Origin of the sequence: Lactobacillus melliventris, from assembly GCF_013346935.1 — a bacterium.
In the GTDB taxonomy this organism is placed as follows: domain Bacteria; phylum Bacillota; class Bacilli; order Lactobacillales; family Lactobacillaceae; genus Lactobacillus.
Genome location: NZ_JAAEEB010000012.1, coordinates 1 through 40442, shown reverse-complemented (window position 1 = coordinate 40442; position 40442 = coordinate 1). Strand labels below are relative to the sequence as shown.

At 36.3% G+C, this 40442-nt stretch carries 39 protein-coding genes, 17 tRNA genes and 1 riboswitch; of the genes, 4 read left to right on the top strand and 52 right to left on the bottom strand.

Annotation, left to right across the window (positions count from 1 at the left end; translation table 11 throughout):
- Positions 1–4: 4 nt before the first annotated feature.
- The gene (locus tag GYV61_RS09910) at positions 5–88 is read left to right on the top strand and encodes an IS3 family transposase (RefSeq protein ID WP_370520801.1); all 84 of its coding nucleotides are present in this window, start codon (positions 5–7) and stop codon (positions 86–88) included.
- 54 nt (positions 89–142) lie between these two features.
- Here GYV61_RS09910 and GYV61_RS09025 read toward each other — a convergent pair whose 3' ends face one another.
- The 6 genes from GYV61_RS09025 to GYV61_RS09000 all read right to left on the bottom strand — a co-directional run bounded on the left by GYV61_RS09025 (position 143) and on the right by GYV61_RS09000 (position 5297).
- Positions 143–868 carry a GntR family transcriptional regulator gene (locus tag GYV61_RS09025; protein ID WP_174795547.1) on the bottom strand — a complete coding sequence of 242 codons (726 nt, stop codon included), beginning with the start codon at positions 866–868 and terminating at the stop codon, positions 143–145.
- An 8-nt stretch (positions 869–876) separates the two neighbouring features.
- On the bottom strand, positions 877–1800 hold the full coding sequence (locus tag GYV61_RS09020; protein WP_174795546.1) for a nucleoside hydrolase: 924 nt from the start codon (positions 1798–1800) through the stop codon (positions 877–879).
- 105 nt (positions 1801–1905) lie between these two features.
- Positions 1906–2598, bottom strand: a complete 693-nt coding sequence (rpiA, locus tag GYV61_RS09015) for a ribose-5-phosphate isomerase RpiA (protein ID WP_174795545.1) — start codon at positions 2596–2598, stop codon at positions 1906–1908.
- A 109-nt stretch (positions 2599–2707) separates the two neighbouring features.
- Entirely contained in the window at positions 2708–3178 is a 471-nt protein-coding gene (locus GYV61_RS09010; RefSeq protein WP_122025773.1) for a Dps family protein, read from the bottom strand.
- Between the two features lie 162 nt (positions 3179–3340).
- The gene (gene celB / locus GYV61_RS09005) at positions 3341–4705 is read right to left on the bottom strand and encodes a PTS cellobiose transporter subunit IIC (RefSeq protein ID WP_174795544.1); all 1365 of its coding nucleotides are present in this window, start codon (positions 4703–4705) and stop codon (positions 3341–3343) included.
- 91 nt (positions 4706–4796) lie between these two features.
- Entirely contained in the window at positions 4797–5297 is a 501-nt protein-coding gene (locus GYV61_RS09000; protein WP_174795543.1) for a PTS cellobiose transporter subunit IIA, read from the bottom strand.
- 148 nt (positions 5298–5445) lie between these two features.
- Here GYV61_RS09000 and GYV61_RS08995 point away from each other — a divergent pair, with 148 nt between their 5' ends.
- Positions 5446–6891: a 6-phospho-beta-glucosidase gene (locus tag GYV61_RS08995; protein WP_174795542.1), complete on the top strand. Its 1446-nt coding sequence runs from the start codon at positions 5446–5448 to the stop codon at positions 6889–6891.
- Between the two features lie 237 nt (positions 6892–7128).
- On the opposite strand, the gene GYV61_RS08990 is transcribed toward GYV61_RS08995, so the two are convergent.
- From GYV61_RS08990 to GYV61_RS08905, 18 genes are all read right to left on the bottom strand, one after another.
- Positions 7129–8070 (bottom strand): aldo/keto reductase, encoded by a 942-nt coding sequence (locus tag GYV61_RS08990; RefSeq protein ID WP_174795541.1) that lies wholly within the window; start codon positions 8068–8070, stop codon positions 7129–7131.
- Between the two features lie 169 nt (positions 8071–8239).
- Positions 8240–8611, bottom strand: coding sequence for a PTS lactose/cellobiose transporter subunit IIA (locus GYV61_RS08985; protein ID WP_046324496.1), 372 nt, complete (start codon positions 8609–8611; stop codon positions 8240–8242).
- Positions 8612–8621: 10 nt separating this feature from the next.
- Positions 8622–8957 (bottom strand): PTS sugar transporter subunit IIB, encoded by a 336-nt coding sequence (locus GYV61_RS08980; protein WP_046324495.1) that lies wholly within the window; start codon positions 8955–8957, stop codon positions 8622–8624.
- Positions 8958–9198: 241 nt separating this feature from the next.
- The gene (locus GYV61_RS08975; protein ID WP_046324494.1) at positions 9199–9426 is read right to left on the bottom strand and encodes a hypothetical protein; all 228 of its coding nucleotides are present in this window, start codon (positions 9424–9426) and stop codon (positions 9199–9201) included.
- Positions 9427–9527: 101 nt separating this feature from the next.
- Positions 9528–9746 (bottom strand): hypothetical protein, encoded by a 219-nt coding sequence (locus GYV61_RS08970; protein ID WP_174795540.1) that lies wholly within the window; start codon positions 9744–9746, stop codon positions 9528–9530.
- A gap of 102 nt (positions 9747–9848) precedes the next feature.
- Positions 9849–10262 carry a PTS sugar transporter subunit IIA gene (locus tag GYV61_RS08965; protein WP_174795539.1) on the bottom strand — a complete coding sequence of 138 codons (414 nt, stop codon included), beginning with the start codon at positions 10260–10262 and terminating at the stop codon, positions 9849–9851.
- 17 nt (positions 10263–10279) lie between these two features.
- Entirely contained in the window at positions 10280–11275 is a 996-nt protein-coding gene (locus tag GYV61_RS08960; protein WP_174795538.1) for an SIS domain-containing protein, read from the bottom strand.
- Positions 11268–11930 (bottom strand): deoxyribose-phosphate aldolase, encoded by a 663-nt coding sequence (gene deoC / locus GYV61_RS08955; protein ID WP_202984481.1) that lies wholly within the window; start codon positions 11928–11930, stop codon positions 11268–11270. The genes GYV61_RS08960 and deoC overlap by 8 nt, the downstream gene beginning before the upstream one ends.
- 26 nt (positions 11931–11956) lie before the next feature.
- Positions 11957–12784, bottom strand: a complete 828-nt coding sequence (locus GYV61_RS08950) for a PTS system mannose/fructose/sorbose family transporter subunit IID (protein WP_110445768.1) — start codon at positions 12782–12784, stop codon at positions 11957–11959.
- Positions 12768–13556, bottom strand: coding sequence for a PTS mannose/fructose/sorbose/N-acetylgalactosamine transporter subunit IIC (locus GYV61_RS08945; RefSeq protein ID WP_174795537.1), 789 nt, complete (start codon positions 13554–13556; stop codon positions 12768–12770). Before GYV61_RS08945 ends, GYV61_RS08950 begins: the two co-directional genes overlap by 17 nt.
- 15 nt (positions 13557–13571) lie before the next feature.
- Entirely contained in the window at positions 13572–14411 is an 840-nt protein-coding gene (locus GYV61_RS08940) for a sugar phosphate isomerase/epimerase family protein (RefSeq protein ID WP_174795536.1), read from the bottom strand.
- Positions 14412–14421: 10 nt separating this feature from the next.
- Entirely contained in the window at positions 14422–14892 is a 471-nt protein-coding gene (locus GYV61_RS08935) for a PTS sugar transporter subunit IIB (protein ID WP_174795535.1), read from the bottom strand.
- A gap of 151 nt (positions 14893–15043) precedes the next feature.
- A complete protein-coding gene (locus GYV61_RS08930) occupies positions 15044–17803 on the bottom strand; it encodes a sigma 54-interacting transcriptional regulator (protein WP_174795534.1) in 2760 nt (919 codons plus the stop codon).
- A gap of 207 nt (positions 17804–18010) precedes the next feature.
- Complete coding sequence (locus tag GYV61_RS08925) at positions 18011–19207, bottom strand: MFS transporter (RefSeq protein ID WP_174795533.1); 1197 nt, start codon at positions 19205–19207, stop codon at positions 18011–18013.
- A 6-nt stretch (positions 19208–19213) separates the two neighbouring features.
- Positions 19214–20656: a vinyl phenol reductase gene (locus GYV61_RS08920; protein ID WP_174795532.1), complete on the bottom strand. Its 1443-nt coding sequence runs from the start codon at positions 20654–20656 to the stop codon at positions 19214–19216.
- Positions 20657–20668: 12 nt separating this feature from the next.
- Positions 20669–21403, bottom strand: coding sequence for an SDR family NAD(P)-dependent oxidoreductase (locus GYV61_RS08915; RefSeq protein WP_174795531.1), 735 nt, complete (start codon positions 21401–21403; stop codon positions 20669–20671).
- A 13-nt stretch (positions 21404–21416) separates the two neighbouring features.
- Positions 21417–22892: an FAD-dependent oxidoreductase gene (locus tag GYV61_RS08910; protein ID WP_174795530.1), complete on the bottom strand. Its 1476-nt coding sequence runs from the start codon at positions 22890–22892 to the stop codon at positions 21417–21419.
- A gap of 89 nt (positions 22893–22981) precedes the next feature.
- Positions 22982–23860 carry a LysR family transcriptional regulator gene (locus GYV61_RS08905; RefSeq protein WP_174795529.1) on the bottom strand — a complete coding sequence of 293 codons (879 nt, stop codon included), beginning with the start codon at positions 23858–23860 and terminating at the stop codon, positions 22982–22984.
- Positions 23861–24038: 178 nt separating this feature from the next.
- Between GYV61_RS08905 and udk the strand changes: the two genes are divergently transcribed.
- Positions 24039–24680, top strand: a complete 642-nt coding sequence (gene udk / locus GYV61_RS08900; protein ID WP_174795528.1) for a uridine kinase — start codon at positions 24039–24041, stop codon at positions 24678–24680.
- Between the two features lie 91 nt (positions 24681–24771).
- Here udk and GYV61_RS08895 read toward each other — a convergent pair whose 3' ends face one another.
- Positions 24772–25350 carry an ECF transporter S component gene (locus tag GYV61_RS08895; RefSeq protein ID WP_122037330.1) on the bottom strand — a complete coding sequence of 193 codons (579 nt, stop codon included), beginning with the start codon at positions 25348–25350 and terminating at the stop codon, positions 24772–24774.
- A 43-nt stretch (positions 25351–25393) separates the two neighbouring features.
- Positions 25394–25483, bottom strand: a riboswitch (TPP riboswitch).
- Between the two features lie 75 nt (positions 25484–25558).
- Entirely contained in the window at positions 25559–26641 is a 1083-nt protein-coding gene (locus GYV61_RS08890) for a M42 family metallopeptidase (protein WP_174795527.1), read from the bottom strand.
- 238 nt (positions 26642–26879) lie between these two features.
- On the opposite strand from GYV61_RS08890, the gene hpt reads away from it, so the two are divergent.
- On the top strand, positions 26880–27449 hold the full coding sequence (gene hpt, locus GYV61_RS08885) for a hypoxanthine phosphoribosyltransferase (RefSeq protein ID WP_174795526.1): 570 nt from the start codon (positions 26880–26882) through the stop codon (positions 27447–27449).
- Positions 27450–27488: 39 nt separating this feature from the next.
- On the opposite strand, the gene GYV61_RS08880 is transcribed toward hpt, so the two are convergent.
- From GYV61_RS08880 to GYV61_RS08755, 26 genes are all read right to left on the bottom strand, one after another.
- Complete coding sequence (locus tag GYV61_RS08880; protein WP_174795525.1) at positions 27489–28835, bottom strand: hemolysin family protein; 1347 nt, start codon at positions 28833–28835, stop codon at positions 27489–27491.
- A gap of 90 nt (positions 28836–28925) precedes the next feature.
- The gene (locus GYV61_RS08875; RefSeq protein WP_174795524.1) at positions 28926–29582 is read right to left on the bottom strand and encodes a nitroreductase; all 657 of its coding nucleotides are present in this window, start codon (positions 29580–29582) and stop codon (positions 28926–28928) included.
- A 431-nt stretch (positions 29583–30013) separates the two neighbouring features.
- Positions 30014–30472: an SsrA-binding protein SmpB gene (gene smpB / locus GYV61_RS08870; RefSeq protein WP_174795523.1), complete on the bottom strand. Its 459-nt coding sequence runs from the start codon at positions 30470–30472 to the stop codon at positions 30014–30016.
- Between the two features lie 9 nt (positions 30473–30481).
- Positions 30482–32806 (bottom strand): ribonuclease R, encoded by a 2325-nt coding sequence (gene rnr / locus GYV61_RS08865; protein ID WP_174795522.1) that lies wholly within the window; start codon positions 32804–32806, stop codon positions 30482–30484.
- Positions 32807–32880: 74 nt separating this feature from the next.
- Positions 32881–33114, bottom strand: coding sequence for a preprotein translocase subunit SecG (gene secG, locus GYV61_RS08860; protein WP_046324479.1), 234 nt, complete (start codon positions 33112–33114; stop codon positions 32881–32883).
- Between the two features lie 68 nt (positions 33115–33182).
- Positions 33183–35243 (bottom strand): LTA synthase family protein, encoded by a 2061-nt coding sequence (locus GYV61_RS08855; RefSeq protein ID WP_174795521.1) that lies wholly within the window; start codon positions 35241–35243, stop codon positions 33183–33185.
- Positions 35244–35312: 69 nt separating this feature from the next.
- Positions 35313–36338, bottom strand: a complete 1026-nt coding sequence (locus GYV61_RS08850) for a lysylphosphatidylglycerol synthase transmembrane domain-containing protein (RefSeq protein WP_174795520.1) — start codon at positions 36336–36338, stop codon at positions 35313–35315.
- The gene (locus GYV61_RS08845; protein WP_174795519.1) at positions 36338–37381 is read right to left on the bottom strand and encodes a glycosyltransferase family 4 protein; all 1044 of its coding nucleotides are present in this window, start codon (positions 37379–37381) and stop codon (positions 36338–36340) included. The genes GYV61_RS08850 and GYV61_RS08845 overlap by 1 nt, the downstream gene beginning before the upstream one ends.
- Entirely contained in the window at positions 37374–38546 is a 1173-nt protein-coding gene (locus tag GYV61_RS08840; protein ID WP_174795518.1) for a glycosyltransferase family 4 protein, read from the bottom strand. The genes GYV61_RS08845 and GYV61_RS08840 overlap by 8 nt, the downstream gene beginning before the upstream one ends.
- Positions 38547–38659: 113 nt before the next feature.
- Positions 38660–38744: transfer RNA gene (locus tag GYV61_RS08835), tRNA-Leu, on the bottom strand.
- A gap of 44 nt (positions 38745–38788) precedes the next feature.
- Positions 38789–38859: transfer RNA gene (locus tag GYV61_RS08830), tRNA-Cys, on the bottom strand.
- A 22-nt stretch (positions 38860–38881) separates the two neighbouring features.
- A tRNA-Gln gene (locus tag GYV61_RS08825) sits at positions 38882–38953 on the bottom strand.
- A gap of 7 nt (positions 38954–38960) precedes the next feature.
- Positions 38961–39033 (bottom strand) — tRNA-His (locus GYV61_RS08820).
- A 12-nt stretch (positions 39034–39045) separates the two neighbouring features.
- A tRNA-Trp gene (locus tag GYV61_RS08815) sits at positions 39046–39116 on the bottom strand.
- 4 nt (positions 39117–39120) lie between these two features.
- Positions 39121–39202 (bottom strand) — tRNA-Tyr (locus GYV61_RS08810).
- 7 nt (positions 39203–39209) lie between these two features.
- Positions 39210–39282, bottom strand: a tRNA-Phe gene (locus GYV61_RS08805).
- 6 nt (positions 39283–39288) lie between these two features.
- Positions 39289–39362 (bottom strand) — tRNA-Asp (locus GYV61_RS08800).
- Positions 39363–39365: 3 nt separating this feature from the next.
- Positions 39366–39439, bottom strand: a tRNA-Met gene (locus GYV61_RS08795).
- A gap of 10 nt (positions 39440–39449) precedes the next feature.
- Positions 39450–39536, bottom strand: a tRNA-Ser gene (locus GYV61_RS08790).
- Between the two features lie 27 nt (positions 39537–39563).
- Positions 39564–39635: transfer RNA gene (locus GYV61_RS08785), tRNA-Glu, on the bottom strand.
- A gap of 310 nt (positions 39636–39945) precedes the next feature.
- Positions 39946–40035 (bottom strand) — tRNA-Ser (locus GYV61_RS08780).
- A 4-nt stretch (positions 40036–40039) separates the two neighbouring features.
- Positions 40040–40113 (bottom strand) — tRNA-Ile (locus GYV61_RS08775).
- Positions 40114–40118: 5 nt separating this feature from the next.
- Positions 40119–40189, bottom strand: a tRNA-Gly gene (locus GYV61_RS08770).
- A 12-nt stretch (positions 40190–40201) separates the two neighbouring features.
- A tRNA-Phe gene (locus GYV61_RS08765) sits at positions 40202–40274 on the bottom strand.
- 6 nt (positions 40275–40280) lie between these two features.
- Positions 40281–40354: transfer RNA gene (locus GYV61_RS08760), tRNA-Asp, on the bottom strand.
- A gap of 3 nt (positions 40355–40357) precedes the next feature.
- Positions 40358–40431, bottom strand: a tRNA-Met gene (locus tag GYV61_RS08755).
- Positions 40432–40442: the final 11 nt, after the last annotated feature.

Below are 40442 nucleotides of genomic sequence, written 5' to 3'. Positions count from 1 at the left end.
CTACATTGAGTATTACAATCAGAAAAGAATCAAGATCAAACTAAAAGGACTAACTCCGCTTGAATATCGGCAGTTAGTCCTCAGTTAATAGCTAATATAAAGTGTCCTAATTTTGGGGTTCACATCAGCTTTCGCCTGTTTTTTATTTATTCAAATTAACAAAAGTGTTAAAGCGCATGTATTGATAATGAATACGCATGGTTGAGACTTCAAATGGAGTACCATCATCTAAAAAGAAAATACCTTCCATTACGCCAACTGGTTCAGTAGACTTTAAATTAAGCCTTGCTTGATCATCCCTATCAGATGGTTCAACAGTAATATTAAGAAAGGCTTTAGTGACTACCTTATTTTGTGAATCCTCTAAGTAATTAAAAAGGGACTTTTTTAAGTGCTCAGGCTTGAGCTCTGGAACTATTTTAATAGGTACATAGCCAGTTTCTATCAAAAAGGGCTGTTCATCCAAAAAACGAAGTCTTTTAAATTCGTAAACAAAGTCATTTTCTTTAAGAAACAAATCCTGAGCTATTCCAGCGGGTGTTTTAATCACGTTAAAAGAAAGCAGCTTAATACCCTGCTTTTTTCCCGGGACTTTAAGGCTATCTGTCAACCCTAAATTTGATCCTTCATAACGAAACAATGATTGGTTCTTTAAATATAGGGGATTGATGAAAGTACCACTACCCCTTTTTTTAAAAACAATGCCTTGTTGAGAAAGCAGCTCCATTGCCCTTTTCATTGATGAGCGACTTACTTGATAGTATTCAGCTAGACTACGCTCGTCTGGAAGACGCATTCCTTCATATTTGTTATCCAAAATATTTTGTTTGATATCGCGCATCACAGTACGATAAACGAAATCTGCCATTATCTACCTCAATTATTTATTTCCTTGATAGCGGAAATTAACCACTCAGAAAATTGTCTACGGTCAATTTCGACACCAACTTGAACATTTGCTGGTTGACCAAAGAAGTTGTCAAAATCAATCATTGATGCGCCATAAGCACTAGGACTTTTAGTATCGACCACGACATAAGCCGGTTTAAAAGTGTACATTTCCGGTTTTACCAACATTCCAGATGCCAGCGCATCATAAACTTCTCTACCATTAGTTCTAGTGTGATCTTGCAATTTGTCCATAATATGATAAAGCATATTACCAGTTCTGCCTATTTCCTTAATTTGCATTAAGACTGCCGGAGTAATATAAGCTTGATGACCTAATTCCAGTGGCGCCAATAAAATTTTTATGCCACTTGCAAAAACAATTTGTGCTGCTTCAGGGTCACCCGCAACATTATATTCCGCATACGGCCCCCAATTGCCACGACCAATTGCACCACCCATAATTACTAGTTGCTCAATTTTAGGTAAATCTTCAGGGAACTGCCTAAAATAAAGCGCAAAATCAGTCGCTGGACCGATTTGCATTAAAGTTACCTTCTCGCTGCTATTAGCAACCACCTCGTGAATTGCTTCTGCAGCTATACCTGGTTTTAATAAGCTGTAATCAGGTTTAGGAAAATCAAAACCGGCTAGGCCACTTTGGCCGTGAACATCAGAAGCATCAATTTGGTCTCGTAACAATGGTCTTTGTGCTCCACTCACGACTGGCACTTTAGTTTGCAAAAAAGTTTCCAGTTTTAAGGTATTGTCCAAAGTGTTTTTAAGCGGAACATTGCCCCATGTTGCAGCAATCAGTTTCACATCAAGCTCAGGAGCAAATAAGGCTGTTGTCAATGCTACTACATCATCAATTCCGGGATCGGTACTAATTATCAAAGGTTTTTTTATCATAAGAATCCTCTTTTAAAATCGTTATAGCACTATGATACCAAATTTAGCTTCCAGTTGCTCTTTAAAAAAAGTTAGCCAAACAAAATCTTAGGCTAACTCGGAAAGTTATTTTTTGCGGTCTTCAATATTGCCATCAGCATGAGCAATAATAACTTCATTGCACATCCCTAAAAAAAGACCATGTTCAACCACACCAACGGTATGATCCAGATAATCAGCTAGGCCGCTAGGAACCGGAATAGGATCAATGTTTAAATCAATAATATAATTGCCATAATGAGTGACAAAACGCTTATTTCCAGTCAACCGCCACTTAGGATTCAGTCCTTCAGCCTGAAAAAGTTTGAAATTTTGCTCACACGAAATTGGCAAAACTTCAACTGGTAATGGAAAACCACTAAGGTGGTCAACCATTTTAGATTCATCCACAATCCAAACTACTTGGCGTGAATTAACAGCAACATTTTTTTCCATTGTTAAGGCACCGCCGCCGCCCTTGATGCCATCAAAATTATCGGCTATTCTGTCTGCACCATCAATAGTTAAATCAAGTTGATCTACAGTTGCCAACTCATCAACCTGGAAGCCATAGCTTTCCAGCTGTTTTTTACTTCTGCTTGAAGTTGTAACAACTGCTGCTAGCTCAAGCCCTTCTTCTTTTTTTCTTCTGCCTAATTCAGCAATTAAAAAAGCAACTGTAGAGCCGGTTCCGACTCCCAATTTCATTTTCGGCTTAACTAATTCAGCGGCCTTCACGGCAGCCAATTTTTTCAACCTATCCTGTTCTTCTTTATCCATGATCTGTGCTTTCTAAAATTAAATTATTAACCAGTAGTTCAATTTCATTATAGCAGAAAAAGAAGATATAAAAAAAGCAGTCCTAGACTGCTTTTTGCAATTGACTTAATTATTCAGGATCAATTTCAGGAGCTTTGTTAATTTCGCCTGACATCATCCAAATACGTTTTTCAACATCTGAGTGGAAGCCAGTCAGCATATCATTAGTTGAGTAGTCTCCCTCTTCATCACTAACCTTGATCCCTTCCTCATAAAGTTGATCGAGATAATGGTAATCAGAAATAATTTTTGCATAGCGCTCATCAATAGTTTCATCCCAATTACCTTTTTCATCAGGAATCTTAGTTTTAGCTGCTATTTCGCTTAGTGTAGAAACTGGAGAACCATCGAGGGTAATTAGACGCTCTGAAACTTGATCCAGTTGATCAGCTAATTCATCCATTACTTTATCAAGATATGGGTGTAATTTCAAAAAGCGGTTACCACGCATATACCAATGGTGTTGATGAACAACCATATGCAGTTGTGTCAGATCAGCAACTAATTGGTTTAAAACTTCTTTGGTTTTTGGATATTTCATAAAAAATTCCTCCACAATCAGATAATACGACTACACTTTTATTATAACGAGTAAGCGCTCTTAATACTAAAATATTGTTTAGCATTTTGTTAATTATACTGGAATATTAACAAAGAAAAAATCTGCCTTTTACAAGACAGATTTTTAAAGACTAACTAATATTTATGCGGCATCCGGAGTGGCGTTACTCTTTTCATTCTTGAGAGTAACGTTATCATAATGCTTAATGAATGGGTACCAAATTAAAAATGCCACTATCGCACATATAATTGAAACCAAGCCTCCTTGCCAACTTGTAGTAGCAAGATAACCGCTTAAACCAACTGGTGTTGGCCAAGGCTGTTGTACTATGATAACCGGAACAAGCTTTGCAGCAATAGCTAAGTAAGCTACGAGTCCTGAGGCCATCGGGGCACAAATAAATGGTATAAACAAATCAATATTATACACAATTGGTAAACCGAAAAGAATTGGTTCGTTAATATTGAAAACAGCTGGTACAATTTCAACTTTACCTAGTTCTTTTAATTGTGTTGAACGTGCCCGTAATACTAGCCAAATAGCGACACCCAAGGTAGCACCAGAACCACCAATTGTAACAAAGGCATTTAAGATTTCACCCGCAAAAACGTGGTGAGCACCTTGATTAACATTAGCTTGCATATTAGCTAAAACAATTGGGGAATAGAAGGAGCTGATAATCGTTGCACCATGAATTCCAAACCACCATAAGAAGTGAATAAGGAACAGAATGATTAAAAAGCCCCACCAAGTATCAGCAATATCACTAATAAATGAGAATGGAATAAACAGAACGTTGAATAAATCAGTCCCAGCCATAACTAAAGCCATATTTATTGCTGACATAACTACAGCAACGCAAAAGCCTGGAATCATTGCACTAAAGGAGTTGGCAACACCTGATGGTACTGAATCCGGCATTTTTATTTGCCAGTTATGTTTAATAGTAAAGCGGTATATTTGTACCGTTATCCAAGCTACAACCAGACCGATAAAAATACCGACAGCACCGATACGGTAAATACCAGCTAATGGAGAAGCCTGATAACCCCCAGCAATCATTTTATCTTTAGTAAATAAAGTTATAAATTCAACTCTACCGTTTTTCCATACTAATTCAGCAACAGTAATGAAGAAACCCATTAAAAACATCATTAAGCCATCAATAGGAATTAAACTTAAGTGTTCTTCATCACGATAAATCTTGGTATAAGAATAAGCAAAAGTACCTGAGAAAACCAGCGCAATAATACCCATCGTGGCATTGTAAACGGACTGAAACAGGTTAGTAAAACGTCCTATTGTCCCCGCATACCAAGCAGCAAATCCGGGAACAGGTATAGCTTTCGGCAACACTGTCAAAATTAAGAAAATGGACCCAATAATGGAGAATGAAATCACACTATAACCGGCGTCCATAATAGCCCTGACGAACCGCGTGGCAGCAAACTTACCTGCCACCTCAGCAATTCGATCTTTTATTGGTTTTTTATTTGGTTCAGCCATAAAAACTACTCCCTCTAATAATTATTATTAGTCAACTATATTTAATTGACTATAATAGTTATTGTAAGCGTATTCAATAAAAATGTAAACATTAATCATTTTTAAATGCTTTAATTGCCTTTAAATATTTATCTTTTCCAATATTAATATTATGTATTCTGCGCTCACAAAAATAAGCCAGCAAAATACCCGCTAACAGAAACGCAACCATAAAATAGACTGAATTCTGATCAGTGATAAAGGGCAGAATTTGTTTTTTAAAAGGTATAAATAAGCTGCAAGCCAGCAAAATATTAACGATAATTTGAATCCACAAATAAATCCTGGTAATCGGTACATCGCTTTTGCGGTTATGCATTTTAGTCAGCTGTTCGATGGCAGCAATCCCAGACAAAATAGTCATTAGACCGGCTAAAATTATTCCTGGTAGTTTCTGGTATTCAACTAAAATTAACAACCAAAACAGATTGGCAAAGAGAAAGATGACTACGCTGTAACGAAGCATTAAATAGCGGCTAAAATAAAGATATTTGATACTATCTTCATGTTTTTTACGCTCAACATCACTTTGATTAGAAGATTTGCTTGTCATATTTTCCAGTCCTTTACGATATTATATTAACAATTATAGCCTTATTTTTTGCAATAAAGCTAGTGTTAATGTTACTTGAAGATTAAGTAGCAATTGTATAAAATATAACTGTTAACGCTATCACAAAAATATTAAAAAGGAGATAAAAATGTATTCAGCAAAAATGCCAGAAGGGTTTTTATGGGGCGGTGCCGTTGCTGCTCATCAATTAGAAGGCGCCTGGAACGAAGACGGCAAAGGAATGTCAGTTGCCGATGTCATGACTGTTGGCTCTGCCACTAAACCACGCGAAATTACTGATGGGGTTATTCCCGGCAAGAACTACCCTAACCACAGTGCTATTGATTTTTATCACCACTATCAAGAAGATATAAAATTAATGGCCGAAATGGGTTTTAAAGCCTTTAGAACTTCAATTGCCTGGACCAGAATTTTTCCTAACGGCGATGACGAAAAACCTAACGAAGCAGGCTTAAAATTTTATGATGACTTGTTTGATACCTGCCACCAATATGGTATTGAACCGGTAATTACTTTATCTCACTTTGAAATTCCCTTTAATTTAGTGAAAAAATATCATGGTTTTACCAATCGCAAATTAATAGATTTCTTTGTCCGCTTTGCAACAGTTTGCTTTAAGCGCTACAAGAATAAAGTAAAGTACTGGATGACCTTCAATGAAATTGATAATCAGTCTGCTTATAACGAAGACTTTTTAATGGCAACAAATTCAGGAATAATTTTTAATGGCATGACTGATAAAGAAAAAGAAGCCGCTATGTATCAAGCAGCCCATTACGAGTTAGTAGCTTCCGCTTTAGCTGTTAAAGTTGGACATAAAATTAATCCTGATTTTCAAATTGGTTGTATGATTAATTATTCTCCTGTTAGACCGCTAACTCCATCTTCAGAGGATGTGTTGTTAGCTGATAAGTTTGAACAGCGTCGTGACTGGTTCTCTGATGTTCATGTCTTTGGTGAGTATCCTAAAGAAGTTGAGGCATATATTGAACGAAATGGTTATCGTCCTGACATTACTGATGAAGACAGAATTGTTTTGAAGGAAGGCACTGTTGACTACGTAGCTTTCAGCTACTACCAAACAACTACTGTTTCAGCTAAAAACGTTAAGCCGGACGAATTAAGCGACTTATCTAAAGCAATAACCCAAAACCCAACTTTAGAAAGAAGTGATTGGGGCTGGGAAATTGATCCAGCTGGATTAAGGATTGCTCTAAATCACTTAACTGATCGTTATCACAAACCTTTGTTTATCGTTGAAAATGGTTTAGGAGCTTATGATAAAGTTGAAGCAGATGGCTCCATTCATGATGATTACAGGGTTGACTATTTAAGAAAGCACATTTCTGAAATGGAAAAAGCAGTTGCGATTGATGGTGTTGACTTAATGGGCTATCTGCCATGGGGACCAATCGATCTTGTATCTGCTGGAACTGGTCAAATGGATAAACGATACGGCTTTATCTATGTTGATAAGAACGATGCTGGTGAAGGTACTTTGAAACGTTCACGTAAAGATTCATTCGACTGGTATAAAAAAGTCATTAATTCAAACGGTCTAGATTTGGATTAAACTCATAGTAAAGCACAATAAAATACACGATGCCAATTTGTTGGCAATCGTGTATTTTTTTATTTTAGACTTTAAAACTTATTTACGAATTACTTTACTGACACGCAAAACAATTCCAAGCAGGTTTTGACAAGGAAAAAAAACTCTAAGTAAAGATCCATAAAATTCGTAACTGACAAATTTTATTTAGAAATTACTTAGAGTCACATTTTTAAAAAACTATATTCTTAATTCTTATCAAAAGCTACTGAATAAGTGATCAATTTGCTGATATTCACTTGAAGACAATTCAACCTTCAGAGCTGCAGCGTTACTTCTAACTTGAGCCGCATTACGAGCTCCAGGAATCACAACACTTATTGCAGGATTTGCCATGTACCAAGCCAATACAATTTGCGTAACAGTTGCCTGATGATCTTCAGCGATCTTTCTAATCCCATCAATTCCTGTAATTGCTTCATCATATTGTTTCTTGTCAAAATTACCTAGTAGTTTACCACCATCACTATTTTTAAACTTGTCCCAGTCTGCTAAAGCATATTTACCCGTTAAAAGTCCTGATGCCAGTGGGAAAAATGGCACAAAGGAAATATTATTTTCCTGTAAATACTTTAATTCTTCTTTAACAGGTGCTTGGTGAACCAAACTGAATTGATCTTCAACAATATCAACTTTACCGTTTTTGTTAGCTTCTTTAATTTGATCCAATGAAAAATTAGAAACACCAATTGCTCTTATTTTTCCAGCTTTTCTTAAATCAGACAAAGTTTCAACTGCCTCGTCTTTGGGCGTTTCTTTATCCGGAAAATGCAAATAAAAAATATCAATGTAATCGGTCTTCAACCGTAATAATGCTTCGTCAACTGCCTTTTTAATAAACTCGGCACTGTTATTGATGGCCATATCCTGCGACTTATCTTGGGCAGCTTTAGTGGCAATTATAACTTTTGAACGATCATAATCTTGCAAAACATCACCAATAATTTCTTCTGATCTACCAAGACCATAGACATAGGCTGTGTCCAAGAAATTAATTCCTAGATTTAGGGCTTCTCGCAGGAGGTCATATCCATCTTTTTCGTTTAAATTATTAAACAGATTATGTCCTCCGACCTTATTCGTCCCTAAACCTAATTTACTGGTATAAACGTCACTTTTGCCTATTTTTACTTGTTTCATATTTCACTCCAAATAATAGATCTAAAATGCGCAATGTAAAAAAGTACAATTATAAAACCTACCTAATAAAGACAATGATGCAAAAATTGACCACGATTAATTAACCGCGCCTTGTTTTTCAAAAACAGTATCGTTTACAAATTCATCAATTTGTTTTTGTTCATTAAGTTTATTCGTCTGCTTCTTTCTTTAATACATTCGCATTAAAGAGCTTTTCATAAAGATCAACCATTTCTCCAGCTAAATCTCTAAATGTAATAGCATTCATCAAATGGTCTTGTGAATGAACAACAAGCAGAGTAACTTTTGTATGGTCTCCTTGAGCTTCTTTGGTCAGCATTCCAGTTTGAGAGTTATGTGCTTCATTAAGAGATTTATCGGATTCTGCTAGCTTAGCTCTAGCACCTGCAATGTCGCCTTTTTTAGCCAGTCTGATAGCTTCAAAAGCAAGACTTTTAGCATTACCACCATTGGCAATAAGGCCCATAGCTGCCTCTAAAGTTTCTTGCTCTTTCTGTTCTGGTGTTTGTTTTTCTGCCATCGTTATCCCCTTATCCGTTAATCAAGTCTTCAGCTTGTTGCAATACTTTTTTACCATCCATCATGCCGTATGAACGCATATCAATAACTCCAAGAGGAATATCGTTACCATCTTTTCCTTGACCTTTTACTTTATTCTTAAAGTCATCTTCCATGTACCGAATTTGTGGTCCAAGTAAAATGCAGTCTGGATGATCTTGCTCAATATGTTGCGAAGCTTCTGAAGCAGGGCATGCAAAAATATTTGCATCAATACCTTGGTCCTTTGCAGCTTGCTGCATTTTGGTAACCAATAAAGATGTACTCATTCCGGCACTGCAATTAAGCATAATAGTTTGTTCTGCCATAATAATAATTTCCTCCTAAAATGTATCCTAATATTTATTTCTTCTATTATAGCACTTTTAAAATAGCGCTTACTAATAAGTCTATTAATTTTTCCACTATTTTCAGAAAATTTAATAGCGGCTTACTTTTTGTCTGAAAATAAAATATACGTGGTCGGTATATCTTACCGACTACGTATATTACATAATATAGTTCAATTGTATCTATTCAATTTCACAATGATAACTGTTATAGCCTTACTTAAAAACCTTTAAAAGCTAAAACAATTGCAGCGATACCAACAATTAACAATGATAAACCAATAACTAAAGAAGTCCACATTGCCAGAGGCATAAAGCCATTATTAGTACCCTTATGTAAAATTCCGTGGATATAAACGACACTATTAACTACTTGATAAGACCCTAAAGCCATCATAATCGCAGCGATAATCATTAAAAATGCTGCACTTGTTAAAAAGCTTGCCATTTTAACACCCTCTTTTAAACTAATAACTATACTATACAATGATTTTACCACGTTTTTAAATTAAAGTGGATAATAACTTATAATTTTTTTCTATTCAAAATTTAAAAATGATAGAACAAACAAATAATTCCACCACAAAATAAAACAAGCCCAAAATAGAAAGCAAAAGCAATTGCCAAAATTGAAAAGCCATTACTAGTCCCATTTTGGAGAATACTTCTAGTATATTTATAACTAGATACTAGTTCAAAACCAGCTAGCAAAAGCAAAACGATACCCATAATTTTCTGGAATATTATGCCGTTAAAAAAGTTACTCATTACTATCGCCTTCTTTAATTTTAAAGCCCTTTCACTTTTATTTTGCCTAATTATAAATCCTTTAATAAAAAAAGTATAGCAAAATTGCTATACCTCTTTATTTTAGAATTCATCATCTTGGATAGAAGATTTTATTCTTTGATAGCGATAAACACCACTTTTACCGGCTTCAATTATTGCGGAAAGTAATTGTTCCTTTTCTAATTGATCACGATTGATAAACAATTCAAGTAGCATTGGAATATTCACACCAGTAATGATTTCTATTTCTGGATATTTCTTTAGTAAGCCAACTAAAGTATTAAACGGTGTGCCTCCTTTTAAATCTGTTAGGCAAATAATTATCCCTCTCAGCTGATCAATTTCCTGACCCAGCTCTTTTTTTAGCTGGTCTAAAGACTCTCCGTTTTCAAAATTCACAGTCAGACAGTTTTCCTGTTTACCACAAATCATTTCTGCTGATTTTAAAATTTCTGGGGCAGAACTGCCATGCGTACAAATAATTACTCCAACCATTAGTTTACGCTATCTAATTAATAATCTAAGCAGCGGTAGTAACGCCGAATATCCATTGGATGACGGTTAAGGTGCTCTATATGAACATCAATTCTATTATTAATTGCATGGAAAACAAATGGTGACAAAGTGCCACGATATTTTTCTGAAAATCCCGGTAAATCATAGTCTTTAGAATCTATAATGGTATAGTTGCCACAGATTTCTGGCAAAAACTTTGCAACACGTGCACTAAGTTGCCTTTGACTGTCTTCGCCAACATAAACTGTAACAGGAGTGTCACGATCAACCACTTCAAACATACCGTGGAAAAATTCTGCTGCTTCAACAGCTCTAGTTCTAATCCAGTGCTGTTCTTCCCAATAACACATAGCATATGAATAAGTGGCGCCCCATTGATTACCAGCTCCGACAAAATAATGAATTTCATCATCATGATGTTTTTCAGCAAATTTTTGAGCAAATTCATCTGCATTTTCCTCAATGTCTGCGATGTCTTGAGCAAAATGAGCATCCATTTCCTGATAAAATTCGTCATAATCAGAGAATTCACCATTTAAATACATTAAACGGTCTCCTACCATGAAAAATTTTAGCTGTTCGTTTTCAGGATAAGAAATACAATATGTTAACATTGAAGCTAACTTAGCCTTAGGATCATCCATAAAGCCCAGAATTGTAGCACCAGTTTTATTCAACTTTTTTACTGCATCAACCATCTCTTTAGTGTTGCCAGTAACGGAAGAAATGATTACTAAAGTTTTTGTGGTAATTCTTTTATTACCTGTAACAACATATTCAGCTGCATTTTGATAAAAGGTTTCTAAAACACTCCTTTCTTTCATGTGAATGTTAGCCTGCATTCCAGAAGCATAAGTGCCTCCAATTCCCAGCCAACATATATTATCTATTCCTTTTTTAAATAATGGATCAATAACATTGTTAATTTGGCTTCTTAATTTAAGAGCTCCGGTCATACTGTTAACTAATTTTTGCTTGTTAAATTTACGCATTCTTTAAATCTCTTTCTTGCTCAACAATTTTAATTCCTGCACTTGCACCCATTATTGATGCACCAGCGTTTAAAAAGCCCATTGCTTCATCGTAAGTATGGATACCACCCGCAGCTTTTATTTTTATTGCAGGATCTAGAACTCTTTTCATAAGTTTTACATCTTCTATCTTAGCTCCGCCAAAGCTTCTTCCAGTTGAAGTTTTTAAAAAGGCCGGTTTAACCCGATTTGCAATTTCACAAATTTTTTCCTTGGCGGCATCATCACCATCTAATTTACACATCTCAACGATTACTTTGTCTCGAATATTGTGTTGCTTACAAAATTGGGAAATTGTCGACATTTCCTTTTCTATAGCGTCAAAATCTTTATTTTCAACATTTTTTTGGTTTAATGGATAATCTACTTCTTCATAATTTTTGGCAGCATAATCTTCAAACCGCTTCATTTTCTCATCAAGTTCCATTTTGCCTTCAGGAAAATCTATCGCACCAGCAATAATGATGTCAGTATCTTTTAACGATTCTTTAGCGATATCATATTCATTTTCCGGTTTGGCAAAGATTGCTCTAAAATTATATTTCTTTGCTTTCTCCAAGTATTGTTCAAAAGTATCATTTGGATCATCAATATAGTCAATTTTCTTATTAATCATTTTCATACCTCAATTTTTAAATTAATTTAAACACCTAATACTCCCCAAACAGTGAGTAAAACTCCAATGATGGTAGCACCCAATAATTGCCACAAAACATTAATTTTCTTTTTGTTCAGGACATAAAATATATAAAGAACTAATAACGAAAGCACGCCTGGTAATATGCCATCTAAAACACTTTGCAAAGAAGTTGCTGTTTTTCCCGTACCAAATTTTGCTACGACTTTAACAACTACCATGTTTTGAGTCATTGCTCCTATGACCATAACCCCGAGAATACCAGCAGCCTCCTTAAACTTATCCATCAAGCCTGATTTTTGAATTTTATCAAGATAGCTGGTTCCCATATTGTATCCAGCCTTGACTCCAAAATACCTAACGAGGTACGCAGGAATGTTGTATATCAGCAAAAATAAAATTGGCCCGAGAATACTTCCTTTCATTGAAAGAGATGCAGCTACACCAACTGCTAGAACTCTCAAAGTGCCTAAAAACAGTGAGTCTCCTATTCCTGACAATGGACCCATCAATGCAGTTTTAATAGCACTAATAGTAGAAACATCAAAATCTTTATCTTCGGAATTCTTTTCTTCCATTGAAGCCACTACGCCGCCAATAAAAGGAACTAATTGTGGAGTACAATTAAAAAATTCCATCTGCCTTTCAAGTGAATCAATGTATTCTTTTTGATCTTTATGATAAAGCTTCTTCATTAAAGGAGCCATCATATAAGCAAAAGCCAAATGCATTTGTCTCTCATAGTTCCAACCAAATTCCATCGGTAAGGAGCGCCACATTATCTGTCTTAAATCCTTATTGGTTATCTTATTTTCTTTAGAAATCGTCGTCATAGTCGGTATCCTCGTTTGTTGAAGTAGATGTGTTTAAAACAGTCTGTCTTTTATCTGAATGAAATTTAACAATAACAATAATTAGTCCGAATAAAGCAACACCTAATACAGGTACTTTTAGATATGCGGAGAGCAAAAATCCTAGAAAGAAATATGGCAATATGGTTTTATTAATAATCATTTCCAATAAGATAGCAAAACCAATAGCGGGCAACATATTTGCTGCTACTTGTAAACCGTCAATAATGTTTTGCGGAATGACGTTTAATAATGCCTTCATTCCTGCACTTCCAGCATAATAGCCTAAAAAGCACAAAATTCCACGACGCGTACACTCAATCAAGCCAATTCCCCACATAGAAGCTGTTATACCGCCAGGTTTCCCTTCTTTTGCATATCTATCACCAATATGGGCAATTGCTGGAAAAATTACACTTGTTAAATTTCCTATAGCTAATGAAAGCATTGCAATGGGCATAGCAATGGCGATTGCTGCACCAACGCCCTTTCCCAAAGTAATTGCAAAAGCTGTACCTAAAACTCCACCTACAATTACATCTGGAGGTAAATATGCGCCAACTGAAATAGCTCCCATAAATACCAGTTCTAGGGATGCTCCAATAATAATACCTTGAGTTAAATTTCCTAATACCAGACCCACCAAAGGGCCTAAAATAATTGGTCTATTTAACATGTTAGAACCGATTGCAAAATCCAAAGGACCAATAAAACCTACTAGTCCAATCAGTAATGCAGTACCTAAATTACTCATTTTTTCTCCCATCTTTTACTTTAAAAAAGGACTTAGAAATGCTAGTGACTTTCTTTCCACTGCTGCAGGGTTCAAAAAGTATTCAGATTGTCCAAATTCAAACGTAAAATTACCCTGATAATTATTTGAATTAAAAACCTGAAAATCGTCACCAGGATTTCTTTCACCCTCACCCCAACAACGATGACCAACTGGGTTGCCGTCAACAAAATGGCAGTGGATGACTTTAGAGCCAAAAGCAGTAAAATACTGTAAAATAGTTTCACTATTTCTAGCCATTGCTCCCAAATCGATGTTTACTCCAACATTACTTTCAGCAACATCGTCTAAATAGGTTTTCAGATCAACGATTGAATTAACCAAATGAGATTCATCGGGCTGCAAAGCTTCAACAGCAATTTTAATTTGGCAACTGGCAGCATATTCAGCTACTGTTTTCATCATTTCCACCGATCGCTCCCAGGCTTTTTTAGGGTCTTCATCATAAAAGTCCCAACCAGAATTTAATGCAATCATATGAACATCTAACTCTGCAGCAGCATCGATTAAGTTCTTAAAATATGCAATAGATCCATCCCTTAGGTGCTTGCTTTTAGCAGCCAAATTATATAAATTTGGATTACTCTGTTGTGGTGTTAAGCAAATTATTTTTAAATTATGTTCGGCAACATTCTTTTTTATTTGAGAAACATTTTGATGTCCTGTCTCCTCAATCCAAAAGTGTTGTGGGCTTGTCCATAGTTCTATCTGAGTTAAACCGTTTCGGCTAACCGAATCTAAAAAATATTCAAAAGAATAATTTCTATAATAATAATTCATGGCTGCCAAACGACTCTTTGAAATTTTATTATTCATTATTTAGAACCTACATCATTTCCTTGTATAATTCTTTTTTATCATTTGGCACTTGCCTAATCTCAATTTCACAACCTCGATCTACCAGCTCCTTTAATTTACTCTCATCCTCATTTGTGACATTGATAGCTTTACTTATTTGCTTTGTACCATCTGCTGGTTTTGTTCCTCCTAAATTGATATGATCAATTTGAGGATAGGCAGTAGCTAAAGAATAAGCATCTGCCACAGATTCAACAACAATAAATAATTTGTATTTATCGGTCACTCCACTTTTTAGGGCTTTAATTGAATCAGAAATATTTTTAATTACCAACTTAACTCCTTGTGGTTTAGCAAGTTTCATGGCTGTCTTTCGAATCTCGTTATTCGGGACATCGTCATTAGCAATCAGAATACAATCAACTCCTAGTTCCTGAGTCCAAGAAAATGCTACTTGCCCATGTAGCAACCGGTGATCGACTCGCAATAATTTAATCAAATTAATTCCTCCTTATCTGAATCTTGTCCTTACACCAAATAATTAGCAATTATTGTGCCAACTAAGTGTCAAAAAAAAAGCAACCTCATTTGGTCGCTTTTCTGCTTAATTTTGGAGTATTCTTTGACAGTATTTTTAATAATTTATTCTGTCAAAAATCTTCCGTATTTGTAATCTCCAAGTTACTGTTTTGGGTATCAAAAATTAAATCATAAATGTATTTAATTTCAGTAATCGGGATTTTGATATTATATATCCTTTCTAATAGTCGCAGTGACCTTCTAATATTTTTAATAGCTTCCAAGCTTTGAACTGTTTCCTTAAAATTATTGGGTGGTGTTTCTAATATTTGGTTACGAATAATTCTTTCAATCATACAACTAATGTGAACGAATAAAGCCATCATCGTTGTATTAGAAAGTGTTACGTTTAGATATTTCTCCATTAACTTAATACATGAATCAATATTTTTGATGACCTCTTTTGTATCTAAAATTGTTAATGAATTAATAACGCGTTCAATAGTAAAGTTTCTTAGAATAGATTCATTAAAACGATCAAGATCTTTATCAGACAATATTCCATTCAATATTCGTTTTAAAGTTGATAGTTTTGATCCACTTACTAATTCTTCCAAGGAAATGTAAGGAATATTGCAGTATTTAGGATCCGCTGTTCCAATTACGACTAAAACGTTATATTTTCTTTTGAGGGCATTTTCTTGATCCTCTAATTTTAGCCAATTATAGGAGCACGACATTACTTGAACTTTACTTCTTAAAGGTAGACTTTCCTCAACCATTTTTTTAATTTTGTTTGCAGTGCCTACACCCGTTGTACAGCATACTAAAATTACATTTTGTTTAACCATCTTAGGATAAATAATCCGGTAATCATTATGAATTGTCTCATCCATTTTATTGATGATGGATTCAATAGGCTTTCTCTCTTTTATATAATTAGCTACAAACAATGCTAACTGTGTGGAGACATTATTTAATATGACTACCGGAAAATTCAAGTCCATTTGCAATAGTTCAGGAATTTTTTCTAAGGAACCCATATCTACCATTAAAATTAAGCCATTTACCACATGTCTGACATGGATATAGTTGGATACCTTTTTTGCTATCTCCTCCGGTAAAATATCAATTGGCATATCAAAAGAATCAAGTAACGGCTCACCTGCAATTTTATTAACAGTATCGGCAATACTGCTTGCTGTCGAATAACCATGAGCTAAAAGAATACAATGAACTAAGTTTGAACTCTTTTTTCTCTGTGCCCCACTTAGGTAAATAGCTAAAAATAATTTGTCGACATCATCGGTATACAAGTTAAGCATATTATTTACGACATTTAAAATTGTATCTACAACTTCACTTGTATAATTTACTTCATTAATTTCATTAATAATTCTTTTTATTGTTTTACTTTGGTCCTGTGATAATTGCCAATGTTTTTCCTGGCGAAAATAAAAATAATAAGAAATAGCTACAATAATATTGCCATTAAAATCATTTCTTAAATCGTCTTGAAGATAACCAACTTCTTGATTAAGCATTTTTTTAATTAGATTAAGAGGCAATTCACCTTTGTCCATAGTTTTTTTCTTAAAAATAAGATAATCACATAAGTTATTTAATTTTGCAAAAGCCTTTGAGATAAAAGAATTATAAGAAACTTTGTCATATAAAGACAAAATTTCATTCATTGCCTTCTCTATGTAGTTTTTGCTTTCGTAATTATCAACAAAATCTTGAATCTTACTATTTGGTTTAATCAATATATTTTTTTTACTTCGAGACCATATTTCTTTTGAGAAGGAAATACCAGATAATAAAATTCCCTGCGGCAAGTCAGCAAGCTTAACATAAATATTATTTTGATCATTTTTTTCTGCTTTACTAAGAGCACTTGCAACAGAAAGCAAGACATCATTTTTTAATTGACCGATATTACTTTCATATTTAGTATTGGCCAAAGTTAAAAGCACGTGGTTATTAACATTGATATTTTTCTTTATTTTTTTTGCATGTAATATAAAGAAATATATTATTAAAGACCTAATCTCATTAGTTGTTCGATCAGAAAGTGGCGGCATTGTAATTTGAACTGGAATTCGACGAATAAAAGTGGCTAAGAAGCTACTCTTAATATCTTCTGTAGTAGCACAAATTAGTCTTACATTTAGCGACTTCTTTTTAGCTGCTTCACCTAATGGTGCTATTTTTCCGCTATCTAAATAAGAAAATAGTTTTTCCTGTCCTTTAGGATCCAATCTATGAACTTCATCAAGAAATAGCATGCCATTATTTGCTTCATCAAAAAGACCATTGTGGGCAGTTTCAGCACCCGTAAATGAACCTTTAGCATAGCCAAAAAGCGTACTAGTCAATAGCTCTGGATTATCAGCATATTCTGCGCAATTAAAACTAACAAATTTACCATTTGAAGGTATATATCCTTCAGCTACGCAGTAATCAAAGAACTTTCTTGCTATGTAGCTTTTACCTGTTCCTGTTTGACCATTAATCAAAACGGGAAGTCTGCCTGGGTAGGATGCAGCTGCTTTTAGTTTCCTAATCTGACCATATAATGATTGATCATGTCCTATGACACTGGAAAATGTATCAGTTTTTCTTAAGCTTTTAGTTAAGTCCTCTATACTGTCATATTCTTGCTTTAATACTTTATTTGTAGACTTTTTAAGGTTTTCTCGATCTAAAAAAATCACAGGTCTTGTTTTAATCTTAATAATTTTATTTTCACTAACTAACAGGTTAAGGTAATGACTAACTGTGTTCCTTTTAACTCCTAACTTATCAGCCAACTTAGAAGTTGAAAATTGTTTGATATCTTCATATTTTGCCTGATGTATTAAGTTAAACAGCTCTTGTTTTAAATTCATGACAACCCTCCTCCTTTACTATTAAAAGTTATGGTAACGGTTTTACAAAGTCCGTTCAAGAGGAAAAAATAAGTCTTTAAAACTATGATGAAAACTAAAAGGACTAACTCCGATTGAATATCGAAAGTTAGTCCTTAGCTAATAACTTATGAAGTATCCTAATTTTAGGGTTCACATCAAACTATTGGCTGCTTTTATTTATCTTTTTTATTGCTCTTTTGCAGCTAAAACTAAATTCTTTTGAAATTTAACCACTAAACAAATTACGGCTAGCATTAGTGCCAGCAAACCGCTTAAAGAGAAAACATTAAAACCTAAATGACTGACTAAACTAGTCAAAGGATTAATTATCAGTGGACTAACGACTCCACCTACGGAATAAATCGCAACATAAATCCCCAAAGCCATAGAAACACTGTTATCATCGACAATCAGGGAAATCAAATAAGGAAATTGTCCCATTGCGATACTCATCGCTGCTCCTACTATAAAACTGCCAATAAAGACAATTAGTAGTGAATGAAACAGACCTATCAATAAGTATGCAATGCCATATAAACATAATGAAAGAGCAATCGAAGAGTAGCGAAGCCTTTTGCCAATTTTACCCACAAATAAGCCACAGATCATCCCACCAACAAGAGAAATGGTGGATGTTAGAGCTGCTTGTGCAGTGGCACCAAGATTTTCTCGCACTACAAACAAAGAGATATTATTATTTAAAACATTATTAAGTAACATTATCAAAAACGCCCAGAAGGCACTATAAAACACGAATTTGTTTAAATGAATTTTAGTATTAACCCCTTTGGTGTCATTCTGAGAAGCTGTTCCAGTTTCAAAGGGCAGAAGAAGAAATACAATTAGGAGTATTAGCAGTGAAAACAGGTATATCCAGTAATTATTAATCCAGCTGCTTGAAGCTGCCAGTTGACCTCCGCCCATGATAAAGACCATGCCACCAATATTAATAAAAGTTGTAGATAACCCCATAGTAGATTCACGGTCACTTTGAGGCAGCAATTGTGCGATTAAAACTTGAGTTAAATTGGTGCAGGCTCCTTGACCTAAACCCACTAAACATGAACAAAAAAGTAAAAACTCAAAATTCGTGTGCAGCATTAGTGGCAATAACCCACCAATTGTCACCAAACAAATTGAAACAAGGGTCAACACTTTTAAATTAACTTTATTTGCTGTCAATTTACCAATGATTATTCCCGCAAGCATCATAAATAAATTTGGTAAAGATGTCAGCATTTGTACACTAGTATTGTTAAGGGTAAAAAATTTAGCAATGGCAGCGTAAGATGGGGTAATAGCTAAAGATGCCATGCCAATCATACTAACCGCTAAGATACCTATACGAATTTTTGAAACAGAAACTCTTTTAGCACTATTCATTGATATTCACCGCGTTTTAGTAATACTTTGAATGGCATTTCTACCTGAAAATACGGCATACCCTGCTGTACTTCCTGGTAAAGTGACAGCGTAAGTATCACCAACAAGCATCCCTGCAGCATCATTGCCAACAGCATAAACTCCGGTAAGTGGATAACCATAGGAATTTAAAACGGTATTATTATTATCAACACGAATACCACCAATTGCACATGCCATACCAATACCCAATTCTACTGCATAATTAGGACCATCTTTTAAAGCTGTCATGTATGCGGGAGCTTTACCAAAATCGGTATCAGTTCCTTTAGCCACTAAGTCGTTATAACGCCCAATTGTTTGTGGCAAATTGGGCAAATTCAATTTTTCTGCTAATTCAGCCAGAGTGTCGGATTTGGTCAAGTACTTATCACCATTCTGTAAGTCACGCGTAATTTCTTCTTGTAAATGTTCGAATTTTTCAGGTGAAACCGGTGAATTGCCTACTTCTTTGTAAAGGCCGACATTAGTTAAATGGTTAACCGTTTCTTGATTAAGGATTGAAAAAGTTCTTGACTGGGTTAAAAGGGCGCTGCCCGCATGACACATATTGTCATTGACATCTTCATTAACAAAGCGTTCACCTTGCTCATTCACCCATAAAATTGCCTCTTGAGTCGCTGCTGCTGCCAATTGTTCAGGCATATGAACAAAAGGTGGACGTGTTTTATCCAAAATAGCACCACCACCATATTGAATAGCCCCCATCTGATAGTGTTCAGCTCCAGCCTGCCATGCTAGTTTCATGCCGTCTCCGGTAGATTTGCCATCACTAACTGACAGCAAACGTTCAGTTGCAGGAGTCCGTTTCTTAATCAAATCCGGATTATCCACATAGCCACCTGTAGCTAAAATCACGTTAGTTGCAGTTAATTCTCTAAACTGTCCTGTAGCCTCATTTTTAATAACTAGACCACTGACATGACCATTATGTTGTAAAATTTTTTGCGCACTAATGCTAGTCACAATTTCCACGCCAAAAGCTTTAGCCTGAGGTATTAACTTTGCTATCACAGCATGACCACCACCGGCAAAAGTATGAATCGTAGGCCAGCTTTTACCTTGAGGACCAACTTTACTATACTCAACTCCAAGGGAATGAAGCCAGTCAATTACTGAACCACTTTGACTAATATATTTTCTCAAATGAGGGGCACTAGCTTCATAGTGGGAATAGTTCAGTTCATCTTGGAGCAATTTGGTAGGATCAATCTTAATACCTTTTTCTTTTTGCAAAAAGCTGTCGACTCCCATTGCGCCTTCAACATAGTTGCCGTCACCGCCAAGTGTCCTGCCTTTTTCAATTACCAAGGTCTTAATACCCTGCTCGCCAGCACTGACAGCTGCTGCCAAACCGCTAAGCCCGCCACCAACAATTACTAGGTTATATTCGGAATTTTTAGGAAACATAAATTTTCTCCCCTACTTCAGGCCGACTGAAACGCCGCCGTCGCTTAGAATTGTCTGACCGGTCATAAATGTGGCTTCACTAGCTACAAAAACAAAGACTTTAGCAACTTCAGCAGCGGTTTCTGCCCTCTTCATTGGTACAGTCGGTAAAACTTTCTCCAAAAAGCCGCCTTCGTTAAGTGGGGTTTTAGTTAGACCGGGAGCAACACTATTAACACGAATATTTTTGTCAGCATAATCAATCGCCGCAGCTTGAGTCATACCAATAATGCCATTTTTGGCTGCATTATAAGCGCCCATACCACCAGGATTATAAATGCTGCCTAAAGCACTGGTATTGACGATTGAGCCATAGCCTTGTTTTAAGAACAGTTTGATTTCCTCACGCATACATAAGAAGGTCCCACGCAAGTCCAAATTAATCGTATTATCAAAATCTTCATCAGTCAGTTCGGCAAATGGCTTCAAAACGCCACCGCCAGCGTTATTCATTACATAATCAATCTTACCGTAATCGGAAACGATAGTTTGTAACCCATTCTTAATACTGTCTTTATCCATGACGTTCAAAATCAAGCCGGTAATCTTACCGTTATATTTTTCATTCATTTCAGCAGCAACGTCCAGCACTTTCTTGTTATAGTCAGTTAAAATGACATCGCTACCTTGCTTAGCAAATTCTTCACTAATAGCATAGCCAATACCTTGAGCAGCTCCAGTAACAACAGCAACTTTTCCTTCTAACATTTTTCTTTTTCTCCTAATTTAAACTCTTAATTGCTTCTTCTGCAGCAATCCAGCCGGAAACAAAGGCAAAGCCGTTAGCAATACCTTCATAGCTCGGGTAGCCATCAGAATATAAGCCGTTAACATTATTACCAACAATATATAAATCTTTAAGTGGAGTGCCATCTTCTTTTACCGGCTGACAGTTACGATCAACATTGACACCGTCTAATGTTCCTAAAATTGCGCAGTGCTCAATTATTGCGTAAAACGGTCCTTCTTGAACGTCAAACAATAATTCAGCAGCCGGCTTTAAGAAAGTGTCGTCCTCTTTCTGCTTAACGGCCTGGTTATAAGAATTGACACTTCTTTCAAGTGAAACATAAGGCAATTGCAGCTTTTGGGCCAGTTCCTTTAAGCTGTCTGCTTTTACTACTTCACCCGTTTTAACCGTGTTATCAAAGTCTGTTTGAATATTAGGTAAAGGCCCCACAGTTGTTCTTGGGGTTTGCCCCACGTCACAGAACTGTCTTTCAAAAGTGTCTTCAAGATTAACCTCTTTTTGCTTAAAAGTGTCTAAAGTCTTTTGGTCCAGTAAAACGTAGTAGATACCGTTAACGTTATGGGCAGCATTGCCCCACATAGCAAAATCATAAACTACATCCTCGTTTACAAAACGATTAGCGGTTTGATCCAGCCACAGCAATGGTAAATTGGTTAGAGTTTCAACCGCACTGTCTCTTTTCATAGGATTAATACTCATGCTTGGTGCACAGCCATGGGCAAAAAGAACTGGGCGGTGACGACAATCTGCACCTAATTTATGCGTTAATCTAATTCCCGTACCCGTAGATTTGCGCTCTCCCAGGTTCAAAAGTGCGTTAGTATCTGAAAAATTGGCTGTCATCATTTCCTGACTGCCGCAATAGCCGCCATCAGCAAATATTACTTTTTTAGCAGCAATTCTAATCTCTTCACCATCTTTATTTTTAGCAATAACTGCTTTTAAGCCATTATCATATTCCAGATCGACAGCTGCAGTTTCCAACATTACCTTATTGCCAGCTGCGGTAAATTTATCCGGTAATTTATCCCAGTTAGTCATTTTCTCTTTAAAATTATTAAATTTATGGTAGACCAGTGGATCATTTAAGTGTGCTTTTTGTTCGCTTTGTTCCACAGTTACCGGTAAACCCATTTCTGCTAAACGATCGATATTGGAACCTGACTTTTTTAAAAATCGCGCCAATAGTTCACCATTAACAAAGAAGTGGTTGTAATCTGTTAATCCGTTAAAAGCTTCACGATAGCCATAATTTACGTGTCGCTTTTTTTGTTCAGTGGAATTAATAGCAAAAACTCCATGAGCACCAAATTTGCCGGCACCTCCGACTTTGTTACCTTTTTCTAAAAGTACAAATGGCACATGCTTTTGATAAAGTTCAAAACAAGCTGAAATTCCAGCCGATCCTGAGCCAACAACTACGACATCAGTTGAAAAAGAATTCAATGTAACATCACCCTTTCTGATATTTTGTGATTTTTATTACAATTGAATTCTATGTCAATTTAGATCAAAGCGCTAACACATAAAAGTTATCAGCGATAAGTTAAAGTTGTCACATGCTTAAGCATTTTACCGAATTTAGTTGAAACCATTGAATTCATTGCTATTACCACATTAAAAGTTTTTTGCAATTGAACTGGCGATAAACGCTCAATATTATTGCAGTTTTGCGGTAAATTAAATGATTCCGGTACGATTGTGATACCACCATTGAAGTTGACATTTAAACATCCAGCGGCAAAGCTGTTGACCTCAGACACTTCTTTATATTTCCAACCATTTTGACAGTAGATTTTAAGCATAGCAAGCTGAATATCAGTAATACCAGTTGATTTCCAGTTTTGCATATAAAGCATACTGTTCTCAGCGAGCTGCTGCTCATCCCCGTGATATTGTCTTAGTTCATCTTTATTTAGCAGTAAGTCAAAACTAGTTTTCCTAAAAGGTAGACTGTCTATTTTATTATTACCGGCAAAAGCTAAGTCAAATCCAACCAGTATGTCATAATTACCATTAATCAATCTTTTGATGCAAGAATCAAAATTTTCTTCGTCAAAATTTGGCTGACAAATATCTGGTATTTTTGAAGCAAATAATGCAGCGTCATTTTCAAAGCCTTGCAAAAAATGGACACGTAACAGCTTCTCCGGGTTAGGATCCGGGTGGTGCCAAATTTCACTGTACAAATTAATAATTTCTACGCTGCGTTTATAAAAAACTTCTCCTACTGGCGTTAACGAGAATTTACCAGCAGAACGGTTAAGCAATTTTTGACCCAACTCATCTTCTAATTTTTTAATAGCTGAACTGACAGCTGTTTCTGAAACATAATTTCTCCTCGCTGCTGAAATGAAGCCATGCGTTTGAACGACATCAACGAAATATTTTACGGGCATTAAGTTATAATTCATTTTGCACCTATGCTGTTTAACACAAATTACTTTTTTCACATTTATCATATAAAAAATTTAGTCAATTTTAAACCGCATTCAATAGAAAAGTAGCATTAATTATCAAATATACCTTAACTGTTGGTAATTATGGCAAAAGTAAAGTAAAATGTTTAAGGATTAAAAAAGGAGTGGCATAATGTCTAGACTTGAAAAGCCCGTAGTGATTGGTATTACCGGTGGTTCAGGCAGCGGGAAAACTACCATTGCGCAAAAAATTGTTGCCCAAATGCAAGAGAATGAACACGTTTTGATTATGACTCAGGATTCATATTACAAAGATAATACCGGGATTCCTATGAGTGAAAGAAAGAACATCAACTATGATCACCCAGATGCTTTTGATGTTCCTTTGCTTAGAAAACAGTTGCAAGACTTATTAAATTATCGGTCAGTCGAGATGCCGGTTTACGATTTTAAAGAACATACCCGTAGTCAAAAGACCATTCATACTGAGCCTGCCGATATCATTATTCTTGAAGGAATTTTGGTTTTAGCTAACAAAAAAATTCGTGATTTGATGGATATTAAAGTTTACGTTGACACAGATGACGATATTCGCTTTATTAGACGTTTAGAACGTGATCTAAATGAGAGAGGCCGGTCCATTGACTCTGTGATTGAACAATATTTAAGCACAGTTAAGCCGATGTATCATCAATTTATTGAGCCAACCAAGCGCTATGCGGATATTATTGTTCCAGAAGGCGGTAAAAATGATGTGGCGATTGATATGCTTACAACTAAGGTACACTCAATTTTAAGTAAAAAAGAAAAATAAAAAAGGAGTAATTGCTTCAAGTGATATGACCCCCAAAAATTTGTCCTAATTTTAGGGTTCACATCAAAGAGCAATGCTCCTTTTTAAATAATTAAGCTATTTTTGGCTTTAATGCTTTATCAAATAAATTCGTAATCAGCTTAACTAAAACGCCATCAAAAACCAGAGCAGAAATGATATTAGTAATAAGCATTACGACTTGTACTTGCATACTGAATTTGCTCCAGCCATATAAAATATACGAGGGAATAAAACAGCCAAAGGAAGCAAAAAACGCACCAGTTAAGACGCTTTTCCAAGTGAAATTTTGATAACGCTCTTTTTTAGGGAAAAAGCCGATTTCATTAGTGGCACCTTGGATAATTCCGGAAAGAATCGTAGTAGCGCCCCACTGACCGCCTATGGCCATTTCAACCACAGAAGCAAGTAATTCACCAATCGTACCGGATCCTGCAGTAGGAACAAAGTACATCGCTAAAGGTCCAGCCATAAGCCATAAACCAGTAAAAACAGTATCAGTCACTGGTGCGAAACCTGTCGGCACCAACAACATTTTTATTAAATTAAAAGCCCAGTTAAAGCCATAGGTATAAATGACTCCCATAATAATTCCAATTAACGCAATTAAAATAATCGACTTTACATTCCATTTTGAAGTTCTAGTAAACATAAAAAAATACTCCTAACTTTACATGTCAGTAGGAGTATCATTATTACCTAATTTTACACTTCCCTAACGCAGGTATTGTCCCGATCAGGTTCAGAGGGTATTTCTCAGCTTTTTGGCACCCCTAGTGACTGCTATTCAATTTTTACTATTATATCATACTTTAACTAAATTTGCTCCTTATTTTAGACAATTAATGTAGTTAATGACATTAAAATTGACTAAAACTTGCCAGTTTTTCTTTAGTTAAATCACGAATAATAGCAAGCGTCAAAGCAACAGATGCTTTAAAATCTGAATAAGCACTAAAACAATATGGAGAATGTTCATAACGAACAGGAATACCAATCACAATGGTTGGTGCGCCATTTTCATAATAAATTGCCGCGCCATCTTGGCCACCACCAGTGCGAACAGAACGAGTGTACGGAATATTATTCTTATCAGCCAAATCGCAGGCATACTGTTGAAATTTAGGATTAGGCAAAAACGAAGTATCCATGTCACGTAACATCGGTCCCCTTTTCAATCCAGTTTGTGACAACCATTCTGGGGTAAAGGTATCATCTGCTGGACAGGATTCAAGAACAATCGCTAAATCAGGCTTTACTGCACGCGCTGTCACATACGCCCCGCGCAGACCGACTTCTTCCTGGCTGGAAAGTGCTGCAACAACGTTAAATGCAGTTGGTTCATCTTTTAAATTGTCTAAAACGTCAGCCATGGCAGCAGCGCCAAAGCGGTCATCAAAATCTTTGCCGAAAAACAAACCAGACTTTTCATTGTATTCACATTTAACATCCACAAAAATAGGACAACCAGTATCAATTTGATAATCATTAATTGTTTCGGCACGTGAACTGGAACCAACGTCAATTGACATATCGGCTACGTCCGGTACATTATTTTTTTCGGCTGCAGTCATAAAATGAGGTGGTTTAGTAGCCACAACACCGGGAACATATTCACCTGCACGATTTTTGATTTTTACGCGCAGAGTAGGAATATTATATTTAACCCAGCCGCCAAGGGGTACAAACTTAATCATGCCATTAGGACGGACAGCTTGAGTAATAAAGCCAACAGCATCTGAATGTGCATCCAGTTGAATCACTGGCCGACCTGGTTGGTTTTCTTTTTTGCTGGCATACACATTGAGCATACCATCAACTTTCACGTCAGCGAAATCTTGAACAGTATCGGTAAATAGTTTAACAAATTCTCCTTCAAAACCAGAGGTGGAATTGGCATCAGAAAAAGCCTTGAGCATTTTAATTTCTTGTTGTTTTTGCATTTTTTTACCTTTCACTAAAAATATCTTATTCTTTAATTTTACCAAAAACTGAGGTTGCACGTTAAAAATTTAAGCAAATTGAGAATTATCTTACTGCTTTTAGCAATATAGCTACTTTTTGTACGTAATTGACTGCTAAAAAAGTGAAAATAGTTAAAAATGGTCTGTTTTTTTAGCAAAAAAATGATATAATCGAAATATTAGGAATTTAAATTGTTTTACAATGAAGGGTAGATAAATGCCAAAAAACGACAATATTAATAATATTATTGATCATAAATTGTTTAGTGAAGATGACATTCACCAAATGTGTGTTAAGTTAGGAAAGCAGCTTACTAACGATTATGCTGGTAAGAAACCGTTAATCGTTGGTGCTCTCAAAGGTGCTGTTTTCTTTTTAACTGATTTGGTTAGAGAAATGGACGTCAAAGCTGAAATTGATTTTCTCGATGTCTCAAGCTATGGTAATGAAATGGAGTCTTCCGGGAAAGTTAAGCTAGTTTCTGATTTAGCATCTGATGTGAAAGATCGTGATGTTTTAATCGTTGAAGACATTGTTGACACTGGTTTAACTTTAGATTTTATGAAAAAGTTGCTTGAAAAACGTGGGGCAAAAAGCGTTAAATGCTGCGTTTTACTTAACAAGGAAGCAAATCGTAACGTTGATGTTGATGTTGAATATTATGGTTCAAAGGTTGGTAATGAGTTTGTAGTAGGCTACGGACTTGATTTCATGAATTATTACCGTAACCTGCGTTACATTGGTGTACTAAAACCCGAAATTATTAAACTGGTTAACAATAAATAAAAAAAGAGTTGTCTTGAGGACAACTCTTTTTAATTGCCTTTATTCTTCTTGAGACTCTTGTGCTTTATCGTTAATATTTTTAACGATAAACCAGCGCATGAAACCCTGTTCGATATCATCGAGCTTAAATTCAAAACCCTCTAATTTAACTTTCTCGCCTTTTTTTAAGTCCGGATAGTGTTCCATCATATAGCCACCGATGGTGATAATATCACTATCCTGGAAACTTTTTAAGTCAGTCTTAAAATATCTGGCAAAATCATATAGGGTCGTTTTGCCCGATACATGAATATTACCTTGCTCATCTCTAATTATATAATCATCAGAAACGTCATCTATTTCATCTTTAACCGTACCAAACAGTTCCTCATAGATATCCTTATCCGTGACTATTCCACTGGTACCGCCATATTCATCCACCACCAAAACGATTGGCGTGTGCTTTTTAATCATTAACTGCAAAATATCTTGGATTGGCATGGATTCAGGCACTGTAATCATTGTTCTAATAATACGTGTAACTGGCACCTTGTCGTCAATCTGGCTCTGTTGGATAACATCAAAGGCATAGATGTAACCAACAATATCATCTTTGTTATTGTCGCGAACAACCGGAATTCTACTTGAACCTTCATCCAAGTACAATTTAAGGGCTTGCCTGATAGAATCAGTTGAATTGATAACCACCAACCGCGTTCTATCGGTCATAATATCTTTGGCTATTTTATCATTCAGCTCAAAAGCACGCTTCATATATGTCAGATCATTTTTATCAAGCGAGCCACCATGAACGGCTTTCCGCGATAGTTTAATGATTTCTGACTGCGAGTAAACCTGATTTTCTTCATCAGCTGGCTCAAAACCCAACATTTTCAGTAAACCATTTGAACTAGCATTAAGCAGCCACACAAACGGATAAACTAGGGTGTGGAAAAGCTGCAAAGGGGTCACAATTTTAAGCAAGATTTTTACTGGCATGTCAATTGCAATATTCTTAGGTACAATTTCTGTAACTACAACTTCTAAGTAAGTTAACAAAATTACACCTAAAATCGCACTTAGTGAACGAATTACCGCATGATTAAGTTCTAATAAATTAAATGCTCTTTCAAATATTGCAGCCAAAGTATCCGCTGAAAACCAGCCCAAAACTACACCAACTAAAGTAGTTCCAACCTGTGTCGTTGAAAGGTATTCATTTAAATTATGAGTCATGTGCAAAGCGCGCTTTACTTTGCGCTGGTTGCCAATTTTATTAGACAACATATCTTCAAGCTGGCTGGGCCTGGTTTGAACCAAAGCAAATTCTGCAGCAACAAAGAATGATGCAAAAACAAAAATAACTAAAGTTGCTATTAAATTAGTAACTATTTGGGCTGTACTCAAAATCTATATCATCCTTATCAGTATAACCGTGAAAATTTCCTATTAAACATTTTATCATTAATAGCGCTTTATTTAAATTGAAGTACTTGTCTATTTAACTAATTTATATATTTTTTTGAATGGCAGACGATCAGGATAAAATTTGGGGTCATTAACCTCAGCTGCATTATCTTGATATCCTAACCCAATTGCCATACCAATAAGCTCATCTTCCGGAATTTTGCCATATTTCCGCACTAATTCAGGATAAGACACCATTGAATGTGCCGGCATAATTGCTAATCCGGCATTAAGTGCCAGCAACATGATGCTTTGTGAAAAAATCCCTAAATCATAAACAGACCAAATGGGAGAATTTCTGGGAATCGTAAGAAATGCCACATCCTGGGCATTAAACATATTGTTATTTGATTCTGTAAATAATTCCATTTTATTATTGAAAAAATATGGTTGTGAAGCTCCAACTGCAGCCATATTTTGACTGGGATATGAATCCCAATCAAGTGACAGCATTTTGACAAAATCTTCATGAGGCTCAACATTGTTCTCTATTTGAGCTTTGACCTCTTTTTTTAAACCAGCAAGTGCGTTACCAGTTAACATATATACCTTCCAAGGTTGCGAGTTAAGCAGTGACGGGGATAATTGTGCCCTTTTAATAATATTAGCAAGTAACTCTTCCTTAACTTTTCTATTAGTAAACTTGCGAGTAACTCGTTCATGGTTATAAACTTTATCAAATTCCATTACGACTCAAATCCTTACATACAAATAGCATTATCAAACACTCTACTTATTAAACAAAATCTCTCTAAAATTTTAAAAACAGGTAGAATTAATCAAAAACTCTCGTTTTTTGCTATACTCACTTGTTTACACTTTATATAAAGCTATAAATTAAAGTATTACTATCTAATAAATTCAGTCATATAAACATTAATTATATTAATAAATTATACACAATATTGCAAAGGTATTCAGTAAGATTAACTGAATATTTCTAGCAAAATTGTTCTAAGGACAACTTTTGTTTAGAGCATAAAAGCTTTTGATGGTTATTTTACACTATATTGGTATCGCTTAATTTTATATAAATAAACAAGCGTTGATAAGTTGCTAATTTTAAAACAAATGCATAATTAAAAAACAGTTCAACTAGAAAACTAATTAAACCGTTCTTAAAATTTATATTGCCTACGTAATTCACGCTCTTGATCACGCTTTTTAATGGTCTCACGTTTATCATATTTTTTCTTTCCTTGGCCAACACCAATAAGAACTTTAGCAAAACCATGTTTAAGATAAACCTTCAAAGGGATAATTGCAATACCCCGCGTAGATTGGTCTTTAGCAAGTCGCTGAAGCTGCTTTTTATGCAAAAGTAATCTTCTTGAACGAAGAGGCTCATGGTTATAACGATTACCTTGTTTATATTCACTAATGTGGACATTCTCCAGAAAAGCCGAACCATTTATAACTTGTACATAGCCATCGCGCAAGTTAATACGTCTTGCCCGCACGGATTTAATTTCTGTACCTGTTAAGGCAATACCGGCTTCATATGTATCCTTAATAAAATAGTCATGATGTGCTTTTTTATTCTGAGCAATTAAATTCTCATTTTTTTCTTTTTTCAATTTTTCAACCTAATGTTTATATCTACTTAAATGTGGATGATTGCCATTTTTTTGAAAATTGTTACGGTAGTGTCCTTTATGTGCGTGATCATTGCGAAAACCCCGATTGCCTCGCCTTTCAGTTTTAACGCCGCGGTTATTGTGAGGCTTTTTAGGGGCATTGGGATCATAAATTTCAAAGTCCAGTTGATGCTGTTCAACATTAGCATTTGTCAGAGTGACCTTAAGCGGCATCCCTACGTGGAACTGTTTATGAGTCCCGCGACCAGTTAATGTCATGCTTTTTTCATTATAATTATAAAAATCATCTGTTAAATTAGAAATGTGAATAAGTCCCTCTACCGTGTTTGGAAGTTGAATAAACATACCAAAGCTGGTTACAGATGACACTACAGCATCAAAGTGATCCCCCACTTTATCAGCCATAAATTCGGTCATCTTTAGATCATTAACTTCTCTTTCAGTATCAACGGAAACTCGTTCCTGAGTTGAAGTTTGATCGGCCACATCTGGCAAATAGCTGGCAAAATGGTCCTGCGTTTTCTTGTCAGTCCCTTTTTCACTATAAGCATGAATCATCCTGTGAACCATCAGATCTGAATACCTTCTGATTGGTGAAGTAAAGTGGGTATAGAACTTAGCTGCCAAACCAAAGTGCCCTAAAGGTTCTTCTGAATAATGTGCCTGCTTCAAGCTGCGCAGCATCATCATTTGGACCACAGCTTCTTCCGGAGTACCTGTAGTTTTAGCAACTACTTTTTGTAAATCAATTGGCTTAACATGGTTTGGATCAGCTGTAATATGTAAGCCAAATGCACTACAAAACTCAAAGAAGCTCTTAATCCGCTCACCATCAGGAGTTTCATGCACACGGTATAAAAACGGAACGTGCTTACGATAAAAATCTTCCGCAACAGTTTCATTAGCCAGGAGCATAAAGGATTCAATCATCTTTTCAGCTATTCCGCGATCGTGTAACACAATATCCGTTGGTTTACCCTGATCATCCACAACAATCTTTGCTTCAGGTTCTTCAAAGTCAATTGCACCACGTTGATGCCTCTGCTGGTATAAAATATTGTGCAGTTCAGCCATATCCTGCAGCATAGGAGCAAGCTTAACATATTTTTCTTCAAGCTCTTCATGATTATCAGGATCTAAAACTTTATTAACATTGTTATATGTCATCCGGCCATGTGATCTCATTACCGAAGGATGAATACGATAATTAACCCTCTGTCCTTCCGGGGAAATTTCCATTTCACAGGATAATACTAAACGATCTTGACCTTCGTTGAGGGAGCATATCCCATTTGAAAGCCTAAAAGGCAACATTGGAATAACACGATCAACTAAATAAGTACTGTTGCCTCTGGTAAAAGCTTCCTTATCCAAAGGAGAATTTTCTGTCACATAGTGAGCAACATCAGCGATATGAACACCTAAATGATAGTTACCGTTAGGCAATTTCCATAACACGACTGCATCATCAAAGTCTTTAGAATCATCACCATCAATTGTAACAGCAGGCTGGTCCCTAATATCCTCACGGTTTGCCATTTCAGCTTCAGTTACGTGATCTGGAATGGCGTTAGATTGAGCAAGGGCATCATCGGACCATTCAGTTCTAACGTCATGCTCTGAAACGATTGCCATAATGTCAACGCCCGGCAAATTTTTGTTACCAATAACATTGGTAACAACACCAGTCATTGAATCAGGATTGTTCTTGTCAGGATAACTAGCAATAGCTACTTTAACAATGTCCTGCTTTTGCGGATGTAGACCATCTTGGCTGATATAAACCCGATAATTAGCCAGCTTTTTATTTGAACTTAAAACATAACCAATAAAATGACTAATTTTCACTTGGGCATCGGTCATTGGATAAAATTCACCCACAAGTGTCTTGGTCCCCCGCTCAAGAATTTGCTCTACTTGACCTTCAGGGCCCTTACCATTCCAGGGATTACCACCAGCAGTAATTTTAACCTTAACACTGTCTCCGTCAACAGCATATTCAGTATAGTCGCGAGCAATAAAAATATCATCCGCATCTTCATCATCAAGTTTGACGAAGCCAAAACCCTTACTGTTGGCTTTAAATATGCCCTCAACTTCAGTATTTTCCTGTGCTAATTGGTAGTGACCCTTACCATCAGTAATTATTTTCTTTTTTTGCTCTAAATAAGATAGTGCTTTGACCATATCAGAAAAACTGCCAAGTCTGTCTCTACGTAACATACGGTCAATTTGTTCTACTTGATATTGTTTTTTAGGATTACGACGAAAAATCTCTAAAACATTAGCTAAAATGCTCTCGTTTTGTGCCATGCACTTTTAACTCCATTTCCTCATTAAAAAGATAAAAAAAGTCCTCCCATCGCTTGATCGGGAGGAACCATTAGTTATTTTGAAGACAAATAAGCTAATACAATAGCAAAAGCGAAAAAGAGAACCAGTAATACAGAGGTTACTTTTTCCATAAATGCTTCAAAACCACGTTTCTTCGTTTGACCACTAAAAACTGCACCGCCAGAGAGTGCATTCAATGCATCTTGCTGTTTTTGCGGCTGCATCATTGTCGCAATAATGATTAAGATTGAAACAATAATTAGTAGCGTCATAAATAAATTGTACAATGCGCTGCCTCCAATATACAGATACGTTACTGGTAAATTTTAGCACAAAATAGATTTAATTTCGAGTTTTATTTTTCGAGCTCCGGAGCATCGGTTTTAAATTTATTTTGTGTGGTTTTCTGATGATTTTTATACCACAGAGAAGTTTTATTTTTTGAATACAGTTTTTTCAGAGCCTTTTGCTCATTATAGTCGTAATCTTGCGGTTTGACCTTTTTAAACCATTTGGGATGGTAAAAACGTAAAAGATTGCCGGCGATAACACGGTCAGATAATGAAAGCTGAGTTGTTACTTTGTTTGATATTGCCACCAGCTCAGTCTTTAATTTCTTATCTGGCTTAATTATTTCCTCACCTGTTTTAGTGTCATAATAGGTGCTGCCAACTTTGGCATATAACGGTGTGATGAAGTCACCGTTACGCTGTGCAACTATCTGTGGCGCCTTTTTACTTAACAAGTCATGACCAAACTGGATCGTTTTCTGGTTCTTAATTCCCAGCAAATTAAGCAGTGTAGGTAGTACATCAATTTCACCACCATAAGTTTTTTTTACGCCACCCTTTAGACCTCTCATATGGAACATTAAGGGAACCCGTTGGAACTTTAAATTATCGAAATTAGTAAATTCATCTTGGTTAAGTAGCTCTGCGCTAGCCTTGTGGTGATTACCGGAAATACCATAATGATCGCCATAAAAGACCAGCAAAGTGTTTTTAGCTAAACCTGTTTTTTGCAGCCACCGCATTAATTGACCAATCGCCTGGTCGAGATAATGGGCAGTTTGAACGTAACCATCAACCGTTTCATCACCAGTTTCAGTCTTAGCAATTGACTGATTTTTCTTATCTAAATCATAAGGATAATGATTGGTAACCGTTATTAATTTAAGATAAAAGGGTTGTGGCAAACGTTCGATATATTTAATAGACTGGGAGAAGAAAATCTTATCTTTTAAACCATAGCCGATGTAATATTTGGGCTTATTCTGATAATAAGAAAGCGGCATGAAGTACTCATAACCAAATTGTTTATAAGCATTATTGCGGTTCCAAAAAGAACCAGCACCACCGTGCATAACCGCCGTAGTGTATCCACCTTGCTGACTTAAAATTGCAGGAGCGCTCTCAAACGTATTTGAAGTACCATAACTGGACATTGCTGAACCAGACTGCAAACCAAAAAGAGAATTTTCCAGCATCATTTCAGCGTCCGACGTTTTTCCTTGTCCAACTTGATTGTAAAAATTGGAGAAGCTAAGCGTATTCTTGGCGTGATAGAGTTTATTTAAATTAGGAGTGACCTCTTTGCCTTTCCATTTGTACCCTATTAAAAATTGCTGAAAGCTCTCAAGGTGAATAACCATCACGTTTTTGCCCTTGGCTACTCCGGTATACGCACTATTGGGTTTGACATAATTAAGCTTCAAGTACTTTTTGACTGCTTGCAAATCAGAAACATTTGCTTTAGCCATTTGTTCACTTGTTTGTGCAGTCTTAAAAGCATCATAAACGGCATATTCATTCATACCCAAATATTTAACAATGTAACTGTTGTCAAAAGTTCTCGTCAATAAACCAGGGCGATCTTTTTGGGCCATCATCAAATTGATCCCTATCAGCAGAACTGCGATACTTTCAAGTAAAAGATTAAATTTAAGTTTTAATGGCCGTAAATCGTACTTAACTATTTTGCTAACCATCAAAATAATGACAAAAGCAATATCAATAAAAGTTAAAAAATCAGTTGCCCGGGTAATCCCAACAATACTTTTACCTAAATTATCCGCGGTTGAACCGGAAGTCTTAATAATTGATAACGACAAAAAATTAGAAAATTCTCGATAATAAAGGATGTTGGCAAATAACCATAAACTAAGTACAAAATCAGTTGCAATCAGAATCCAATATGATTTTCTGCCTTTAAAGAAAAGACTAATGCCTAATAATAGCAAGCCCGCTGGTAAAGGATTTAAAAACAACAGAAAATTCTGCATTGCTCCTTCAGCACCGAGATTAAATTTTGTCAGATAAATAACGTAAGTCTTTAACCAAAAGGTCACTAAAACAATAGTAAAAAAGCCTAGTTTGGTTTGTGTCAGCCATTGTAGAAAAGACTTGATCCGTGTCATCTTATTCTCCTCTCACTAAGCTTATATCTTACCCTTAACTGCAATTATAAGTAGGGATTTTAATAAAAATTAATTATTTGACGGGCTCACTACTTTTTTAGGTTTTAAAATCCAGCCAAAAATTCCCAAGATCATGCCAAAGAAATAGGTCACAAACCGCCACAAAAACATCCCTACAATTAAGGTGCCATTGGAGGAAATAAAGGTTGAAAATAAAGTCTGAAAACTGTATTCCGCTCCCCCTGATGCTCCCGGAATTGGTATTATCGCCATAAACATGATAATCATAATATTCATTTGTGTTACGCTCGCCCAATCTGCTGGTACGTTTAATGTTACTAAAGTCATGTAAGGGATGGAATAAAAACATAGTAATTGTAAAACGGTCAGTATGCCACATACAATTAACTTCTTTTTTTCCTTTTTTAATTTTTGGCTTTCACCATAAAAAGTATCAATCTTTTCAAGCGTGTTTTGGCGCCAAACACTAACTCGATCTTGCTTAATAAATTTAGCCAGCAAGTTCATAATCCAGTTAGCAGCGTTTTTGGTCCAGTTATAGGCAAACAAAATTGCAAGCAAAAAGATGATCGAACCTACATGAATCAAAAAGCCAATGGCAATGAAAATGGCCAAACCGGCAAACTTAGTTGCGACCAAGTGAAAGCCGGTAATAATTGTCGTGACATATGCCAAAAACACTACAATTTGGTAGATAATGAACTTCATAAGCAAAAGTGAAGTTGCGCGTCCCCCTTCAATACCCATTTGCACCATTGCAGCTAATTGCGAAGGCTGGCCTCCAGTTGACATCGGGGTGATCGCATTAAAAAGGGCCTGAATTAAAGGAATTCTGAAAAAAGACCATTCCGAGCGCTTGGGTTCATTTTTACGTTTACTTAAAACAGCTAAAATACTGGCCTCAAAAACATAGGAAAGAAGCATTAAGCCGAACACCAAAATTAAGGCAATAACATTGATATTACGAGTTGCCTGTTCTAACTGGGCAATGGGAGTCGATCTTAAATCAACGTATAAAACAATACCACTGATTAAAAGAACGACGGCAACGCCCCACAAGTGCTTTTTATTCATTAGCGAATTTGTCCTAATTTCCGGCCAATTTCATATTGCTCGTGGTAAAAATCATCCCAGATCCGTGCCAGATTGTCCTCTGAATATTTGTCACTAGCCTCAGCAGATAACTTGCTGTATTTATTTAAAATGGCTGAATCTTGGGCTGCTGCCTGCAACTGGTTATTCATTTCCGTAAAATTGTGCCCCTTCATGTAATAGCCACTAATTATTGCTTGATATAAGTCAAGATCTCGTAATAAGACTGGCGTTCCACAACTAAAGGCTTCAAGTACAGACATAGGAAACAATTCGTCATAAGATGGCAAAACAAATAAATCCGCTATATTAAGATAATCCACGAGCTTTTGTCGATCAATTATTCCAGTAAATTTGAGATTTTGGGGTGGATTATCAACTAATTTTTTAAAATGGTCGTAGCCATCTGTTATTTTTCCAAAAGAAAAACCACCTGCCCATATAAACTGTATCTCTGGGTTGGCTATAGCTAGTTTTGCAAAGTCATCAACCCCTTTGCGCTCCTGTACTTGGCCATCACCAAAAACGACAAATTTATCAAGAGGTATATTCAACTGATGGCGAAATGCGTTCTTTCTTTCTTGTCTTTCAGGATAAAATTCGTCTTTAGCTACAAAGTTAGGAATATATTTAACATTTTCGCGTTTAATACCATATTTAACTAACTTATCTATAAAAATAGGATTGACAACGACTATTTCATCCATTCGTTTATAAAAATCAATCACATATTTGTAAAAAAAATTTTTTGCTAACGGTGGCAGTTTTACCGAGCCTTCAAGGGTCTCAGGCAAAAAATGCACATAGCCAATTTTGCGTCCGCGGGCTGGTGAGAAACTGTTAGCAAAATAAGTGGGGTTCACAGTATGATAATGAGTCAGATCGCTTGCACCATATTTGTTATTTGTAACATAAAACTTATCGACTAAGTGCGTTCTAAGTAAGTGAATTAATTCTATGTATGCTGAGCCAACTCCCTGTCCCTTTACAGATGCAGCCTGTGAAAACATATTAATCCTAATCATTTGATTCCTCTTTGTGATCCTTTTGATAATCTAAAATTACATCCTGATAGAATTGGTAAACTGAACTGGCAAATTTTTTAGCCGATATTTGATCCATTTTAGCGGCTAATTTTGCAGGCGGGATTGGCTTGCGCCCTTGTCTTAAATAAAACAATATTTCGCTTAGCATTTCACCAGGTCCGTTAAAGACTTTGCCAAATTCATCATCATCAAAAACATGTTCTGTATAATCCGTATCATAAACGACGCATTTCGTGCCGGAAGCTAAAGCCTCAATGTAAGTTAAACCCTGTGTTTCAGTGTCACTGGCTGAAACAAACAAGTCTGCCATTTTATAGTACGATCCTACATCATCATGAGGTACATCACCTGTAAATATTACATTATCTTCTAATGTTAGTCGTTCAACCTGCTCCTGCAAAACTTCCATATCAGGGCCGTCGCCAGCAATTACTAAACGAGTTTCAGGAAATTCATCAATAATTTCCGGCATAGCATTCAAAATACGGTCAATCTTTTTTTCTTCAGCAACCCTACTTAAGGTCAACAAAACCGGAGCATTTGCAGGTATGCCTAATTCCTGGCGCATATCATTATTAGCCGCCTTATTTAAGCTATTTACGTCTACTCCAGTTGGTATTACTCTCATAGGTATATCTACCCTATAACGTTTCAAAAGAGCTTCTACGCGCTTACTAGGGGCAATAACGCCATCCATATTTTTTAAGTAGACGTTGGTAAATTGCTTGACATGATAAGGTCTCAGCAAGTGACCATTCAAAACATAATGTAAGTAATCCTCATACATAGTGTGATAAGTATGAATTGCGGGAATTTTCAATTGGTGGGCAACATATTTGCCTATCATGCCCAAGGCAAACTCAGTTTGAGTATGAACTATATCAAGTTTAACTTCCCGAGCCACTTTAGTAGCCTCAAAAAAGCCCCTGAATGCAACACGGCGGTCAGTAAATGAAATAAAGGGAACACTACTAAAGCGAAAAATATTTGCCTCAACTGCTCCCTTTTTTATATGTGGATCAGTAGTAGTAAAGATAAATACATTATGACCTTGTTTTTCAAGAGCATCTTTTAAAGTTTTGATTGATGTGGCTACACCACTTAATTGCGGAAAATATGAATCGGTAAAGATACCTATATTCATCTGAAATACCTCCATAAAAGGTATTATAAAGATTACACAAAGCTTGTGCAATTTTTATATAATATATATTTACAAAAACAAAAGCAGCTCTCTTATGAGAGCTGCTCCAACAATAGCGGTGATCGGGGTCGAACCGATACGTCCTAAACGGACACCAGATTTTGAGTCTGGCGCGTCTGCCAATTCCGCCACACCGCCATATCAATAATTTTAAATTAACAGTTCAATGAGTGAACCGATAAAGGCGGGGATCGGATTTGAACCGACGATTAAGGTTTTGCAGACCTCTGCCTTACCACTTGGCTACACCGCCATCGAATTTTATTAACAATAGATTGGGATAGCTGGATTCGAACCAGCGCATAATAGAGTCAAAGTCTAGTGCCTTACCGCTTGGCTATATCCCAATGCTAGGGCGGAATATGGGATTCGAACCCATGTATGCCGGATCCACAAACCGGTGTGTTAACCCCTTCACCAATTCCGCCATGAAGGTTAACAGGGATAGTAGGAATTGAACCCACACTAGCGGTTTTGGAGACCGATGTACTACCTTTATACGATATCCCTATTATGGAGGAGGGTGGATTCGAACCGCCGAACTCAGAGAGAGCGGTTTTACAGACCGCCGCGTTTAGCCACTTCGCTACTCCTCCAGACTGATGGCGCGGGACGGAATCGAACCGCCGACACAAGGAGCTTCAATCCTTTGCTCTACCGACTGAGCTACCGAGCCATCCTACGGTCCATATCAGATTTGAACTGATGATCTTCTCCGTGACAGGGAGACGAGATAAACCACTGCTCCAATGGACCATATTGCGGGAGGTGGATTTGAACCACCGGCCTTCGGGTTATGAGCCCGACGAGCTACCAGACTGCTCCATCCCGCGATTATTTTAAAGGAGGATGTGGGATTTGAACCCACGCACGGCAAGACCGTCTAACGGTTTTCAAAACCGTCCCCTTAAGCCACTTGGGTAATCCTCCAATTGTAAATATACCAAAGAATGGTAATGACCCGTACGGGATTTGAACCCATGTTACCGCCGTGAAAGGGCGATGTCTTAACCACTTGACCAACGGGTCATATTTATCGTTCTTACGTCATAAGACGCTTAATTATAATACCGAACTTATTACTAAAAGTCAACTATTTTTTTATTTTGTTGCTTCTGTAAATCCTTTAAGTTCTTGAATCACAACGTTATTAATAATACAGGATTATGATTCATCTTGCAAGAGTTTTGTGCAAAAAGTTGAACAATTTTAGCATAAAACTTTTTTATTACAAAGCCTAGAAAAATTAAAACTTGTTGCTCAATAAAACCTTAGTAATAATTGAAATTTACCAATCAAAAAGACCGCTAGAAAAATCTACGGCCTTTTTATTATATAGCGGAGACTGAGAGATTCGAACTCTCGCACCAGAATAACCCGATCTACACCCTTAGCAAGGGCGCCTCTTCAGCCACTTGAGTAAGTCTCCACAATGGGCCTAAATGGACTTGAACCATCGACCTCACGCTTATCAGGCGTGCGCTCTAACCAGCTGAGCTATAGGCCCCTAAAAGCGGGTAACGAGAATCGGACTCGCGACTAAAGCTTGGAAGGCTTTCGTTTTACCACTAAACCATACCCGCACTAATAATAAATGGCGCGGGACGGAATCGAACCGCCGACACAAGGAGCTTCAATCCTTTGCTCTACCGACTGAGCTACCGAGCCATCCTACGGTCCATATCAGATTTGAACTGATGATCTTCTCCGTGACAGGGAGACGAGATAAACCACTGCTCCAATGGACCATATTGCGGGAGGTGGATTTGAACCACCGGCCTTCGGGTTATGAGCCCGACGAGCTACCAGACTGCTCCATCCCGCGATTATTTTAAA

What these genes read in the sequence shown, in the direction of transcription:
- GYV61_RS09025 (WP_174795547.1), bottom strand. Translation starts at nt 868, where the DNA reads ATGGCAGATTTCGTTTATCGTACTGTGATGCGCGATATCAAACAAAAT.
- GYV61_RS09020 (WP_174795546.1), bottom strand. Translation starts at nt 1,800, where the DNA reads ATGATAAAAAAACCTTTGATAATTAGTACCGATCCCGGAATTGATGAT.
- rpiA (WP_174795545.1), bottom strand. Translation starts at nt 2,598, where the DNA reads ATGGATAAAGAAGAACAGGATAGGTTGAAAAAATTGGCTGCCGTGAAG.
- GYV61_RS09010 (WP_122025773.1), bottom strand. Translation starts at nt 3,178, where the DNA reads ATGAAATATCCAAAAACCAAAGAAGTTTTAAACCAATTAGTTGCTGAT.
- celB (WP_174795544.1), bottom strand. Translation starts at nt 4,705, where the DNA reads ATGGCTGAACCAAATAAAAAACCAATAAAAGATCGAATTGCTGAGGTG.
- GYV61_RS09000 (WP_174795543.1), bottom strand. Translation starts at nt 5,297, where the DNA reads ATGACAAGCAAATCTTCTAATCAAAGTGATGTTGAGCGTAAAAAACAT.
- GYV61_RS08995 (WP_174795542.1), top strand. Translation starts at nt 5,446, where the DNA reads ATGTATTCAGCAAAAATGCCAGAAGGGTTTTTATGGGGCGGTGCCGTT.
- GYV61_RS08990 (WP_174795541.1), bottom strand. Translation starts at nt 8,070, where the DNA reads ATGAAACAAGTAAAAATAGGCAAAAGTGACGTTTATACCAGTAAATTA.
- GYV61_RS08985 (WP_046324496.1), bottom strand. Translation starts at nt 8,611, where the DNA reads ATGGCAGAAAAACAAACACCAGAACAGAAAGAGCAAGAAACTTTAGAG.
- GYV61_RS08980 (WP_046324495.1), bottom strand. Translation starts at nt 8,957, where the DNA reads ATGGCAGAACAAACTATTATGCTTAATTGCAGTGCCGGAATGAGTACA.
- GYV61_RS08975 (WP_046324494.1), bottom strand. Translation starts at nt 9,426, where the DNA reads ATGGCAAGCTTTTTAACAAGTGCAGCATTTTTAATGATTATCGCTGCG.
- GYV61_RS08970 (WP_174795540.1), bottom strand. Translation starts at nt 9,746, where the DNA reads ATGAGTAACTTTTTTAACGGCATAATATTCCAGAAAATTATGGGTATC.
- GYV61_RS08965 (WP_174795539.1), bottom strand. Translation starts at nt 10,262, where the DNA reads ATGGTTGGAGTAATTATTTGTACGCATGGCAGTTCTGCCCCAGAAATT.
- GYV61_RS08960 (WP_174795538.1), bottom strand. Translation starts at nt 11,275, where the DNA reads ATGCGTAAATTTAACAAGCAAAAATTAGTTAACAGTATGACCGGAGCT.
- deoC (WP_202984481.1), bottom strand. Translation starts at nt 11,930, where the DNA reads ATGATTAATAAGAAAATTGACTATATTGATGATCCAAATGATACTTTT.
- GYV61_RS08950 (WP_110445768.1), bottom strand. Translation starts at nt 12,784, where the DNA reads ATGACGACGATTTCTAAAGAAAATAAGATAACCAATAAGGATTTAAGA.
- GYV61_RS08945 (WP_174795537.1), bottom strand. Translation starts at nt 13,556, where the DNA reads ATGAGTAATTTAGGTACTGCATTACTGATTGGACTAGTAGGTTTTATT.
- GYV61_RS08940 (WP_174795536.1), bottom strand. Translation starts at nt 14,411, where the DNA reads ATGAATAATAAAATTTCAAAGAGTCGTTTGGCAGCCATGAATTATTAT.
- GYV61_RS08930 (WP_174795534.1), bottom strand. Translation starts at nt 17,803, where the DNA reads ATGAATTTAAAACAAGAGCTGTTTAACTTAATACATCAGGCAAAATAT.
- GYV61_RS08925 (WP_174795533.1), bottom strand. Translation starts at nt 19,207, where the DNA reads ATGAATAGTGCTAAAAGAGTTTCTGTTTCAAAAATTCGTATAGGTATC.
- GYV61_RS08920 (WP_174795532.1), bottom strand. Translation starts at nt 20,656, where the DNA reads ATGTTTCCTAAAAATTCCGAATATAACCTAGTAATTGTTGGTGGCGGG.
- GYV61_RS08915 (WP_174795531.1), bottom strand. Translation starts at nt 21,403, where the DNA reads ATGTTAGAAGGAAAAGTTGCTGTTGTTACTGGAGCTGCTCAAGGTATT.
- GYV61_RS08905 (WP_174795529.1), bottom strand. Translation starts at nt 23,860, where the DNA reads ATGAATTATAACTTAATGCCCGTAAAATATTTCGTTGATGTCGTTCAA.
- udk (WP_174795528.1), top strand. Translation starts at nt 24,039, where the DNA reads ATGTCTAGACTTGAAAAGCCCGTAGTGATTGGTATTACCGGTGGTTCA.
- GYV61_RS08895 (WP_122037330.1), bottom strand. Translation starts at nt 25,350, where the DNA reads ATGTTTACTAGAACTTCAAAATGGAATGTAAAGTCGATTATTTTAATT.
- GYV61_RS08890 (WP_174795527.1), bottom strand. Translation starts at nt 26,641, where the DNA reads ATGCAAAAACAACAAGAAATTAAAATGCTCAAGGCTTTTTCTGATGCC.
- hpt (WP_174795526.1), top strand. Translation starts at nt 26,880, where the DNA reads ATGCCAAAAAACGACAATATTAATAATATTATTGATCATAAATTGTTT.
- GYV61_RS08875 (WP_174795524.1), bottom strand. Translation starts at nt 29,582, where the DNA reads ATGGAATTTGATAAAGTTTATAACCATGAACGAGTTACTCGCAAGTTT.
- rnr (WP_174795522.1), bottom strand. Translation starts at nt 32,806, where the DNA reads ATGGCACAAAACGAGAGCATTTTAGCTAATGTTTTAGAGATTTTTCGT.
- GYV61_RS08855 (WP_174795521.1), bottom strand. Translation starts at nt 35,243, where the DNA reads ATGACACGGATCAAGTCTTTTCTACAATGGCTGACACAAACCAAACTA.
- GYV61_RS08850 (WP_174795520.1), bottom strand. Translation starts at nt 36,338, where the DNA reads ATGAATAAAAAGCACTTGTGGGGCGTTGCCGTCGTTCTTTTAATCAGT.
- GYV61_RS08845 (WP_174795519.1), bottom strand. Translation starts at nt 37,381, where the DNA reads ATGATTAGGATTAATATGTTTTCACAGGCTGCATCTGTAAAGGGACAG.
- GYV61_RS08840 (WP_174795518.1), bottom strand. Translation starts at nt 38,546, where the DNA reads ATGAATATAGGTATCTTTACCGATTCATATTTTCCGCAATTAAGTGGT.